General features: G+C 72.0%; 57 protein-coding genes and 4 tRNA genes (1 of these 61 only partly in view). 27 read left to right on the top strand and 34 right to left on the bottom strand.

Translation table 11 applies throughout. The features are described 5' to 3' along the window. Positions 1-633: 633 nt before the first annotated feature. Positions 634-1,275 (bottom strand): GNAT family N-acetyltransferase, encoded by a 642-nt coding sequence (locus AB0K17_RS09105; RefSeq protein WP_365967159.1) that lies wholly within the window; start codon positions 1,273-1,275, stop codon positions 634-636. Between the two features lie 43 nt (positions 1,276-1,318). Next, on the bottom strand, positions 1,319-2,137 hold the full coding sequence (locus tag AB0K17_RS09110) for an NAD(P)H-binding protein (RefSeq protein ID WP_365967158.1): 819 nt from the start codon (positions 2,135-2,137) through the stop codon (positions 1,319-1,321). 70 nt (positions 2,138-2,207) lie between these two features. On the opposite strand from AB0K17_RS09110, the gene AB0K17_RS09115 reads away from it, so the two are divergent. Next, a complete protein-coding gene (locus AB0K17_RS09115; protein ID WP_365967157.1) occupies positions 2,208-2,624 on the top strand; it encodes a helix-turn-helix domain-containing protein in 417 nt (138 codons plus the stop codon). A gap of 137 nt (positions 2,625-2,761) precedes the next feature. Here AB0K17_RS09115 and AB0K17_RS09120 read toward each other — a convergent pair whose 3' ends face one another. Next, positions 2,762-3,238 carry an RICIN domain-containing protein gene (locus AB0K17_RS09120; protein ID WP_365982614.1) on the bottom strand — a complete coding sequence of 159 codons (477 nt, stop codon included), beginning with the start codon at positions 3,236-3,238 and terminating at the stop codon, positions 2,762-2,764. A gap of 223 nt (positions 3,239-3,461) precedes the next feature. Further along, positions 3,462-3,533, bottom strand: a tRNA-Val gene (locus tag AB0K17_RS09125). 157 nt (positions 3,534-3,690) lie between these two features. Between AB0K17_RS09125 and AB0K17_RS09130 the strand changes: the two genes are divergently transcribed. The 3 genes from AB0K17_RS09130 to AB0K17_RS09140 all read left to right on the top strand — a co-directional run bounded on the left by AB0K17_RS09130 (position 3,691) and on the right by AB0K17_RS09140 (position 6,117). Continuing rightward, complete coding sequence (locus AB0K17_RS09130; protein ID WP_365982615.1) at positions 3,691-4,458, top strand: DUF4097 family beta strand repeat-containing protein; 768 nt, start codon at positions 3,691-3,693, stop codon at positions 4,456-4,458. A gap of 130 nt (positions 4,459-4,588) precedes the next feature. Continuing rightward, positions 4,589-5,887, top strand: coding sequence for a hypothetical protein (locus AB0K17_RS09135; RefSeq protein WP_365967166.1), 1,299 nt, complete (start codon positions 4,589-4,591; stop codon positions 5,885-5,887). Positions 5,888-5,901: 14 nt separating this feature from the next. Beyond that, positions 5,902-6,117 (top strand): zinc ribbon domain-containing protein, encoded by a 216-nt coding sequence (locus AB0K17_RS09140; RefSeq protein ID WP_365967154.1) that lies wholly within the window; start codon positions 5,902-5,904, stop codon positions 6,115-6,117. 12 nt (positions 6,118-6,129) lie between these two features. On the opposite strand, the gene AB0K17_RS09145 is transcribed toward AB0K17_RS09140, so the two are convergent. The 4 genes from AB0K17_RS09145 to AB0K17_RS09160 all read right to left on the bottom strand — a co-directional run bounded on the left by AB0K17_RS09145 (position 6,130) and on the right by AB0K17_RS09160 (position 11,493). After that, entirely contained in the window at positions 6,130-6,792 is a 663-nt protein-coding gene (locus AB0K17_RS09145; RefSeq protein WP_365967153.1) for an O-methyltransferase, read from the bottom strand. Positions 6,793-6,905: 113 nt separating this feature from the next. Further along, positions 6,906-7,703: an HAD family hydrolase gene (locus tag AB0K17_RS09150; protein WP_365967152.1), complete on the bottom strand. Its 798-nt coding sequence runs from the start codon at positions 7,701-7,703 to the stop codon at positions 6,906-6,908. Further along, complete coding sequence (locus tag AB0K17_RS09155) at positions 7,700-10,294, bottom strand: phosphoribosyltransferase domain-containing protein (RefSeq protein ID WP_365982616.1); 2,595 nt, start codon at positions 10,292-10,294, stop codon at positions 7,700-7,702. The genes AB0K17_RS09150 and AB0K17_RS09155 overlap by 4 nt, the downstream gene beginning before the upstream one ends. Then, a complete protein-coding gene (locus tag AB0K17_RS09160; RefSeq protein ID WP_365982617.1) occupies positions 10,291-11,493 on the bottom strand; it encodes an HpcH/HpaI aldolase/citrate lyase family protein in 1,203 nt (400 codons plus the stop codon). Before AB0K17_RS09160 ends, AB0K17_RS09155 begins: the two co-directional genes overlap by 4 nt. 212 nt (positions 11,494-11,705) lie before the next feature. Between AB0K17_RS09160 and AB0K17_RS09165 the strand changes: the two genes are divergently transcribed. Beyond that, positions 11,706-12,644: a TerD family protein gene (locus AB0K17_RS09165; protein ID WP_365982618.1), complete on the top strand. Its 939-nt coding sequence runs from the start codon at positions 11,706-11,708 to the stop codon at positions 12,642-12,644. A gap of 54 nt (positions 12,645-12,698) precedes the next feature. Here AB0K17_RS09165 and AB0K17_RS09170 read toward each other — a convergent pair whose 3' ends face one another. The 6 genes from AB0K17_RS09170 to AB0K17_RS09195 all read right to left on the bottom strand — a co-directional run bounded on the left by AB0K17_RS09170 (position 12,699) and on the right by AB0K17_RS09195 (position 17,256). Further along, a complete protein-coding gene (locus tag AB0K17_RS09170) occupies positions 12,699-13,442 on the bottom strand; it encodes a Tellurium resistance (RefSeq protein WP_365967148.1) in 744 nt (247 codons plus the stop codon). Between the two features lie 100 nt (positions 13,443-13,542). After that, on the bottom strand, positions 13,543-14,682 hold the full coding sequence (locus AB0K17_RS09175) for a DUF475 domain-containing protein (RefSeq protein ID WP_365982619.1): 1,140 nt from the start codon (positions 14,680-14,682) through the stop codon (positions 13,543-13,545). Between the two features lie 48 nt (positions 14,683-14,730). Further along, positions 14,731-15,306 (bottom strand): TerD family protein, encoded by a 576-nt coding sequence (locus AB0K17_RS09180; RefSeq protein WP_365967146.1) that lies wholly within the window; start codon positions 15,304-15,306, stop codon positions 14,731-14,733. A gap of 118 nt (positions 15,307-15,424) precedes the next feature. Then, positions 15,425-16,000, bottom strand: coding sequence for a TerD family protein (locus AB0K17_RS09185; RefSeq protein WP_365967145.1), 576 nt, complete (start codon positions 15,998-16,000; stop codon positions 15,425-15,427). A gap of 182 nt (positions 16,001-16,182) precedes the next feature. Beyond that, entirely contained in the window at positions 16,183-16,641 is a 459-nt protein-coding gene (locus AB0K17_RS09190) for a peroxiredoxin (RefSeq protein ID WP_365967144.1), read from the bottom strand. A 192-nt stretch (positions 16,642-16,833) separates the two neighbouring features. Further along, positions 16,834-17,256 (bottom strand): DUF3052 domain-containing protein, encoded by a 423-nt coding sequence (locus AB0K17_RS09195; protein WP_365967143.1) that lies wholly within the window; start codon positions 17,254-17,256, stop codon positions 16,834-16,836. A 472-nt stretch (positions 17,257-17,728) separates the two neighbouring features. On the opposite strand from AB0K17_RS09195, the gene aceE reads away from it, so the two are divergent. Beyond that, entirely contained in the window at positions 17,729-20,461 is a 2,733-nt protein-coding gene (aceE, locus tag AB0K17_RS09200; protein WP_365967142.1) for a pyruvate dehydrogenase (acetyl-transferring), homodimeric type, read from the top strand. Positions 20,462-20,546: 85 nt separating this feature from the next. On the opposite strand, the gene AB0K17_RS09205 is transcribed toward aceE, so the two are convergent. Then, the gene (locus AB0K17_RS09205) at positions 20,547-20,915 is read right to left on the bottom strand and encodes a peptidase inhibitor family I36 protein (RefSeq protein WP_365967165.1); all 369 of its coding nucleotides are present in this window, start codon (positions 20,913-20,915) and stop codon (positions 20,547-20,549) included. A 105-nt stretch (positions 20,916-21,020) separates the two neighbouring features. Then, on the bottom strand, positions 21,021-22,613 hold the full coding sequence (locus AB0K17_RS09210) for an MFS transporter (protein WP_365982620.1): 1,593 nt from the start codon (positions 22,611-22,613) through the stop codon (positions 21,021-21,023). A gap of 82 nt (positions 22,614-22,695) precedes the next feature. Here AB0K17_RS09210 and AB0K17_RS09215 point away from each other — a divergent pair, with 82 nt between their 5' ends. The 5 genes from AB0K17_RS09215 (at position 22,696) to AB0K17_RS09235 (ending at position 27,709) form a co-directional block, all read left to right on the top strand. Then, positions 22,696-23,346, top strand: a complete 651-nt coding sequence (locus tag AB0K17_RS09215; protein WP_365967140.1) for a TetR family transcriptional regulator — start codon at positions 22,696-22,698, stop codon at positions 23,344-23,346. A 110-nt stretch (positions 23,347-23,456) separates the two neighbouring features. Continuing rightward, positions 23,457-24,704 carry an alpha/beta hydrolase gene (locus AB0K17_RS09220; protein WP_365982621.1) on the top strand — a complete coding sequence of 416 codons (1,248 nt, stop codon included), beginning with the start codon at positions 23,457-23,459 and terminating at the stop codon, positions 24,702-24,704. A gap of 65 nt (positions 24,705-24,769) precedes the next feature. Next, a complete protein-coding gene (locus AB0K17_RS09225) occupies positions 24,770-25,630 on the top strand; it encodes a DUF4429 domain-containing protein (protein WP_365982622.1) in 861 nt (286 codons plus the stop codon). Positions 25,631-25,727: 97 nt separating this feature from the next. Next, a complete protein-coding gene (locus AB0K17_RS09230; RefSeq protein ID WP_365982623.1) occupies positions 25,728-27,035 on the top strand; it encodes a histidine kinase in 1,308 nt (435 codons plus the stop codon). After that, complete coding sequence (locus AB0K17_RS09235) at positions 27,032-27,709, top strand: response regulator transcription factor (RefSeq protein WP_365967136.1); 678 nt, start codon at positions 27,032-27,034, stop codon at positions 27,707-27,709. The genes AB0K17_RS09230 and AB0K17_RS09235 overlap by 4 nt, the downstream gene beginning before the upstream one ends. A gap of 212 nt (positions 27,710-27,921) precedes the next feature. Here AB0K17_RS09235 and AB0K17_RS09240 read toward each other — a convergent pair whose 3' ends face one another. Beyond that, entirely contained in the window at positions 27,922-28,941 is a 1,020-nt protein-coding gene (locus AB0K17_RS09240) for an aldo/keto reductase (RefSeq protein WP_365967135.1), read from the bottom strand. 7 nt (positions 28,942-28,948) lie between these two features. Further along, entirely contained in the window at positions 28,949-29,335 is a 387-nt protein-coding gene (locus tag AB0K17_RS09245) for a MerR family transcriptional regulator (RefSeq protein WP_365982767.1), read from the bottom strand. Positions 29,336-29,522: 187 nt separating this feature from the next. On the opposite strand from AB0K17_RS09245, the gene AB0K17_RS09250 reads away from it, so the two are divergent. Beyond that, positions 29,523-30,353 (top strand): serine hydrolase domain-containing protein, encoded by an 831-nt coding sequence (locus AB0K17_RS09250; RefSeq protein WP_365967134.1) that lies wholly within the window; start codon positions 29,523-29,525, stop codon positions 30,351-30,353. Positions 30,354-30,379: 26 nt separating this feature from the next. Here the strand turns inward: AB0K17_RS09250 and AB0K17_RS09255 are convergent, their stop codons facing one another. Beyond that, positions 30,380-31,051 carry a pirin family protein gene (locus AB0K17_RS09255; RefSeq protein WP_365967163.1) on the bottom strand — a complete coding sequence of 224 codons (672 nt, stop codon included), beginning with the start codon at positions 31,049-31,051 and terminating at the stop codon, positions 30,380-30,382. 106 nt (positions 31,052-31,157) lie between these two features. Between AB0K17_RS09255 and AB0K17_RS09260 the strand changes: the two genes are divergently transcribed. The 5 genes from AB0K17_RS09260 (at position 31,158) to fabF (ending at position 36,089) form a co-directional block, all read left to right on the top strand. After that, positions 31,158-32,339, top strand: coding sequence for a helix-turn-helix domain-containing protein (locus AB0K17_RS09260; RefSeq protein WP_365967133.1), 1,182 nt, complete (start codon positions 31,158-31,160; stop codon positions 32,337-32,339). 98 nt (positions 32,340-32,437) lie between these two features. Further along, a complete protein-coding gene (locus AB0K17_RS09265; RefSeq protein ID WP_365982624.1) occupies positions 32,438-33,391 on the top strand; it encodes an ACP S-malonyltransferase in 954 nt (317 codons plus the stop codon). A gap of 14 nt (positions 33,392-33,405) precedes the next feature. Continuing rightward, positions 33,406-34,410, top strand: a complete 1,005-nt coding sequence (locus tag AB0K17_RS09270; RefSeq protein WP_365967131.1) for a ketoacyl-ACP synthase III — start codon at positions 33,406-33,408, stop codon at positions 34,408-34,410. 102 nt (positions 34,411-34,512) lie between these two features. After that, positions 34,513-34,761, top strand: a complete 249-nt coding sequence (locus tag AB0K17_RS09275) for an acyl carrier protein (RefSeq protein WP_365967130.1) — start codon at positions 34,513-34,515, stop codon at positions 34,759-34,761. A gap of 65 nt (positions 34,762-34,826) precedes the next feature. Next, a complete protein-coding gene (gene fabF / locus AB0K17_RS09280) occupies positions 34,827-36,089 on the top strand; it encodes a beta-ketoacyl-ACP synthase II (RefSeq protein WP_365982625.1) in 1,263 nt (420 codons plus the stop codon). A 60-nt stretch (positions 36,090-36,149) separates the two neighbouring features. On the opposite strand, the gene AB0K17_RS09285 is transcribed toward fabF, so the two are convergent. Continuing rightward, positions 36,150-37,040, bottom strand: a complete 891-nt coding sequence (locus tag AB0K17_RS09285) for an NAD(P)-dependent oxidoreductase (protein WP_365982626.1) — start codon at positions 37,038-37,040, stop codon at positions 36,150-36,152. Positions 37,041-37,053: 13 nt separating this feature from the next. Further along, positions 37,054-37,548, bottom strand: coding sequence for a DUF3145 domain-containing protein (locus AB0K17_RS09290; protein ID WP_365967127.1), 495 nt, complete (start codon positions 37,546-37,548; stop codon positions 37,054-37,056). Between the two features lie 282 nt (positions 37,549-37,830). Between AB0K17_RS09290 and AB0K17_RS09295 the strand changes: the two genes are divergently transcribed. Further along, complete coding sequence (locus tag AB0K17_RS09295) at positions 37,831-38,715, top strand: SGNH/GDSL hydrolase family protein (protein WP_365982627.1); 885 nt, start codon at positions 37,831-37,833, stop codon at positions 38,713-38,715. Between the two features lie 332 nt (positions 38,716-39,047). Here AB0K17_RS09295 and AB0K17_RS09300 read toward each other — a convergent pair whose 3' ends face one another. Next, on the bottom strand, positions 39,048-39,842 hold the full coding sequence (locus AB0K17_RS09300; protein ID WP_365982628.1) for an MgtC/SapB family protein: 795 nt from the start codon (positions 39,840-39,842) through the stop codon (positions 39,048-39,050). 90 nt (positions 39,843-39,932) lie between these two features. On the opposite strand from AB0K17_RS09300, the gene AB0K17_RS09305 reads away from it, so the two are divergent. The 4 genes from AB0K17_RS09305 to AB0K17_RS09320 are packed head-to-tail and all read left to right on the top strand — an operon-like array spanning position 39,933 to position 42,679. Then, entirely contained in the window at positions 39,933-41,201 is a 1,269-nt protein-coding gene (locus tag AB0K17_RS09305) for a pyroglutamyl peptidase (protein WP_365982629.1), read from the top strand. Positions 41,202-41,208: 7 nt separating this feature from the next. Beyond that, positions 41,209-41,952, top strand: a complete 744-nt coding sequence (locus AB0K17_RS09310) for a carbon-nitrogen hydrolase family protein (RefSeq protein ID WP_365982630.1) — start codon at positions 41,209-41,211, stop codon at positions 41,950-41,952. Next, complete coding sequence (locus tag AB0K17_RS09315) at positions 41,949-42,416, top strand: MarR family transcriptional regulator (protein WP_365982631.1); 468 nt, start codon at positions 41,949-41,951, stop codon at positions 42,414-42,416. The genes AB0K17_RS09310 and AB0K17_RS09315 overlap by 4 nt, the downstream gene beginning before the upstream one ends. Beyond that, on the top strand, positions 42,413-42,679 hold the full coding sequence (locus AB0K17_RS09320; protein WP_365967120.1) for a hypothetical protein: 267 nt from the start codon (positions 42,413-42,415) through the stop codon (positions 42,677-42,679). The genes AB0K17_RS09315 and AB0K17_RS09320 overlap by 4 nt, the downstream gene beginning before the upstream one ends. 7 nt (positions 42,680-42,686) lie before the next feature. Here AB0K17_RS09320 and AB0K17_RS09325 read toward each other — a convergent pair whose 3' ends face one another. The 6 genes from AB0K17_RS09325 to AB0K17_RS09350 all read right to left on the bottom strand — a co-directional run bounded on the left by AB0K17_RS09325 (position 42,687) and on the right by AB0K17_RS09350 (position 48,682). After that, the gene (locus tag AB0K17_RS09325) at positions 42,687-43,094 is read right to left on the bottom strand and encodes an ATP-binding protein (RefSeq protein WP_365982632.1); all 408 of its coding nucleotides are present in this window, start codon (positions 43,092-43,094) and stop codon (positions 42,687-42,689) included. A gap of 275 nt (positions 43,095-43,369) precedes the next feature. After that, positions 43,370-44,542, bottom strand: coding sequence for a helix-turn-helix transcriptional regulator (locus AB0K17_RS09330; protein WP_365982633.1), 1,173 nt, complete (start codon positions 44,540-44,542; stop codon positions 43,370-43,372). Between the two features lie 1,277 nt (positions 44,543-45,819). Beyond that, on the bottom strand, positions 45,820-46,167 hold the full coding sequence (locus tag AB0K17_RS09335; protein ID WP_365967117.1) for a VOC family protein: 348 nt from the start codon (positions 46,165-46,167) through the stop codon (positions 45,820-45,822). Between the two features lie 100 nt (positions 46,168-46,267). Then, positions 46,268-46,651, bottom strand: coding sequence for a tautomerase family protein (locus AB0K17_RS09340; protein WP_365982634.1), 384 nt, complete (start codon positions 46,649-46,651; stop codon positions 46,268-46,270). 129 nt (positions 46,652-46,780) lie between these two features. Then, positions 46,781-47,578, bottom strand: coding sequence for an EI24 domain-containing protein (locus AB0K17_RS09345; protein ID WP_365967115.1), 798 nt, complete (start codon positions 47,576-47,578; stop codon positions 46,781-46,783). A gap of 66 nt (positions 47,579-47,644) precedes the next feature. Continuing rightward, positions 47,645-48,682 (bottom strand): NADP-dependent oxidoreductase, encoded by a 1,038-nt coding sequence (locus AB0K17_RS09350; protein ID WP_365982635.1) that lies wholly within the window; start codon positions 48,680-48,682, stop codon positions 47,645-47,647. Between the two features lie 92 nt (positions 48,683-48,774). On the opposite strand from AB0K17_RS09350, the gene AB0K17_RS09355 reads away from it, so the two are divergent. Continuing rightward, a complete protein-coding gene (locus AB0K17_RS09355) occupies positions 48,775-49,245 on the top strand; it encodes a MarR family transcriptional regulator (protein WP_365982636.1) in 471 nt (156 codons plus the stop codon). Positions 49,246-49,273: 28 nt separating this feature from the next. Here AB0K17_RS09355 and AB0K17_RS09360 read toward each other — a convergent pair whose 3' ends face one another. After that, positions 49,274-49,789: an isochorismatase family protein gene (locus AB0K17_RS09360; RefSeq protein WP_365982637.1), complete on the bottom strand. Its 516-nt coding sequence runs from the start codon at positions 49,787-49,789 to the stop codon at positions 49,274-49,276. Between the two features lie 183 nt (positions 49,790-49,972). Between AB0K17_RS09360 and AB0K17_RS09365 the strand changes: the two genes are divergently transcribed. Beyond that, on the top strand, positions 49,973-50,560 hold the full coding sequence (locus AB0K17_RS09365) for a hypothetical protein (RefSeq protein WP_365967111.1): 588 nt from the start codon (positions 49,973-49,975) through the stop codon (positions 50,558-50,560). A 145-nt stretch (positions 50,561-50,705) separates the two neighbouring features. Then, positions 50,706-51,290, top strand: a complete 585-nt coding sequence (locus AB0K17_RS09370; RefSeq protein WP_365982638.1) for a sortase — start codon at positions 50,706-50,708, stop codon at positions 51,288-51,290. An 80-nt stretch (positions 51,291-51,370) separates the two neighbouring features. On the opposite strand, the gene AB0K17_RS09375 is transcribed toward AB0K17_RS09370, so the two are convergent. From AB0K17_RS09375 to AB0K17_RS09395, 5 genes are all read right to left on the bottom strand, one after another. Continuing rightward, complete coding sequence (locus AB0K17_RS09375; protein ID WP_365982639.1) at positions 51,371-51,796, bottom strand: OsmC family protein; 426 nt, start codon at positions 51,794-51,796, stop codon at positions 51,371-51,373. Between the two features lie 105 nt (positions 51,797-51,901). Continuing rightward, positions 51,902-52,549, bottom strand: coding sequence for a histidine phosphatase family protein (locus AB0K17_RS09380; RefSeq protein ID WP_365982640.1), 648 nt, complete (start codon positions 52,547-52,549; stop codon positions 51,902-51,904). A 144-nt stretch (positions 52,550-52,693) separates the two neighbouring features. After that, positions 52,694-52,770: transfer RNA gene (locus tag AB0K17_RS09385), tRNA-Ile, on the bottom strand. 187 nt (positions 52,771-52,957) lie between these two features. Continuing rightward, positions 52,958-53,030, bottom strand: a tRNA-Asn gene (locus AB0K17_RS09390). A 5-nt stretch (positions 53,031-53,035) separates the two neighbouring features. Beyond that, a tRNA-Asn gene (locus AB0K17_RS09395) sits at positions 53,036-53,108 on the bottom strand. 210 nt (positions 53,109-53,318) lie between these two features. On the opposite strand from AB0K17_RS09395, the gene AB0K17_RS09400 reads away from it, so the two are divergent. Further along, entirely contained in the window at positions 53,319-53,606 is a 288-nt protein-coding gene (locus tag AB0K17_RS09400; RefSeq protein ID WP_365967107.1) for a YtxH domain-containing protein, read from the top strand. 42 nt (positions 53,607-53,648) lie between these two features. Then, a protein-coding gene (locus tag AB0K17_RS09405; RefSeq protein WP_365982641.1) for an FGGY family carbohydrate kinase crosses the window boundary here: on the top strand, positions 53,649-55,011 show its 5' portion. 74 nt of this gene lie beyond the right edge of the window; only the first 1,363 of its 1,437 coding nucleotides appear in the window; the start codon lies at positions 53,649-53,651; its stop codon lies beyond the right edge, outside the window.

Here is a 55,011-nt window from a genome sequence, read left to right on the forward strand (position 1 = left end):
GCTGTTGTGGGCCGTCGTGTGGTGGGGACTGGGCTGGCACTTCCCCGGTTTCTGGACGATCGCGGCGAAGCTGTCGTTCAAGGTGGGAATCCTCGTACTCGTGGCGCTGGTGGCCGCCCTGGCGGTGCTGGTGGGCGCCGTCGCCAGGATCGTGGACCGGTTCCGCTCGTGAACCCGCCGGGCCCGCCCTTAGGCCGTGTCCGGCGGATCATGCAGTGCCCCGTAGGGGCGCGGGGCGGTGTCGATCTGCGGCTGCCGCCGCGTGGGCGCGATCAGCCAGCGATGGCCTGCAGTCGACGCGCCGGGGGCGAAGCGCGGCACCCCATCTGCGGGCGCGTCGTGGCTTGTCGCGCCCACGCGGCGGCAGCCGCAACATCGACACCGCCCCGCGCCCCTGACGGGGCGCCGTGGTGGCTGCGTGACGAAGATCCGCCGGACACGGCCTAGCACCCCTCCAGGGGCGTGGACCAGCGCCGATCTGCGGCCGTTCTGCGGCTGTCGCCGCGTGGACGTGATCGGCCACCGGCGGCCTGCAGCCGACGCACACGGCACTTCGTCTGCGGGCGCGTCGTGGCTTGTCGCGCCCACGCGGCGGCAGCCGCACATCGACACCGCCCCGCGCCCCTGGCGGGTCTACGGCTCGTACCAGAGGCTCGCCATCGGCGAGTGGGTGGTCCAGCCCAGCGAGGTGTAGAGCTGCCGACCCTCGGGCGTGCCGACCAGGACGCCGGTGCGGGCGCCGGCCTCGTGCGCGGCGTTCTGCAGCGTACGCATCACGAGGCTGCCCAGGCCTCGGCGCCGGTGGTCGGGTGAGGTCTCTATCTGGTCGGCGATGGCGGTGGCGCCCGAGCCGCGGGCGATCTGGCCGCGGGCGGCGAAGTGGCCGTCGGTGGTGCGGACGAGGACGCGGACGACGTCGCCGCGGGTCCAGGTGGTCACCGTGTACCCCGCCGGCACGGCGGGCCGTTCGGCCTGCAGCGGGCAGGTCATCAGGAAGCCGGGCTGGTCGAAGCGCCACCCCGGTCCGACCCACGGCCGGATCTCGTCGTCCTCGGCGAACAGCTTCAGCCAGGTCCAGGGGGCGGCGGTGCCCTCGGCGAGCTTACGGACCGTCATCTCGTCGGGCCGGGGCACGACATGGCGCCAGACGTGCCGGGTCTGGCCGACGTCGATGCTCCAGCCCCAGGGTTCCCCGACCGGATCCGCCGCGCCGCGCGAGACGACCCAGCCGTCGATCCATGCCTGCACGAGCTCGTCGATTCTCGTGTCCGTCATGCACATCCCCCGATATGTAATAAGCCCTGACTGAAGTTACACCTTACATATCAGGTCGTGCGGCGGCCAGGTACGCGTCCAGCGGCGAGAGGGGATCGCGTCGAAGGAGCGTGCGCAGGGCGTTGTTCGTGATGCCGGAGCCGTCGAGGAAGCCACCGGCGATCGCCGAGTACGTGCCCACCAGCATCGGCACCTGGTAGGGCAGCGCCTCGCCGGCCGCGGCGATCGCCTCGCGGGTCGCCGCCAGCGCGCCGGGCCGGTAGGAGGAGCCGGTGGCGGCGGCCAGGTCCGCGCCGCCCAGGGGGCGTTCGCCCACGAGCTCGTACACCTTCCCCGCATGGGCGGCGGGCGCCGCGACGACGGCGGCCGCGACCGCCGCGAGGTCCGCGCGGGCCACGGCGGCCAGGCGGCCCTCGCCGAGGGGCGCGGTGATCACGCCGTCGGGTCCGGGGGCGGCGATGCCCGCGAGGAACTCCGCATAGAGCCCGTTGCGCAGGATCGTCCACTCCAGGCGGCCACGCTGCAGGCGGCGTTCGGTCCAGCGGTGGGCAAGCGCGTACGGCAGGTGGTCGCCGTCGCCGCTGAGGCTGGTGTAGACGACGTGCCGCACGCCCGCCCGCTCGGCCGCGCCGATCGCCGCGTCGTGGCGGGCGATGACGACGTCGTCCTCCCCGTAGCCGGCGGATATGAGCAGCAGGGTGTCGACGCCGGCGAAGTCGAGCGAGGACGGGTCGTCGAAGTCGACGCGCCGTTCGGCGGCGGAGCGGGGGGCGCGGGTGCCGAGCACGACGTCGTCCCGCCCGGCCAGTTCGCCGGCCACCAAAGCGCCCAGCGCGCCGCCCGCGCCACTGACAAGAATCATGGGATGTGCCTCCTGAGCTGTGTGTTTCCATCATCGGGAGGAGATCGCGACCACGTAAGGAGGCACATTGATGTCAGTAGGGCACACCGGGGTAACCACCCCGGCCCGGGACGAGCCCGTGATCGTCTGCGACACGCCGCAGGACGAGTGCGGGGTGCGGGACGTGCTGGACCGGCTGGGCGACAAGTGGTCCGTCTACGTGATCGTCGAACTCGCCTCGGGCATACGGCGCTTCAAGGAGCTCCAGCGCGCCATCCCCGGCGACATCTCACAGCGCATGCTCACCCTCACCGTGCGGCGCCTGGAGCGGGACGGGCTGGTGAGCCGGACCGTCCACCCCACCGTCCCGCCGCAGGTCGAGTACGAGCTGACGGAGCTGGGGCACAGCCTCACCCACCTGGTGAAAGCCCTGGCGGACTGGTCGATCGCCCACCGCCCCGCCATCGCCGCCGCCCGCGCGGCGTGGGACGCCGCCGAGGACCGCTGACGCCGCAGGCCAGGCGCTTCGCCCGGTCGGCCTCCTCACCGGCCGCTGACCGAATCCCACCGGCCCAGGCGAACAGAAGAGCCCCGGAGCCGATGGCTTCGGGGCTTTTCGCTGCGCACGTATGGCGCGCCTCGACGTCAGCCGATGGAGCTGGTGTTCCACCGCTGGGTGGCGTAACCCACGTAATTCCACTGCTGGGCGGGCGCACCGTTGTCGGTCGAGGAGTCCGCTATCTCGACCGCCTTGTTGGTGCCGTAGTTGATGATCTTTCCACCGCCCACGATCCAGGCCTGGTTCCTGGCGCCCGCGACACAGCCCCACACCTGGATGCGAGCACCGTTGCGCGTGTCGCCGTCGGCCACCTCAAGGCACATGTCGGAAAAGCGGTTCCTGATCTGGAGGTATCCGCTGACGGGGGACTTGTAGAAGAACCACTGACTGCCCTCCTGACCACGGCAGTCCCACTGCTGGACCCGAGCCCCGTTCTCGTGGCTGGAGTTCTCCACCTCCAGGCACTTGCCGCTGTTCTGGTTCCGGAGCTCGATGTAGTCGGTCGCCTGGCTCGTCCCCGGCGTCAGCACCATCAGAGAACCGGCGGCCGCAATGACGGCCACAGCCTTCCCCATCTTCTTCGCAATCACTGCGAACCCCCCTGAGAAATGCAGAAAACAAACGCTGCAGAAATAAAGAAAACCCACCCGAAACCGGCCTACCGGCCGGCAGTGCGGCAACTATAACCGAACCATGATCATCAGGCTGTGACCCCGCCCACGAAAAAGGCCCCTCGTCCGTTCGGGACGAGGGGCCTCGACAGCTGCGCTGCAGCCGTTGCCTGGGTGGGCGCAGACGGGTTCGAACCGCCGACATCTGCTTTGTAAGAGCAGCGCTCTACCGCTGAGCTATGCGCCCTGGCATGAGTGGACAGCCTACCTTGCCCCACCCCGGTCCCCGCAAACCACACATCGGGGGTTATCCCCACCCCGATCCGGGAGCCGGCCGGATCCCCGCCCGGGGCGGGATCTCCTACGGTCGCCGTGTTGCCGTCCTCGTGCCGAACGGAGATCCCATGGCTGCCCGCGCGACCCGCGCCGTACGACTCGCCGTACGACTGTCCGCCCTGGTCGCAGGGGTGCTGGTGCTCGCCGGGTGCGGCTCGGTCGATCCGGACGACGCGGCGCTGCAGGAGCGGGTGTTCTCCGTGGCCGGGCGGGAGCTGACCGTCGACAGCGACAACTCCGCACTGGAGCTGGTGCCCACCGATGCCCGGCAGGTGAAGGTCACCCGGTGGTTCCGCGGGTGGGCACTGGGCGGGGCCGCCCGGGTGAGCTGGGACGTGCGGGGGGACACGCTCAGGCTGCGCATGCACTGCACCGGCATCACCGTGCGGTGCGCGGCCCGGCACCGGATCGAGGTGCCGCGGGCGCTGGCGGTCACCGTTAGGAGCACCAACGGGCCTGTCGGCGCCCGGGGCTTCGCCGGGCACCTGGCCGTCAGGACGACCAACGGTGCCGTGCGCGTGCGGGAGGCCAGCGGCGCGCTGGCGTTGCGGACGACCAACGGGACCATCGAGGCGAAGGCCGTCGGCTCGCCGACGATCAGCGCGGCCAGCCGCAACGGCGCGATCCGGATCAGCACCGACCGTGTCCCCGACCGCGTCGAGACGCGCAACGGCAACGGTTCCACCCGCATCGCCCTGCCCCGCGCCCCGTACAAGGTGGACGCCGGTTCGCGCAACGGCAGCGTCACCGTCGGTGTGCCGCGCGACGGGGCGAGTGCGCACGCCGTCACCGCGCGCGGCGGCAACGGGGACGTCGAGGTGCGCGACCTGGGCTGACCCCGCAGCCGCAACCCGGGCTGCGACAATGGCCCTCCCGGACCTGGGGCGATCCAACGGGAGAGGCAGAGGGCAAGTGAGAGGGACCGTCGCACGTACCGCGCTGGCCGCCGCCGTCCGGGAGACCGCCATGGTGGTCCTGCTGCCACTGCCCCTGATCGCCCTCGCCGCCGCCTTCGCCGGCGGCGGCACCCGCCGCTGGGGCTGGGGCCGCGGGGAGAACAACCGGGCGCAGGCGCAGGAGGCGAAGGACGCGGCCGCGGCGGCGTTCTACGAGCTGGACACCGCCCAGCGCGACCTGCGGATCTCCATCGAGACGATCACGGCCGCCGACTCCTCGCCCGCCGCCCGCAAGGCGGCCGCCGACTTCGAGGCGTTCGGCCGGCGCATAGACGAGGTCTCCGCCACGTACATCACGGCCGTCGACGCCCACGACCTCGACCGCGACGACCTGGAGCCCGGGGCCGCCGCGCGCGCCCGCACCGAGCTGACCCGGGCCAAGGACGAGCTGGTGCGCGCCAAGGCCGACCTGGACCGCTTCGCGCAGTCCCTCGGCCCGCTGCTGACCCGCGCCGAGAACGAGCTGGCGCAGCTCGCGCCCGCCGTCGAGCGGGCCCGGCAGCAGCTGCGGGCCGCGACCGGCGCCCTGGACGGCGCGCGGGAGGCGGGCCTGCGGGCCGACGACCTCGCGGCCCGGCTGGCCGCCCTGGCCCCCGAGCTGACCAGGCTCAACGAGGGCGCCGGCCGGCACGGCGTACGCGAGACCCTGCAGCGCGCCGAGCACGTGCAGCGGGAGGCGGAGGCGGTCCGCGAGGAGGCCGAGCGGCTGCCGCAGAAGGCCGCGGAGATCGACAAGCGGCTGGTTTCCCTGCGCACCCGCGCCCAGGCGCTGACCACGCGAGCGGCCGGCGTGGCCCCCGTGCTCAGCGAGCTGCGCCGCCGCTACAGCGCCGCCTGCTGGCAGGACCTGCAGCAGGTGCCGGACGAGGCCGAACGGGCCGTCTCCCAGGCCGAGCAGAAGCTGGCGCAGGCCCGCACCGCCCGGGACGAGCAGCGCTGGGCCGACGCCACGGCGCTGCTGGCGACCGTACGGGCCCTGCTCAACGCCACCGACGAGGGCGTCTCGGCGGCCGGGGAGCGGCTGCGCCGGCTGGACGAGGTGTCCTTCGACCACACCGGGGAGGTCGAGCGCACGCGCTTCGCCCTGCGCGACGCCCAGCGCCTGGCGATGGCCGGGCGCAGCACGCCCGACCCCCGGCACGCGCGCCCGCTGGACGAGGGGGTGGCCCGGCTGGAGCGGGCGGTCGAGGGGCTGCAGGGCCGGCACCCGGACTGGTGGCACTTCCTGACCGAGACGGAGGCGGTACGGCGCACGGCCGCCCGCGTGGTGCAGGAGATCCGGGACGAGCGCGGGGCCGGGCGGGGCTGACTTATCCTGCCGCCATGCCTCGTTACGAATACCGCTGCAAGGCCTGTGGCGACACCTTCGAGCTGAACCGGCCGATGGCCGAGTCCTCGGCGCCCGCCACCTGCCCGGACGGGCACACCGACACCGTGAAGCTGCTCTCGACGGTCGCCGTCACCGGCACCTCGTCCTCCGCCCCCGCCACACCGCGCGCGGGCGGCGGCGGTTGCTGCGGGGGCGGCTGCTGCGGCTGACCGGCTCCCGGATCAGGCCTTGCGGGCGAGCGTGAGACCGTCCGCGACCGTGAGCATCACCGACTCCATCCGCCGGTCGGCGGCGACGTGCGCGTTGAACACGCGCATCGCCGCCCCCGGCCCGTCCGTCACCGTGGGGTCGGCCGCCTGGCCGGCGAAGAGCACGTTGTCGGCGACGATCAGCCCTCCCGGGCGCAGCCGGGGCACGATCTCCTCCCAGTAGTCGACGTAGCCGTCCTTGTTCGCGTCGAGGAAGGCCAGGTCGATGTGCGGCTCGGCGGGCAGGGCGCGCAGCGAGTCGAGGGCGGGCGCGATGCGCAGCTCGATGCGGTCCGTCACCCCGGCCTTGGCCCACGCCTCGCGGGCGTGGGCCGTCCACTCCTGCGAGACGTCCAGCGTCAGCAGGCTGCCGCCGGGCGGCAGCGCCTGCGCCATGGCCAGCGCGGACAGGCCGGTGAACGTGCCGACCTCCACGACGTGGCGGGCGCCGGTGAGCCGGACGAGGAAGGCCAGCAGGGGCGCCTGCTCCCGGGCCACCTGCTTGATCGCGTGATCGGGGAAGAGCGTGTGGGTGGACTCGACGAGGGCGCTCTGCACGGGATCCAGCGGCGGATTGTGGGCGAGCACGTAGTCGTACAGCTCGGGCGTGAGCGGCGGGCTCTTGATCTCGGTCATGCGATCTCCTGGTCGGACGACTGGGCGACTAAACGACTGGACGAGCACAACAACACTGATGCGGTCCCGAGCGTAGCCCCGGCCCTCGGCCTTCGGCCTTCGGCCCTCGACCCTCAGCCTTCGCCGAACGCCCGCACGATCTCCTCCCCCGCTGCCACACCCCGCGCGGTCAGCGCGGTGACGTGCGGTGCCGTCCAGCCGATGTCGGCCAGCTCGCCGTGGCCGGGCCGCCAGGCGCGGTCGGCGGCCAGCAGCAGGTCGGCATCCAGCAGCGAGTCGCCGGCGGCGAGGATGCGTTCGGCGCCGGTGCGCCGGGCCACCTCGGCGACCGCCGCGCTCTTGGTGAGCGGCTTGGGGACGGCGTACAGCTTGCGGCCCTGCACCGAGACCGTCCAGCCCCGCTCCTGCGCCCAGGCGGCCAGTTCCTTCACCCAGGCGTCCGGCAGCAGGGGGCGGTCGACGACCAGGTACGCGAAGAGGCCGGCGGCCGTGCGTTCCTTGAGCAGCCAGGCGGGGTCGGCCGTCCGCACGAGGCGCTCGTGGACCTCGGCCAGCGTGGCGCACTCGGCGTCCAGCGTCCGGCGCACCCGCGCCCGCCAGCCGGCGTCCGGCACTCCGCGCACCAGCAGTTCGCCGCCGTTGGCGCAGATGGCGAACTCCGGCGCCGGGCCGGGCAGGTTGATGCGGGCGTACTGCTCGGGGGTACGGGTGGTGGTGGGGACGAACGTGACCGCGGCGCCCAGCTCGGCCAGGAGCCCGGCCGCGGTCTCCGTCATGTAGGACAGCGGCCGCTGCTCGTAGGTCTCCACGCACAGCAGGCGCGGAGCCCGCTCGTCCGGCATGCCCAGGGCGAGGGCGGCGGTGGAGTAGATCAGCGTGCGGTCGAGGTCGCTCGCGACGAGTACGGTCACGGGGCGGTCACCGACCGGCCGTCGGCACCGGTGGCGCCGCGCGTGTACCGCGGGTGGATCAGGCCGACGCAGCTGTACGGCAGCCCGTCCACCTCCTCCACCGGCACCCCGCGCTGGGCCGCCAGCAGGCGCACATGGTCGAGGTCCGCGCCCGCGCCCCGCCCGGCGAGGATCTTCCAGGGCACACGGCGCAGCAGCACCCGCGTGGTCTCGCCGACGCCCGGCTTGACGAGGTTGACGTCGTGGATGCCGAACTCCTCACTGATGCGCTCGACCGCCTTCCAACCCACCCAGGTCGGCGTACGGTCCGCCGCCGTCAGCTCCTTGACGGCGAGGGCGACGTCCTCCTCCAGGCCCGGGAACCGGGCGGCGACGGCGTCCAGAAACGACCGCGAGACGTCCGCGCCCGCCAGCTCCCGGTAGAACTTCGCACCGTGGAAATCGTGCGGGCCGACCAGGTCGGCACGCAGCACCGTACGCGAAATCAGGCCGGAGACGGTCGAGTTGAGACAGGCGGAAGGGATGAGGAAGTCGTCACGCGTACCGTAGGTCTCCACGCAGTGCCCGGGGTCGGCGAGCACCGCAAGACGCGGGTCGAAGCCCGGGAAGTCGCGCAGTGCCTCGGTCAGTTCGCGGGTGATGGCGCCCTTGCCCGTCCAGCCGTCGACGAAGACGACATCGGCCGGGTCGTGATGGGCGGCCAGCCAGCGCAGGGCATTGGGGTCGATACCGCGACCGCGCACGATCGAGACGGCGTAATGCGGCACGTCCAGGCCGTGCGCGTGACGCGCCCAGCGGCGCATCAGCACGCCCACGGGCGTACCGGCACGGGCCAGCGAGACGAGCACCGGCCGCGGCGACCGCTCCGCCAGCACGGTCTCCGTGACCGTGCCGACGGCCAGCGCGAGGCGCTGCGCGGACGCCTCCAGCGCGGCGTGGTACAGCTCCTGGTAGCGGGCGCTCGGCTGATACTCCACCGGCAGCGACTCCGCATAGTGCGCACCCCCGCTCTGAATGGCCTCCTCCCGCTCCTCGGTCGGCGCCTCCAGCTCCACGGACGACAGATCCTGCAGCAGCCAGCCGACGTCCTCCGGGGCGTAGGAGGAGAAGGAGGGACCACGGAGGGGTTCGGGCATGGGAATGCGGGCCTTCGGTGGGATGTAGGAAGGGACGACGGCGAGCACGACGTGGCCCGTGTGCGCGGCGAGTTGGGCGAGGAGATCGGTGGTGTCCGTGACGTCGTCGGCCACGACGACGACGGTGTCGAAGCCGGCACCGGCGACGTTGTACGCGTACCGGTCGCCCTCGCGCGTGCGGAAGGTGATGCGGGAACGGATCGCGTAGCCGGGGTCGTCGACGGGGTGCACGGGGGAACGGGTGGTGGTGGAGTACGCCACGGTGGCGTCCCCCTTCCCCTCCCCCTCCCCCTCCACGGCGAGCTGCCGCTCCAACGCGTGCGCGAGGCGCAGGGGGGCGTACATCAGCTCCTCGGTGCCGAGTACGAGGACGCGGTGCGGTTCCCTGAGCGGGGGCTGAGCGCCGTCGCCGAGTGCGGCCTCGTGGGCCGGATCGGCATCCCGCCGCGGGGGCTGAGCGCCGTGGCCGTCTGCCGGCCGTGTTGTGCCCACCCGTTCCGCCCCTGCGGAACGACTGCCCACAACACGGCGGAGCTCCTCCGCCATCCCCGGCAGGGCTGCTTCCAGCTCGGCGTGGTGCGCCGCTGTGAAACCGTGACGGCCGCCGTCCGGGAGGTTGGGGGGCCAGGCGAGGGCCACCCGCTGCGCTGGTGGGCAATCGTGCCGCAGGGCGGCACGGGTGGGCACCAGCGCACCCGCAGACGGCGACGGCGTCGCGCCCACCAGCTCCCGGCCCCGCTCCAGCACATCGTGCGGCAGGTGGACCGTTCCCGTGGCCAGGGCCACGACGTCCACCCTCGCGCCGAGTTCCGCCGCGAACGCGTCGAGCGCGGCACGGTCCGCTTCGGACCGTACGTCCACCAGCGCCGCCACCACATACCGCCCCCGCGGATACCGCGCATGCAGTGCCGCAATCGTGTTGCGCACCGTGCGCCCCGTCGAGAACTCGTCGTCGACGAGCACCAGCGGCCCGTCGCCGGCGAGGAATCCGCCGTCCTCCGGCAGGAGCAGGTGGGAGGTCGCGTGGCTGTGCTCCTCCTCGAAGCCTCCGACCGGTTCCACCCCGTGCACCGCGCGCCGCGTGGAGTGCAGATAGGGGGCGGGGCCGAGGCCGTCGGCCACGCAGTGGCCGAGGCCGGTGGCCGTCTCGGCGTAGCCGAGGACGACGGCACGCGCCGCGTCCGCCTCGCCGAGTACGGCCCGTACGCGCCGTCCGAGGTCGAGTCCCGCCCCGTACACCCGTGCCGGTGGGACCGGTACGTGTTTGCCGAGGACGTGGGAGACGAGCAGGTGTGCCCGTTTGGGGTTGTGGCGCAGGGCCAGGCCCAGCAGGTCGCGCAGCCGAGCGGTGTCACCCCGCAGTTCGATGCCCAGCCGGTCCGTGACCCATTGGCCGGACCACACGCCGTTCACTTCGGTCGTCCCCACTCTCGTGCTCGTCGTGCTCGTGCTCATGCGTTGCGGAGCCCCGCGGCCAGCAGTTCCACGAAGCTCACGTCCTCGCGGGCGACGCCGAAGACCTCGGCGCGCAGCATCGTGCGCTCGGCCCAGGCGCGGTGGGGCTTTATCTCGTTCATCTTGTTGGTGTAGGCGGAGCGCAGCACTCCCCCGCCATCGCTTTCCGGCCGCAGGATGTCCTGGGCGTCGGTGTACTCCTCGTGGCTGACGACGGAGAGGGCGTGGACGGGGGCGACGTGCGAGGGGTGGATGCAGGTCTTGCCCTGCAGGCCGTTGGCGCGGTCGAGCTGGATCTCGCGGAGGAGGCCGTCGAGGTCGTGTTCGATGAGGGCGGTGCGCAGGGCCTCGGCGGGGCCGGCGAAGGGGCTGCGGCGCAGCTGGGGCTTGAAGATCCGCTCGGGCTGCGGGAAGTACTCCCACACCGGTCCGGTGACGGTGAAGCCGCTGCCGTCGGCGCGGCCGAGGACGTTGACGGCGTCGGCGATGACGGAGGCGACGAGCTTGACGTCGTAGGCGGTCATGTCGGGTGCCCGGCGCAGCCCGTAGGCGGCGCAGAAGTCGGTGACGCCGAGGCGTAGGGCGAGGACGTGCTCGCGGTACTTGTCGACGGCGCGGTAGACGCCGGCGAGGGCGTCGGTGCGGGTCTCCAGGTGGAGGATCTCGGGGGATTCGAGCACGGGCATGGCGTACAGGCGCCGTCCGCAGGCGGCCTCGGCGGTGGTGAGGGCCTCCAGGAAGGGCAGGCCGCGCTCCTCGGTGAACTTCGGCAGGACGAATCCGGACAGCAGCCGTACTGCGGGGCCGAGGCGGCGGACGAGGTCCTCCACCTGGCCGGGCTCGCGGACGCGGATGAACAGCAGGGGAAGGTCCGGCGCACCGCCGTCGCCGGGAACGTCGCCGGTGGCGTCGTCGGGGCCGGCGGCGAGGTGTTCGAACTGCCGGACGAGGTTCTCCTCGGCGTCCGCCACGTCGGCGTCGTTGATGGAGTCCTCCAGGCACAGCACCATGGACACCACGCCACGTCGCGCCTGCTTTCGGACGTCCTGGGCGAGGGTGGGCCGGGTGGCGGGGGCGTAGAGGGTGGCGCCGAGGGCGACGGCGAGCGTACGGGCGGGGGAAGCAGCGGTGAACTCGCCCGGTTCCCGGTGGAACAGCCCGCTGCGCACCTCCGGTGGAAGGTATCCGAAATGCCTCATAGCTCTCCCCGATTGCCGCGGCCTGCCGGGCGCCGTCCCTCCGGCCGGGCCGGCCAGGAAGTGTGGCCGATTATCGTACGTCCGCGGGTGGGTCAAGAGTTCCCCAAGTACGTGAAAAACTCATGACCTGCGCAAAGCCGTTCGGTAAAGGGGTGTCCGCCGGTGACCCCCTGCGTTGTCCAGGCACCCGGCGGGAAGGCAGGATTGCGGACATGACGCACGCCATGCTGAAGGGGTCGAACATCCCGCTCGAGGCCCCCACCGTGCGGGCCGTCCTGCGCTGGACCCCGGGCCCGGGCGTCCCGGACGTGGACGTCTCCGCGCTGCTGCTGGGGGACGGCGGCCGCGTGCGCTCCGACGAGGACTTCGTCTTCTACAACCAGCCCACCCACCCCTGCGGCCTGGTGCGGCACCTGCCGAAGAAGCGGCTGGTCGAGGGGGCGACGGACTCCGTCGAGGTCGAGGTGGCGCGCCTGGAGACGGCCGTCTCCCGCGTCGTGCTGGCCGCCTCGGCGGACGGCGGCACGTTCGGGCAGGTCGAGGACCTGTGCGTGCTGCTGTACGACGCGGCGCAGCCCGGTGCCGGCACCGCGGAGGCCACGCCCGTCGCGCGCTTCGACGTGCGCCCGGAGACGGGCGACGAGACGGCGATGCTCTGCGGCGAGCTGTACCGGCGCGGGGAGGGCTGGAAGTTCCGGGCCCTGGGCCAGGGGTACGCCACGGGGCTGGTGGGGCTGGCGACGGAGTTCGGCATCACCGTGGAGGAGCCGGAGGAGGGCGCCGAGGACTCGGCGGGCACCCCCGCTCCGGAGGCCGTCGCCCCGCCCGAGCCGGCCGCCACCGGTGCCGCGGGCGAGCCGGCCGGGGGCTACGCCTACCCGCCGCCGCCCACGGCGCCGCCGGCGGTCCCGCCGCCCTCGCAGTCCGTGCCGCTGCCCGCGACGGCGCCCCAGCCGGTGTACGGCTATCCGCAGCCGTACCCGCAGGTGCCGGCGGCCCCCGCGCACCGGCCGGCGTACGGGTATCCGCAGCAGCACCAGTCGCAGCAGACGCCGCCGCAGCCCTCGTACGGCTACCCGCCGCACCAGCCGGTGCCCGACCCGGCCTTCCGGTTGCCGCCGCAGGGGCCGCAGTTCCTGCCGCAGCACTGAGCGGAGCGGCGAGGCGTACGCCGGGCGGACACGGGGTAGGTACAGGGGTTTCGTTCAGACCTTGCTCTTGTACCCCCGGCCCCACTGCAGGCCCCAGCCGTAGAGGCGGTCCAGCTCGGACTGGAAGCCGTAGACGTAGCGCATCTCGCGGCGGACGATCATCTCGCCCTTGATGTTCTCGATCATCAGAACCGCGCAGGAGCGGGCCTCGGGGGCGCGCTCGTTGAGGGCGACCTCCAGGCGCGGGCCGTTGCCGGGGTAGAGGGTGACCATCGCGTGCGTACGGTCGAAGGCCGGGGTCCCGTCATAGATGTAGACGAAGATCAGCAGTCGCTTGAAGTCGTCACGGTGGTCCATGTTGATGTAGATGGTCTCGCCCGAGCCGGAGCCGAAGCGGTCGTCACCGCTGAGCTGAACATACGGCGGCGAGTTGATGCTGCCCAGTATGTTGCCGAGGGGCTGCACTACGCCCTTGGACCCGTCCGCCAGCTCGTACATACAGGCGAGGTCGAGGTCCACGTTGACCATCGCCGGGCCCTGGGCCTGGACGACCTGGGGCGTGAACTTGCGCAGTGGATGGCGCAGGGAGGAGCCGAAGGCGGGGCGCTCGCCGAAGTCCGAGGTGCGCATGCGCCAGGAGAGATTGACCCTCAGATTGCCGGTCACCGCCCCCTGCTTGGTCAGCGAGAACGATGGCCTGCGCTTGGTCAGTTCGACCGCGCCGCTGGTGCCGCCGACGTCGAACTGGCGCGCGGCCGCACTCCCCCAGTTGCCGAAGAACTTCTCCCGGATCCCCATCGCCGAAAACCCCCACAGTGAGCACACATGCCGCGGGGCGGTCATGGAGGATGATCCTCATGACCGCCCCGTGGAGAGGGTTCCCTCAAATGTGCCGGGGTCACACCCCGGAGGGAACCTCGGCCTTCGGGCCGGAGCCCTCCCCGGCCGCCGCCTCCTTGCGGTTGCGCACCACCGAGGAGAGGAACGACAGGCCGATGAGCACCACACCGACGAGACCGGTGATGACGTCGTTGATCTCGTACTTGATGCTGATCAGCAGGATGACGGCCAGCGCGCCGATGGCGTAGTGCGCGCCGTGCTCCAGATACACGTAGTCGTCCAGGGTGCCCTTGCGGACGAGGAAGACGGTCAGGGAGCGGATGTACATCGCGCCGATGCCGAGGCCGAGCGCCATCTCGAAGATGTCGTTGGTGATGGCGAAGGCACCGATGACGCCGTCGAAGGAGAACGAGGCGTCGATGACCTCAAGGTAGAGGAACATGAAGAAGGCGGCCTTGCCGGCCAGGCCCACGACGGAGGCGCCGCTCTTCGCGGGGGCCTTGGACGCGGCCTCCTCGTCGGCCTCCTCCTGCTCCTCCAGACGGTTCTCGAAGAAGTCGGAGATGCCACCGACCACCAGGTACGTCACCAGGCCGCCGATGCCGGCGAGCAGGACGGTGCTGGCCTTGTCGATGGTGCCCTCGCCGCCGTGGACCGGGACGGCCGTGGCGACGGTGGTCGCCGCGATCAGCAGGGCGACCAGGGCGACGACGGTGGAGAGGGTCTCCAGCTTGCCCAGCTTGGCCAGCGGCTTCTCCAGCCAGCCCAGCCACCTGATGTCCCGGTCCTCGAAGATGAAGTCAAGGAAGATCATCAGCAGGAACACGCCACCGAAGGCGGCGATGGCGGGGTGGGCGCCGGTGACCAGCTGCTCGTAGCGGTCGTGGTCCTCCAGCGCGACCCGCACCGCCTCGAGGGGGCTGAGCTTGGCGGTGATGGCGACGATCACGACCGGGAAGACGAGCCGCATGCCGAAGACGGCGATGAGGATGCCCACGGTCAGGAAGATCCGCTGCCAGAAGGCGTTCATCTTGCGCAGGATGCCCGCGTTGATGACCGCGTTGTCGAAGGAGAGCGAGATCTCGAGGACGGAGAGGATCGCGACGACCGCCAGCCCCTGCCACCCCCACAGAAAGCCGGCCAGGGCCAGTCCGACCGCCGTGACGGCCAGCGACCAGCCGAAGGTTTTCAGGAGCACTGGCTACCCAATCCTTTGCTGTACGGGGAGGTCCGCGCGGACGCGGCTTTACGAAACGTTGACCCCGAAGTCTAGGGCGATGCCTCGCAGCCCCGACGCGTACCCCTGACCCACGGCCCGGAACTTCCATTCGCCGTTGTAGCGGTAGACCTCGCCGAAGATCATCGCCGTCTCGGTGGAGGCGTCCTCGCTGAGGTCGTAACGGGCCAGCTCGCTGCCGTCGGCCTGGTTGACCACGCGGATGTAGGCGTTGGAGACCTGGCCGAAGCTCTGGCCGCGCACGTCCGCCTCGTGGATGGAGACCGGGAAAACGATCTTGTCGCAGGCGGCCGGCACCTTGGCGAGGTCGACCAGGATGGACTCGTCGTCACCCTCGCCCTCACCGGTGAGGTTGTCACCGGTGTGCTCGACCGAGCCGTCCGGGCTCTTGAGGTTGTTGTAGAAGACGAAGTACTCGTCGCCGAGCACCCGGCCCGCGGCGCACAGCAGGGCGCTGGCGTCGAGGTCGAAGGGGGCGCCCGTGGTGGAGCGCGCGTCCCAGCCGAGGCCGATGGTGATGTTGGTCAGGTTCGGCGCGGCCTTGGAGAGGGAGACGTTGCCTCCCTTGGCGAGCGTGACACCCATGTGCAGCTTCCTCCCCGAGTTTGCGGTGTTGCCCGAGATGACGGTGATTCTCGGTGCACGTCCGGCGCCGCACTCCCCGGACGGGGCGTACGGCGCCGGAGCGGTGGCGTGGCGGACGTCAGACGTTCACGCCGAAGTCCTGGGCGATGCCGCGCAGACCCGAGGCGTAGCCCTGGCCGATGGCCCGGAACTTCCACTCGGCGCCGTGGCGGTAGAGCTCGCCGAAGACCATGGCGGTCTCGGTGGAGGCGTCCTCGCTGAGGTCGTAGCGGGCCAGCTCGGTGTTGTCGGCCTGGTTGACCACGCGGATGTAGGCGTTGCGCACCTGGCCGAAGCTCTGCTGGCGGGCCTCGGCCTCGTAGATCGAGACCGGGAAGACGATCTTGGCGACGTCGGCCGGCACGGCGGCGAGGTTCACCTTGATCGTCTCGTCGTCGCCCTCGCCCTCACCGGTGAGGTTGTCGCCGGTGTGCTCGACCGAGCCGTCGGGGCTCTTGAGGTTGTTGAAGAACACGAAGTTCTGGTCGTTGGCAACCTTGCCCTGGTCGTTGGTCAGCAGCGCGCTGGCGTCCAGGTCGAAGTCCGTACCGGTGGTCGTACGGGCGTCCCAGCCGAGACCGACGACGACCGCGGTCAGGTTCGGGGCCGCCTTGGTCAGCGAGACGTTGCCGCCCTTGCTGAGACTGACTCCCACGAGTCCTCCATTGGTTCGAGGGGCCAGGCGTTTCCCGCGCCCCCGGTTGTGCGATGGCACCCGATCAACGTGTGGATCCTAGTGACCGGTTCCCGGCGTCGACAGGGTCTTGCACCAAGGACGCCCGGGACGCCGGGCAGGGTTGCCCCAGGCGTCCCGGGAGTGCACTGGCGACGGCGCGCTCAGAGCGCGGCGAGCGCCTTGGTGTACTCGTTCAGGTCACGTGCGTCGGGCAGACCGTTGACGATCGTCCAGCGCACGACACCGTCCTTGTCGATGACGAAGGTGCCGCGCAGGGCGCAGCCCTTCTCCTCGTCGAAGACGCCGTAGGCGCGGCTGGCCTCGCCGTGCGGCCAGAAGTCCGACAGCAGCGGGTACTCCAGGCCCTCCTGCTCGGCGAAGACGCGCAGGGAGAACGGGGAGTCGTTGGAGACGGCGAGCAGCTGCACGTCGTCGTTGACGAACTTCGGCAGCTCGTCGCGCAGGGCGCACAGCTCGCCGGTGCACACGCCGGTGAAGGCGAAGGGGTAGAAGAGCAGGACGACGTTCTTCTCGCCCCGGAAGTCGGAGAGCCGGACGGTCTCGCCGTGCTGGTTCTTCAGCTCGAAGTCCGGAGCCTTGTCGCCTACGGCGATTGCCATGGGGAACACCTTTCTGGTGACGGGACCTGTCGGCAGGCTCAGTCTGTCACTGCGCTCCCGGGGAAATCACCGGACCCCCGGGGAACGACATCCGCCCGAAACGCCGGCACCCCCGGTGACGAGGGTCACCGGGGGTGCTCGTGCCCGACGCTTCGGCCTGCGGCCGGGGGCGGGGCGGGGTGTCTGCGGGGGCTAGCGCTTGGGCGCGGCCAGCCGGGTGCCGCTCCAGTCCTTGGCCACGGAGATGCTCTTGGTCTGGGAAAGCCCGGCAGTCTGCGCGGCGTCCTGGATATCGCTCGGCTCGATGTAGCCGTCGCGCCCCGTCTTGGGGGTCAGCAGCCAGATGTTGCCGCCGTCGTCGAGGAAGCCGATGGCATCCACCAGCGCGTCCGTGAGGTCGCCGTCCTCGTCCCGGAACCACAGCAGGACGACGTCGGCCACGTCGTCGTAGTCCTCGTCGACGAGTTCCTGACCGATGACGGACTCGATACCCTCACGGAGATCATGATCGACGTCGTCGTCGTAACCGATCTCCTGGACCACCTGTCCGGGCTCGAACCCCAGCCTGGCGGCGGGGTTGCTCCGCTCCTCCGCGTGGTCCGCGGTCGCGCTCACGGATTGTCTCCTGTCATGTTTCGGGAAATTGTCTTGTGCTCCTCGCGTACGCAAGGCATTGGGCGTAGTCCACACGTGCCGGACCGATCGCGCAAGTACCCGGCCATGGGGACCGCCGAAACGTTGACGGACGCGGACGTCTCATGGCAACTCCAACCATCGGAGCGCAAGCACATGTGATTCACGTCACAGTATGATGCCGGGTTTGCGAAGTTACTCCCCGCAATGACGACCCTCGGGGCCGAACGGCCGTACGCGAGCACCCTGCATTGGGGGCGTATGGTTGCGATTCGGCGCCCGAGGCGACCAACGCCGGGCGCCACCCGACATCAGAACGATTCGTCTCGCTCTGCGGTGGTTACCACCCAGTAGAGATGACGTTTCCGCCGCCGCGGTCCACGATGGGAGCCGGCGCGACATATAGACAGTGTTGACCGCGTGCGCGGCACGACCCGAACAACGAAGGAACAGCGTGGCTTCCGGATCCGATCGCAACCCGATCATCATTGGCGGTCTTCCCAGCCAGGTCCCGGACTTCGATCCCGAAGAGACCCAGGAATGGCTCGACTCGCTCGACGCGGCTGTCGATGAGCGAGGCCGGGAACGTGCCCGCTACCTCATGCTCCGCCTGATCGAGCGGGCCCGTGAGAAGCGCGTGGCCGTGCCCGAGATGCGCAGCACGGACTACGTCAACACCATCGCGACCAAGGACGAGCCGTTCTTCCCCGGCAACGAGGAGATCGAGCGCAAGATCCTGAACGCGACCCGCTGGAACGCGGCCGTCATGGTCTCGCGCGCCCAGCGCCCGGGCATCGGCGTCGGCGGCCACATCGCCACCTTCGCCTCCTCCGCCTCGCTGTACGACGTGGGCTTCAACCACTTCTTCCGCGGCAAGGACGGCGGCGACGGCGGCGACCAGATCTTCTTCCAGGGCCACGCCTCCCCCGGTGTCTACGCGCGCGCGTTCCTGCTGGACCGACTCTCCGAGCAGCAGCTGGACGCCTTCCGCCAGGAGAAGTCGAAGGCCCCGTACGGCCTGTCCAGCTACCCGCACCCGCGCCTGATGCCGGACTTCTGGGAGTTCCCGACCGTCTCGATGGGCCTCGGCCCGCTCGGCGCGATCTACCAGGCCCGCATGAACCGCTACATGGAGGCGCGCGGCATCGCCGACACCTCCAAGTCCCACGTTTGGGCGTTCCTGGGCGACGGCGAGATGGACGAGCCGGAGTCGCTCGGCCAGCTGTCCCTGGCCGCGCGCGAGGGCCTGGACAACCTGACCTTCGTCGTCAACTGCAACCTGCAGCGCCTCGACGGCCCGGTCCGCGGCAACGGCAAGATCATGCAGGAGCTGGAGTCGCAGTTCCGCGGCGCCGGCTGGAACGTGATCAAGCTGGTGTGGGACCGCTCCTGGGACCCGCTGCTGGCCCAGGACCGCGACGGCATCCTGGTCAACAAGCTCAACAGCACCCCCGACGGCCAGTTCCAGACGTACGCCACCGAGACCGGTGCGTACATCCGCGAGCACTTCTTCGGCGACGACCACCGTCTGCGCAAGATGGTCGAGGGCATGACCGACGACCAGATCCTGCACCTGGGTCGCGGCGGCCACGACCACAAGAAGATCTACGCGGCCTACGCGGCGGCCAAGGCCCACAAGGGCCAGCCGACCGTGATCCTGGCCCAGACGGTCAAGGGCTGGACGCTCGGCCCGAACTTCGAGGGCCGCAACGCGACCCACCAGATGAAGAAGCTCACGGTCGAGGACCTCAAGCGCTTCCGTGACCGTCTCCACATCCCGATCTCCGACAAGGAGCTGGAGTCCGGCCTGCCGCCGTACTACCACCCGGGCAAGGACTCGGAAGAGATCCAGTACATGCACGACCGCCGCAAGGCGCTCGGCGGGTACGTGCCCACCCGTGTCGACCGCTCCAAGCCGCTCGTCCTGCCGGGCGACAAGGCCTACGCGCCGACGAAGAAGGGCTCCGGCCAGCAGGCGATCGCCACCACCATGGCCTTCGTCCGCCTGCTGAAGGACCTCATGCGGGACAAGGAGATCGGCAAGCGCTTCGTGCCGATCGCGCCCGACGAGTACCGCACCTTCGGCATGGACTCGCTGTTCCCCTCGGCGAAGATCTACAACCCGCTGGGCCAGCAGTACGAAGCCGTGGACCGCGAGCTGCTGCTGGCGTACAAGGAGTCCCCGACCGGTCAGATGCTGCACGACGGCATCTCCGAGGCGGGCTGCACCGCGTCGCTGATCGCCGCCGGCTCCGCCTACGCCACGCACGGCGAGCCGCTGATCCCGATCTACGTCTTCTACTCGATGTTCGGGTTCCAGCGCACCGGCGACCAGTTCTGGCAGATGGCCGACCAGCTGGCCCGCGGCTTCGTCCTCGGCGCCACCGCCGGTCGCACCACCCTGACCGGTGAGGGCCTGCAGCACGCCGACGGCCACTCGCACCTGCTGGCCTCGACCAACCCGGCCGTCGTCGCGTACGACCCGGCGTTCGGCTTCGAGATCGCGCACATCGTCCAGGACGGTCTCCGCCGTATGTACGGGGAGAACGCGGAGGACATCTTCTACTACCTCACCGTCTACAACGAGCCGATCCAGCACCCGGCCGAGCCGGAGAACGTGGACGCCGAGGGCATCCTCAAGGGGCTGTACCGCTTCAAGCAGGGCGAGGCGGGCGCCATCCCGGCGCAGATCATGGCCTCCGGTGTGGCCGTGCCGTGGGCCATCGAGGCCCAGCGCATCCTCGCCGAGGAGTGGAACGTCAAGGCGGACGTCTGGTCGGCGACCTCCTGGAACGAGCTGCGCCGCGACGCCATCGAGGTCGAGGAGCACAACCTGCTCCACCCCGAGGAGGAGCAGCGCGTCCCGTACGTGACGAAGAAGCTCACCGGCGCCGAGGGCCCGAAGGTCGCCGTGTCCGACTGGATGCGCGCCGTTCCGGACCAGATCGCCCGCTGGGTGCCCGGCACGTACTCCTCGCTGGGTGCGGACGGCTTCGGCTTCGCCGACACGCGGGGCGCTGCGCGCCGCTACTTCCACATCGACGCGCAGTCGATCGTGCTGGCGGTGCTCACGGAGCTGGCCAAGGAGGGCAAGATCGACCGCTCTGCGCTCAAGCAGGCGATCGACCGCTACGAGCTGCTCGACGTGGCCGCCGCCGACCCCGGCGCGGCCGGTGGTGACGCCTAAGCGCTCGCGCTGACGGTCAGCCGACATACGACCGCGGCCCCAGCCGGTTCAACCGGCTGGGGCCGCGGTCGTTCTGTTGGGAGGTTCAGCGCTCCCAGACCTTGTACGCACGCACCACGTACGGCGACTCCGGTGCCCACGTGCCCGACGGGTACGTCTGGAACTCACCCGTCTCGCCGCATGTGGCGCTCTGGTACGTCGTCACCGGGTGCCCCGTCCGGTTGGCCAGCGACAGTGCCGAGGCGCCCTCGGGCAGCGGCACGCAGCTCTCCGTCGTCGTGCCCTCCAGCTCGGCCACCTGCGCCTGCCCCTTGAAGTGGGCCTTCGGCCACAGGCACAGCTGGCCTGCCGCGCAGGCGCCGGTCCGCTGTGCGGACCCGGCGCTCGCGGCCGGTGCGAGCGCCAGGACCACCGTCCCGGCCAGGCCCACGGCTACAGCGGCAGCATGAAACATACGCATTGCGCATCACTCCCCCACTCGGTCGATGTGAGGAGTCTTGTGCCCGCACGTGCCGTTGCCAAGGGTGGTCAACCGGTCACGCCCTGATAGGGGAAGTCGCTAGAGATGACCGGGGCCCGCCGTGTGGGCGGTGTGCTCGCCGCGCCTGGTGAACAGTGCGACCAGCGCCGCGAGCACCGCGACGCCCGCGGCCACCCGGAATCCGAGCTGCATCCCTGACACGAAAGTGTCATGGGCGACCGTGGTGATGCGCTCCGCCGCCTGCGGCGGCACCCCGGGCGGGACGGGCGCGACCCCGACCTGGACGGCGTGGCCGGCCTGCTCCATCTGTTCCGGCGTGCCCGGGCGCAGCCCGGCCCGTTCCCAGGCGCGCGGCAGCAGGTCGTCGACGCGCTGGGCCATGACGGCGCCGAGGACGGCGGTGCCGAGGGAGCCGCCGACCTGCATCGCCGCCTGTTGCAGGCCGCTGGCGACCCCCGCGTGCCGCAGCGGCGCGTTGCCGACGATGACTTCGGTGGCGCCGACCATGACGGGTGCGAGGCCGACGCCCATGAGGGCGAACCACAGCGACATGGTGGGGGTGTCCGTACCGGCGTCGAGGGTGCTCAGCCCGATGCAGGCGACGGCGGTGCTGGTCATGCCGATCACCAGGGGGATGCGCGGTCCGATCCGGGTGATCAGGGCGGCCGCGGCGGGCGAGCCGACGATCATCATTCCGGTCAGCGGCAGCAGGTGCAGTCCGGCGTCGACGGGGCTGAGCCGGTGGACGTTCTGCAGGTAGAAGGTCACGAAGAACAGTCCGCCGATGAAGGCGAAGGCCATCAGGACCATCAGGACGGTGCCGGCGGACAGCGGGAGGGAGCGGAAGAGCCCCATGGGCAGCAGGGGCTCGCGGGTGCCCCATGTCTCCCAGGCGACGAAGAGGGCGAAGAGCAGGGCGGCGACACCGAGGAAGGTCACCGTCCGCGCGTCGCCCCAGGACCAGTCGGTCGCCTTGATCAGCGCCCAGACCAGGCAGAACATCGCTCCGGAGAGCAGGACGACGCCCGGGGCGTCGAAGGTGCGGGGGGCGCCCTTCACCCGGTGGTCCTTGAGGATGACCAGGCCCAGCGCGAGGGCGAGGGCGCCGACGGGGACGTTGATGAAGAAGACGGACTGCCAGTTGACGTGTTCGACGAGCAGTCCGCCGACGATGGGGCCGCCGGCGGTGGAGGCGCCGATGACCATGCCCCATACGCCGATGGCCATGTTGAGCCGCTCGGCGGGGAAGACCGCGCGCAGCAGGCCGAGCGCGGCGGGCATCAGCAGGGCGCCGGCGAGGCCCTGGACGACGCGCAGGGCGACGACGAGCGACACGCTGCCGGAGAGGGCGATGAGTCCGGAGGAGACGGCGAAACCGGTGGTACCGATGAGGAAGACCAGCCGGTGACCGAAGCGGTCGCCGAGCCGGCCCGCCGTGATCAGCGCGACGGCGAGGGCGAGGAGGTAGGCATTGGTGATCCACTGGACGTCGGCGAGCGAGGCGCCGAGGTCTTTTTGTATGGCGGGATTGGCTATGGCGACGATCGTTCCGTCGAGCGCCACCATCATCACGCCGATCGCGACCGAGACGAGGGTCAGCCAGGGGTGTCCCCGTAATCCGTTCGGGGGCTTCAGGTCCGACGTCGCGTCGGCGACGGTGGTCTGAGTCATGCTTCCGAGATTATGGCAGTCACTGACAAGTGCCCAACGGTTCCAAGCGTCATAATCTGCCAGTTTTACGAGAGAGGCGGCCATGCAGGCGATCGAGGTCCCGGCGGAGATGCCCCCCGGTCTGCGCGAGCGCAAGAAGCGCCGGACCAGGGACGCCCTGATCCGCTCCGCGCTGGAGCTGATCGCCCGGCAGGGGTACGAGCGCACGACGGTGGACGAGATCGCCGCCGCGGCCGACGTCTCGCAGCGCACCTTCTTCCGCTACTTCGCGGGCAAGGAGGAGGTCGCGCTGTCCGTCCAGCGGATGGTGGAGGAGCACTTCTTCGAGGCGGTGTGCGCGCGGCCGGCCGCGGAGTCGCCGCTGACGGCCCTGCGCACGGCCGTACTGGCCTCCTGGGACACCATCGACCAGGCCATTCACTCGGTCGTCCCGCTGAAGCTGCACGTCAGCACCTTCCGTACGGTCCAGGAGACGCCGCAGCTGCTGGCCGCGCAGCTGCGGATGTCGGCCGAGCTGGAGGACCGGCTCACCGCGGAGATCGCCCGCCGCGAGGGGATGCCGGCCGACGACCCGCGCCCGCGGATCATCGTCGCGGCGTTCGGCGGGGTGATGCGGGAGGTCGTCAAGCGCTGGGGCGATCTCCTGGGGAGCGACAAGGAGGCGTTCCGCCGGGTCACCACCGACTACTTGGACCACATCGGTCCGGCGCTGGCGGAAAACTGGCGTTCTTGAACGGACCCTGCACGGAACACGCTCTTCCACGCCCAAATACCGTTGATTCAAACGTGAGATAGCTCACCGGATTCCCGGACGGCCTCTTTTTTCTCCTACTGTGGTCGGCGGTGACTTCCTTCCCGGAGCTCGGCTCCCCCTCCGCCATCCCCTGGGCCAACGCCTCCACGGCCTGGCGCGCACTGCTCGCGCTGGCCGTGGTGTTCGTGATGCTCGCCACAACGGGCTGGACGGCCGTCAAGGGGCACAAGGGAACCACCGACCCGCGCACCGCGGCGCTCGCGGCATGGCACCACGGCTCCATAGGCGGGCGGTCGCTGCCGCCGGCCGACGCCGAACCCACCGTCGTGGCCCGCTTCTTCGCCGCCCTCACGCAAGGCCAGCGCGAGCGGCTGGCCGACCGCTATCCGCTGGTCGTCGGCAACCTCGGCGGGGTGCCGCTCACCCTGCGCTACCGCGCCAACCGCATCGCGCTCGCCCAGGCGAGCGCGGCGGAGGAGCACCGCACCCACGACAGCGGCCTCACCCCCGGCGGCCGCTACGAGGCCGGCCGGCGCATGCACCGCTTCGAATCCCTGCTGGCCGACGGCCGGCAGGTGCTCGCCTTCGACCCGGCCGGTGACGGTCGGGTGGCCGAGGTCATCGGCGACCTCGACCGCGCCCGGCACGTCTCCGTGGTCGTCCCCGGCGTCGACACCAACGTGCTGACCTTCGAGAAGACCCAGCGCGCGTACAGCGCGCCGGTGGGCATGGCCCGCTCGCTCTACGACGCCGAGCGGAAGGCGGCCCCCGCCGCCGGGACCGCCGTCATCGCCTGGGCCGACTACACCTCCCCCGTCGGCGTCGGCATGGACGCCGCCACCGGCAAGCTCGCCGCCGAGGGCGCACTGCGCCTGCGCAAGCTGGTGCGCGCCCTGCCCGGCGACTCCCGCGTCTCGCTGTTCTGCCACAGCTACGGCTCGGTGGTGTGCGGCGTCGCCGCCCGCGACCTCTCCCCGCGCGTGACGGACGTCGCCGTCGCCGGCAGCCCCGGCATGCGCGCCGACCGCGTCTCCGACCTGCGCGCCACGGCCCGGATATGGGCGATGCGGGACGCCGACGACTGGATCCGCGGCGTGCCGCACATGGAGGTCGGCGGCCTGGGCCACGGTGCCGACCCGGTCTCCGCCGGCTTCGGCGCCCGCGTGCTGTCGGCGGCCGACGCCGAGGGCCACGCCGGCTACTTCCGTCCCGGCACCACCAGCCTGACCAACTTCGCCGACATCGGCGTCGGTGCCGTCGACGCCGTGCGGTGCGCCGGTGACAGCGGTGACTGCACGGACGGCCTGGACCGTACCGCCGCCGCCACCGCGGCCTGACGGGCTTGACGCGCGTAGCGCCACGAGGGGGGACGCCCGCGCGGGTGCCGCTTACGATGAGCGGCATGGGTGATGTGCTGACGGGTTTCCACACCGTCTGGGAGTTCGACACCGACTCCGTGCTCATCCGCTTCGAACGGGGGATCCGCACACCGAAGCTGCTGCAGGTGCTCGGCGAGCGGCGCATCCCCTACGAGGCGCTCGCGGCCGTCGAGCAGGCCCCGGGGAGACACGGCACGGTGGTGCTGCGCGCCGTGGCCAGAGCCGGCGCCGACCCACTGGTGGACGCGGCCGACGGCCAGCTCAAGGAGGGCAACGACCCCTACCGGCTGGTGCTCCCCGCCGAACGGGCCCTGCTCGCCGAGTACTTCGCCGAGCGCATACGGGCCGAGCTCGGCCCGCACGCCGCGGAGCCGGCCGAGCGGCACCTGGTGGCGGCACCGGTGCCGCCGCTGTCCTTCAAGGCCTACGACGGCAAGGCGTCCTTCGACGGATCGGCCGTCTCCTTCCGCTGGTTCTGGACCGGCGCCTCCTCCGCCAAGTGGAAGGCGGGGGACCAGCGCTTCGGCCTGGAGGAGCTCTCCGGGGTGCAGTGGCGCTCCCCCGACGCCGACGGCGGGCACCTGCGGCTGCTGCGCCGCGGCGCAGACGGCGCCCGGCCCGCCCCGGCCGACCAGGATCCGGCCGCGGTCGTCTTCGGCAGGGGCTACGGCCTGGTCCACGAGTCCCTGCCGTTCGCCGCCGCGGTCCTGCAGGCCGTCCGGGCCCGGCCCGATAGGCCGGCGCCCTGCCCCGTACCCGCCGCCCGCCCCGACCCCGGCGGCATCGCCGACCGCATCCGCCACCTCGGCGAGCTGCACCGGGCCGGGCTGCTGACCGACGACGAGTTCAGTACGAAGAAGGCCGAGCTGCTGGCGGAGCTGTGACCGCGAGCGCGTGATACCGGGGTATGAGGCCGGGCCACAGGGACGGCACCGGGGGGTGACGCGGCACGCGGGCCCGTACGCCTAGGCTGATCACGCCATGTCCCCGCTTGCCCCGCCCCTGACCCGGCCCCTCGCGTTCCTGCGCGCCCTCGTCACGCCCGCAGGGCCCCCCGTGCCGCTGCTCGGCCAGGCCCGACGCCCCTTCGTACGGCTCCTGCCGTACCTCGTCGCCTGGCTGTTCCTCGTCATCCTGCTGCCCGTCAGCGCCTACCTGCTGACCCGCGAGTACCGGCTGCAGGCCGGCCTCGCCACCCTGCTCGCGATCGCGCAGACCGCCCCGCTGATCATGGCCGTTCGCCGGCCGCTGGCCGCCTGGGCCGTCTCCTTCGGCGCCCACATCGCGGCCGCCGCGGCCGTACGCGTCGCCCAGTCGCCGCACGGACTGCCCTGGCCCTGGCCGCCGACGGCCGTCATCGGCCTGCTGCTGCTCACCCTCGCCGTCGCCGCACGCGAACGCCGCGCCACCCTGGCGGCCGTCTGGCTGGTGACCGTCCTGGCGAGCCTGGGCTTCGACGCCCTCGCCCCGGCACGGGCCGGCGGCACCTGGGTCGCGCTGGTCGTCCTCAGCGCGGTGCTGCTCCTGGTCGGCGGCGCCCTGCGCGAACGCGGCGACGCCCGGCGGGCACTCGCCGAACAGGAGACCATCAGCGAGGCCGAACGCGCCCACCGCACCCTGTTGGAGGAGCGCGCCCGCATCGCCCGCGAGCTCCACGACGTCGTCGCCCACCACATGTCCGTGATCACCGTGCAGGCCGACAGCGCGCCCTACCGGCTGAGCGGACTGACGGACGAAGCGCGCGAGGAGTTCGGCTCCATCGCCACCACCGCCCGCGAGTCCCTGACCGAGATGCGGCGCCTGCTCGGCGTCCTGCGCAGCGCCGACGCCTCCGAGGGCGGCAGCGCCGAGCGGGCGCCCCAGCCCGGCATCGCGCGCATCCCCCAGCTCGTCGAGGCGACCGTACGCTCCGGGCTGCCGGTCGAACTGACCATGCCGGACCCACTGCCGGACGGCCTGGCGCAGGCCGTCGACCTCTCCGCGTACCGCATCGTGCAGGAGGCCCTCGCCAACGCCGTGCGGCACGCCCCCGGCGCGGCCACCAGCGTGTCCGTCTCGGTGACCGACGGCACCGACCTGATGCTCCTGGTCGTCAACGCCGCCCCCGCCGACCCGCACGCCGCCCCCCTGGAGAGCGGCGGCACCGGCCACGGCCTGGTCGGCATGCGCGAACGCGTCCGCCTGGTCGGCGGCACCCTCGACGCCGGCCCCCTGCCCGAGGGCGGCTTCCGGGTCGCGGCCCGGCTGCCGCTGACCCCCCAGGCCCCCACAGCGAAGGAAGCCCGTTGACCATCCGAGTGATCATCGTCGACGACCAGGCCATGGTCCGGGCGGGCTTCGCCGCGCTCCTTGCCGCCCAGAGCGACATCGACGTCGTCGGCGACGCACCGGACGGCCGGCAGGGCGTCGAACTCGGCCGCCGCCTGCACCCCGACGTGGTGCTCATGGACGTGCGCATGCCGGAAATGGACGGCCTGGAGGCCGCCCGGCAACTGCTCGACCCGCCCCGCGGGGTCGAACACCGGCCCAAGGTGCTGATGCTCACCACCTTCGACGTCGACGACTACGTCTACGAGGCGCTGCGCGCCGGCGCCTCCGGCTTCCTCCTCAAGGACGCGCCCCCGGCGGACCTCATCTCCGCCGTACGCGTGGTGGCGGCGGGCGAGGCCCTCCTCGCCCCCTCCGTCACCCGCCGGCTGATCGCCGACTTCGCCAAGCGCCCGGCCCCCCGCCGCCGCACCCGCTCCGTCCGCCTGAACGGGCTGACGCCACGGGAGACGGAGGTGCTGTCGCTGATCGCCCGCGGACTGTCGAACCAGGAGATCGCGGCACAGCTGGTGCTGGCGGAGCAGACGGTCAAGACGCACGTGGGGCGGGTGCTGGGGAAGCTGGGGCTGCGCGACCGGGCGCAGGCGGTGGTCTTCGCCTACGAGTCGGGGCTGGTAGCCCCGGGCGAGGAGTAGGCGCCCCGTAGGGGTGAGCGACCCGTCGGGCGGCTCCACGGCGCCCCGTAGGGGCGCGGGGAACTGCGCGACAAGCCACGACGCGCCCGCACAGGGGGTGCCGGGGTGGCACGTCGGCTGCAGGCCGCCGGTGGCTGATCGCGCCCACGCGGCGCAGCCGCAGATCGACACCGTCCCGCGCCCCTTGCGGGGCACAGCCCCGCTGGCAGGCGTCAGTCGCGGCCCGCCGACGTGAAGGACATGTCCGGGTAGCGGTCGCCCGCGACCTTCGACGCGATCGGCTCCAGCTCCACCAGCTCCGCGTCCGTCAGCTCCAGCCGCGTCGCGGCCACGTTCTCCTCCAGGCGGGAACGCTTGCGCGTGCCCGGGATCGGCACGACCGCCAGGCCCTCGGCCTGCGCCCGCTGCTGCACCCACGCCAGTGCCACCTGCGCCGGCGTGGCGCCGTGGGTCTCGGCGATGCGCCGCACCGGCTCCAGCAGTGCCGCGTTCGCGGCCGCGTTGTCGCCGGTGAAGCGCGGCTGCGTGCGCCGCCAGTCGTCCTGCGTGAGGTCCTTGTTCGCGTCGACGAACGATCCCGTCAGGAAGCCGCGCCCGAGCGGGGAGTACGGCACCAGCGCGACGCCGAGCTCGCGTGCCGCCGGTACGACGTTCGCCTCGATGTCGCGGCTGAACAGCGACCACTCGGACTGCACGGCCGCGATCGGGTGGATGGCGTGCGCCTCGCGCAGTTCACTGCCCGTCACCTCGCTCAGGCCCAGGTGCTTGACCTTGCCCTCGCGTACGAGCTCGGCCATCGTGCCGACCGACTCCTCCAGCGGGACGTCGGGGTTGCGGCGGTGCATGTAGTACAGGTCGATCTCGTCGACGCCGAGGCGGCGCAGGCTGCCCTCGACGGACTGGCGGATGTAGGCGGCGTCGTTGCGGATAATGCGCTCCGCCGGGTTCTCCGGGTTGGCGACGATGGCGAACTTGGTGGCCAGCACGACCTGTTCGCGGTGCGCCCGGACGAACGGCGCGATGAACTTCTCGTTCTCGCCGAAGCCGTACATGTCGGCGGTGTCGAAGAGCGTGACGCCCAGCTCCAGCGCCCGCTCCAGCGTGGCGCGGGCCTCGTCCTCGTCGGTGGTCGGCCCGTAGGCGAAGCTCATGCCCATGCAGCCCAGGCCCTGGACGCCGACCTCGGGGCCGTCCGTGCCGAGCCGCACGCTTGCGATCTTGTCGTTGCTCATGTGTACGTCATGCCCCTTCGAGCGCCCGGTCCCGGGCGGCGGCGTAGTTTTCAATCTTGTAGTCGAGCACCTCGAGCGTGCTGCGCAGCTCCGCGATCCGCCTGCGGACGTCCTCGCGGTGCGCGCTCAGCAGTTGTTCGCGCTCGGGAAAGGTGTGGTCGCCCTCGCGGACGAGTTCGGCGTAGCGGACCATGTCCGCGACCGGCATCCCGGTCAGCCGCAGCCGGGCGACCAGGTCCAGCCAGTCGAGGTCGCGGTCGGTGTAGCGGCGCTGGCCGGTGTGCGAGCGGTCGACGTGCGGCATCAGCCCGATGCGCTCGTACCAGCGCAGGGTGTGCGCCGACAGCCCGGCGTACTCGGCGACTTCGCTGATCGTGTAGCGCTCCCGGCCCATGGGGCGCCGGCTGCGCTGCCGGTCCAGCTCCGTGCAGACCGGAGCCGGTACCTGGATGCTGTCGATCACCGTCATACCGCTTCCCCCTCGCGAACCTTCTGCGTCGGGCTCAACGCTAGAGAGTTGGAGTGCACTCCAAGCAAGCGGGAATCCGGGGAGCGGACGCGGGCGGGTTAGGCTCCCTTCCATGGAGAGCCTGCGGATGATCGAGAACTGGCCGGTGGACACCGCTGCGGCGGCCGTCGTACGGGCCGACGGCAGCTGCGCGGGAGCGTACGGCGCGACCGGGCACCGTTTCCCCCTGGCCTCCGTCACCAAACCGCTGGCCGCCTACGCCGCGCTCGTCGCCGTCGAGGAGGGGGCGATCGAGCTGGACGAGCCGGCCGGCCCCGAGGGCTCGACGGTACGCCACCTGCTCGCGCACACCTCCGGCCTCGCCTTCGACGAGCACCGCCCGATGGCCGCGCCCGGCACGCGCCGGCTGTACTCCAACGCCGGCTTCGAGGTGCTGGGCGACCACATCGCCAAGGCGACGGACATTCCCTTCGCCGAGTACCTGCGGCAGGCGGTGCTGGAGCCGCTGGGCATGAGCGCCACGGACCTGCCGGGCTCGCCCGCCAAGGACGGCGTCTCCACGGTCGAGGACCTGCTCCGCTTCGCGGCGGAGCTGCAGGCGCCGCGGCTGCTGGCGGCCGAGACGGTCCGCGAGGCGACGTCGGTGGCCTTCCCCGGCCTGTCGGGCGTCCTGCCGGGCTACGGCCACCAGCGCCCCAACGACTGGGGGCTGGGCTTCGAGATCCGCGACGGGAAGTCCCCGCACTGGACGGGGGCGTCCTCCTCCCCGCGGACGTACGGCCACTTCGGCCAGGCCGGCACGTTCCTGTGGGTGGACCCGGAGGCGGGGGCCGCGTGCGTCGCCCTGGCGGACCGCCCCTTCGGGCCCTGGGCCACCGAGGTGTGGCCCGCCCTGACGGACGCCGTCCTCACCGAGCTGCGCTCGGAGCTGCGCTCGGCGTGAGGGGCGGCGCCCCGAAGGGGCGCGGCCTAGCCGAAGTGCGGCTCGGCGTGCATCTCCCACGCCAGCAGCTCCACGGCGGAGCCGATCGCCTCGGCCTCGATGCCGGTCGCGTCGAGGATGCGGGCCGCGTCGCCCTCGTGCAGCACCTCGCCCCCGACCCGTACGGGTCCGGCGACCACGTGCACGTACAGCCATGGCGCATCCGGCAGCGCCGTCCGCTGCGCGCCCTGCAGTCTGCGGACGTGCAGCACCGCCTCCGCCCGCGCGAGGGCGTACGGCGTGCTGTCGGCGATGCCGCGTACCACCTCGTACTCGGGTTCGCCGCCGAAGTCGGACGGGGTCAGCCACATCTGGACGAACCGCAGCGGAGCGGACCCCGCATTGCGTTCGCTGTGCCGGGCGCCCGAGCCGGCGCTGAGGCGCTGGAGGTCGCCGGGGCGGACGGTGACGACGTGGCCGGTGGAGTCCTCGTGGGCGAGCTCGCCCTCGATCACCCAGGTGACGATCTCGACGTCCCGGTGGGGGTGCTCGGTGAAGCCCGCGCCTGCTGCGAGGCGCTCCTCGTTGCAGGCGGCGAGCGGCCCGAAGCGCACGTTGTCGGGGTCGTAGAAGCCCGAGAACGAGAAGGCGTGCCGGGTGTCGATCCCGGTCTCCGGTTCACCGCCGCGGTAGCGGTCGGCGGCCCGCTGCACATGCATCACAGGGCGCGTCACAGGGCCACCGTAGCTCTGCCGGGTACCGCTGCGGGCGTCGCGGGGGGACCGGCGGCTCCGGAGCGCACCCGAATAAGGCAGGCTTGTCCCCGTGCCTGAACCAGCTGACCAGACCCCGCCCCCGCATCCGCACAGCGCCACGCTGCGCAATCTGGAGCAGTCCTCCGGGACGCTGGCCGCGGCGGCCATCGCCCGGATGGACGCCCAGCTGCCGTGGTACCGGGCGATGCCCCCGGAGAACCGCTCGTGGATCGGCCTGGTCGCCCAGGCCGGTATCGCGGCGTTCACGGAGTGGTTCCGGCATCCGGAGACGCCGCAGGCCATCAGTACGGACGTGTTCGGCACGGCGCCGCGGGAGCTGACGCGGGCGATCACGCTGCGGCAGACCGTGGAGATGGTGCGTACGACCATCGAGGTCATGGAGTCGGCCATCGACGAGGTGGCGGCCCCGGGCGACGCGTCGTCGCTGCGCGAGGCGCTGCTGGTCTACGCGCGGGAGATCGCCTTCGCCACGGCCCAGGTGTACGCGCAGGCGGCCGAGGCGCGCGGCGCCTGGGACGCCCGGCTGGAGTCGCTGGTGGTCAACGCGGTGCTGTCGGGCGAGGCGGACGAGGGCGCGGTCTCGCGGGCGGCGGCGCTGGGCTGGAACGCCCCGGCGCACGTGTGCGTGGTGCTGGGCACGGCGCCCAACGGGGACAGCGAGCTGACGGTGGAGGCGATCCGGCGGGCCGCCCGGCACGCGAAGCTGCAGGTGCTGACGGGGGTGCTGGGCAGCCGGCTGGTGGTGATCGCCGGTGGTTCGGACAATCCGGTGCAGGCGGCGAAGGCGCTGATCGGGCCGTTCGCGGCGGGGCCGGTGGTGGCGGGGCCGGTGGTGCCGGACCTGCTGGCGGCGACGCGGTCGGCGCAGGCCGCGGCGGCCGGGCTGAAGGCGTGTGCCGCCTGGCCGGACGCGCCGCGGCCGGTGCTGGCCGACGACCTGCTGCCGGAGCGGGCGATGGCCGGGGATCCGGCGGCGCGGCGGCAGTTGGTGGAGGAGATCTACAGACCTCTGGAGGAGGCCGGCTCGGCTCTGCTGGAGACGCTGAGCGTCTATCTGGAGCAGGCGAGCAGTCTGGAGGGGGCGGCGCGGATGTTGTTCGTCCACCCCAATACCGTGCGGTACCGGCTGCGACGTGTGACGGACGTCACCGGATGGTCACCCTCCGATGTCCGCTCGGCGTTCACCTTGCGGATCGCACTGATCCTCGGGCGGCTGGCCGACACCGAGTGACAGCCTTAGGCTTTTGTTGAACGTCCACAATTCCCCTGACGGTTCTTCGTCCCTGTCCCCACGGGTGGGCGATGCCGTCCACGAGAGAGAGTGTGAGGGTGCTCGTACTCGTCGCTCCCGGCCAGGGCGCTCAGACGCCCGGCTTCCTGACCCCCTGGCTCGACCTCCCCGGTGTTGAAGATCAACTCCGTGCGTGGTCCGGAGCCATCGACATGGACCTTGTCCACTACGGCACGAACGCCGACGCCGACGAGATCCGCGACACCGCGGTCGCCCAGCCGCTGCTGGTGGCGGCCGCACTGCTGTCGGCCAAGCAGCTCTTCGCCACCGCCGACGACCTCGCCGCGCAGGTCGGCGCGAGCGCCGGCCACAGCGTGGGCGAGCTCGCCGCCGCCGCGCTGACCGGTGTGCTCACCGACGAAGAGGCGATGCGCCTGGTGCGCACCCGCGGTCTGGCGATGGCCGAGGCCGCCGCGGTGACCCCGACCGGCATGTCCGCCCTGCTGGGCGGCGCCCCGGAGGCCGTCCTGCCGCACCTGGAGAAGATGGGCCTGACCCCGGCGAACGTCAACGGCGCCGGTCAGATCGTGGCCGCGGGCACGCTGGAGCAGCTGGCCGCGCTCGCCGAGGACCTGCCCGAGGGCACCCGCAAGGCCGTGGCGCTGAAGGTGGCGGGCGCCTTCCACACGCACCACATGGCCCCTGCGGTCTCCGCGCTGGAGGCGGCCGTAGCGGAGCTGTCCCCGGCGGACCCGCGCACCGCCTACGTCTCCAACAAGGACGGCGGCGTCGTGGCCGAGGGCCGCGAGGTCGTCACGCGCCTGGTGGGCCAGGTGGCCAACCCGGTGCGCTGGGACCTGTGCATGGAGACCTTCAAGGAGCTGGGTGTCACCGGCATCCTCGAGCTGTCGCCCGGCGGCACCCTCGTCGGCCTGGCCAAGCGCGCCCTGCCCGGGGTCGAGACCGTCGCGCTGAAGTCTCCCGATGACCTCGACAAGGCCCGTGCGCTGATCGCCGAGCACGCCACCCCGGCCGCAGCCCCGGCCGAATAAGGAGTCCGTCCACCATGACCGCGACCATCAAGCCCGCCAAGGGTGCTCCCTACGCGCGCATCATGGGCGTCGGCGGCTACCGCCCCACCCGGGTGGTGCCCAACGAGGAGATCCTCAAGCACATCGACTCCTCCGACGAGTGGATCCGTTCCCGCTCGGGCATCGCCACCCGGCACTGGGCCGGCCCGGAGGAGACCGTGGCCGCCATGTCGCTGGAGGCGGCCGGCAAGGCCATCGCCGCCGCCGGCATCTCGCCCGACCGGATCGACGCCGTCGTCGTGGCGACCGTGTCGCACTTCAAGCAGACCCCTGCCATCGCGACCGAGATCGCCCACAAGGTGGGTGCGGGCAAGCCCGCCGCCTTCGACATCTCGGCCGGCTGCGCGGGCTTCGGCTACGGCCTGACCATGGCCAAGGACTTCATCGTGGGCGGCTCGGCCGAGCACGTCCTGGTGATCGGCGTCGAGCGGCTGTCGGACCTGACCGACCTCCAGGACCGCGCCACCGCCTTCCTCTTCGGCGACGGCGCGGGCGCCGTGGTCGTCGGCCCGTCCGACGTGCCGGCGATCGGCCCGATCGTGTGGGGCTCGGAGGGCGACAAAGCCGAGACCATCAAGCAGACCGTGGCCTGGGACGTCTACCGCGAGGAGTCCGACGTCCGGTTCCCCGCCATCACCCAGGAGGGTCAGGCGGTCTTCCGCTGGGCCGTCTTCGAAATGGCGAAGATCGCCCAGCAGGCCCTGGACGAGGCCGGGGTCGACCCGGAGGACCTGGACGTCTTCATCCCGCACCAGGCCAACATGCGGATCATCGACTCGATGGTGAAGACCCTCAAGCTGCCGGAGAGCGTCACGGTCGCCCGTGACGTGGAGACCACGGGCAACACCTCCGCGGCCTCCATCCCGCTCGCCATGGAGCGGCTCCTGGCCACCGGCGCGGCGAAGAGCGGGGACACCGCGCTCCTCATCGGCTTCGGGGCGGGTCTCGTGTACGCCGCCACGGTCGTTACCCTCCCCTAGGCGAGTTCCCGGGACCGGCAGCGTCGGTCACCACCGGGAGCTCACCGCCTCTGCAGTTTCCTTACCGCAGTTCCAACGCACATGAATAAAAGGAGCGCCACTATGGCCCACACCCAGGAAGAGATCGTCAAGGGTCTCGCCGAGATCGTCAACGAGATCGCCGGCATCCCGGTCGAGGACGTCCAGCTGGACAAGTCCTTCACCGACGACCTGGACGTCGACTCGCTGTCCATGGTCGAGGTCGTCGTGGCCGCCGAGGAGCGCTTCGACGTCAAGATCCCGGACGAGGACGTCAAGAACCTGAAGACCGTCGGCGACGCCGCCGGCTACATCCTCAAGCACCAGGCCTGACCGTAGCGTCGTCGCCACCCGGCGGTGGCGGTTCCAGCACCTCTACACGTGGAGACAGAATCCCGATGAACTCGACCAATCGCACCGTGGTCGTCACCGGTATCGGCGCAACCACACCGCTGGGTGGCGACAGCGCTTCGACCTGGGAGGGCCTGCTCGCCGGCCGTTCCGGCGTGAAGCCCCTGGAGGACGAGCGGTTCGCCGACCTGCCGGTCCGCATCGCCGCCACGGCGGCGGTGGACCCGGAGGAGGTGCTGCCCCGTCCGCTGGCCCGCAGGCTCGACCGCTCGGCGCAGTTCGCTCTGATCGCCGCGCGCGAGGCGTGGGCGGACGCCGGCTTCACCGGCAAGGCCGGTGACGACGACTCCGTCGACCCCGAGCGCCTGGGCACCGTCATCGCCTCCGGCATCGGCGGCGTGACGACCCTGCTCGACCAGTACGACGTGCTCAAGGACAAGGGCGCCCGCCGCGTCTCCCCGCACACCGTGCCGATGCTCATGCCCAACAGCCCGAGCGCCAACGTGGGCCTGGAGGTGAACGCCCGGGCGGGCGTGCACACCCCCGTCAGCGCCTGCGCCTCCGGCGCCGAGGCCATCGGCTACGCCTACGAGATGATCCGCTCCGGCCGCGCCGACATCGTCGTCGCCGGCGGCACCGAGGCGGCCATCCACCCGCTGCCCGTCGCGGCCTTCGCCAGCATGATGGCGATGTCCAAGAACAACGAGGAGCCCACCAAGGCCTCCCGCCCGTACGACAAGGCCCGTGACGGCTTCGTCCTCGGTGAGGGCGCCGGCGTGGTCGTCCTGGAGTCCGCCGAGCACGCCGCCCGGCGCGGTGCCCGCGTCTACTGCGAGGTGCTGGGCCAGGGCCTGTCCGCGGACAGCCACCACATCGCCCAGCCGGAGCCCACGGGCCGCGGCATCGCCGCCGCCCTGCAGAACCTGCTGGACACCACGGACCTCAAGCCGGCCGAGGTCGTGCACCTCAACGCGCACGCCACCTCCACCCCGCAGGGCGACGCCGCCGAGATCAAGGCGCTGCGCAAGGTCCTCGGCGACGACCTGGACCACGTCGCGGTCTCCGCGACGAAGTCCATGACCGGTCACCTGCTCGGCGGTGCCGGCGGCATCGAGACGGTCGCGACGGTGCTGGCCCTGCACCACCGCGTCGCCCCGCCGACGATCAACATCGAGGCGATGGACGACGACATCGACGCGGACATCGTGCGCGACGAGCCGCGTCCGCTGCCCGAGGGCTCGATCGCGGCCATCAACAACTCCTTCGGCTTCGGCGGCCACAACGTGGTGCTCGCACTGCGCACGGTCTGACGTACGCCCACCCAGGGGCCCGTCCCGGCTTCGGCCGGGGCGGGCCCCTGCGCGTTGCCGTCAGTGCGGTGCGCCGAAGCTGGCGAAGTAGGAGGCGGCCATGTCCTGCTCGCCGTGGCCCTGCGCGACGGCCCGGCGGAAGCGCTCGGCGCCCGCCGCGGCCACGTCCAGGCGGACGCCGGCCGCCTCGGCGGCGGCCACGATGAGCCGGGCGTCCTTCTCTGCGGTGGCGGTGGCGAAGGAGGGCGGGGTGAGGGCGTTCTCCAGCAGAAGGCGGGACTTGGCCTGCAGGTAGGGCAGGTCCAGGGGACCGCCCGCGACCGCTTCGAGGAAGTGCTGCGGGTCCACGCCCAGGCCGCGTGCCAGGGCGAGGGCCTCGGCGGCGCCGTGGGTGACGGTGAGCACCCAGCTGTTGATGACGAGCTTGAGCCGGGTGGCGGCCCCGTCCGCCGCGTCGTCGCCGACCCGCAGCGTGCGGCTGCCCACGGCCTCGAAGACGGGGGCCGCAGCCCGGCAGGCGTCCTGCGGACCGGCGACGAGGACGACGAGCTCGCCGGCCTCGGCCGGCTGCCGGGTGCCCAGGACGGGGGCGTCGAGAAGGACGAGGTCGTTGCCGTCGGCGAAGGCGGCCAGCTCCGCCAGGCCCTCCAGGCCGGCGGTGCTGCACTGCACCCACACCGTGCCGGGGGCGAGGTCCGGCGCGGCCGCGCGCAGGACGTCCAAGGCGGCGGGGCCGTCGTGCAGCATGGTCAGGACGGCGTCGGCGCCGCGGACCGCCGCACCGGGGCTGTCGGCCACGGTGATGCCGTGGGCGGCGAGCGGTTCGGCCTTGGCCCGGGTGCGGTTCCAGGCGCGGACGTCCAGCCCGGCGCGGGCGAGGTTGCGGGCCATGGCGGCACCCATGATGCCGGTGCCCAGGACGGCGACGGACGACGTACGGGAAGCGGACACGGGCCCGGTCACCTCAGACCACTTGGTGCAGCCAGCGCACCGGGGCGCCCTCGCCCGCGTAGCGGAAGGGCTCCAGCTCGTCGTCCCAGGGCTTGCCCAGGAGCCTGGCCACCTCCGCCTGCAGGTCGCCCTCGCCGCGGGCGGCACGGGCGAGCGCGGCCCGCAGCCGGTCCTCGGGGACGAGGATGTCGCCGTGGATGCCGGTGACGGCGTGGAAGATGCCCAGGGAGGGGGTGGAGCTGTAGCGCTCGCCCTCGGCGGTGGCGGACGGCTCGGCGGTCACCTCGAAACGCAGCAGGTGCCAGCCGCGCAGCGCGGAGGCGAGCTGGGAGACGGTGCCGGGGCGGCCCTGCCAGGAGAACTCCGCGCGCCAGGTGCCGGGCGCGGCGGGCTGCCGGATCCAGTCGAGGGTGACGCGCCCGCCGAGCACGCCGGCCACGGCCCACTCGACGTGCGGGCACAGCGCGCGGGGCGCGGAGTGCACGTACAGAACCCCTCGTGACGTCACCGGGACCTCCTGTGCTGTTCGAGGTTCGCCTTCCCCAGCGGCCCCGCAGCCGTACCGGTCCCACTCCCGTACCGGCTCGCGAGGTTACCAACAGTAAACACCATTGGGAGCGATTCTCCTGAAAAGGGACAGGATGTGACGTGTTGTGATGTCGCGGCGCCGAAGAGCGAAAGCCGCCGGACCGACTCGATCACCGGAGCACAAGCTACCGCGCGAACGGGGGAACGGGGTGACGTACCGTCGGTCCCGGACAGATGTCATCCGGCCGGAAGGGGAAGGACCGTGCGCACCACCAGGGGGCGGAAACGATCACGATTCGCGCGGGCCGCCGTGGCCGTTCTGTCCGCCGCCCTGCTGGTCAGCGGCTGCTCCGGCAGCGAGGACACCCGTACGGCCGCGGCGAGACCCAGCCCCACCCGCCCCGCCTGGAACACCCACCCCGCCTCGATCGCCTCCCTCGGCGACTCCATCACCCGCGGCTTCGACGCCTGTTCGGTGCTCAAGGACTGCCCCGAGGTCTCCTGGGCCACCGGCACCGAGGTCGACAGCCTCGCCCGGCGGCTGCTGCCGTCGCCGCAGACCAGCAGCTGGAACTACGCCCGCACCGGGGCCCGGATGGCCGACCTGCCCGACCAGATGCGCCAGGCCGTCGCCCAGCGCCCCCAGCTGGTCACGGTCCTGCTGGGCGCCAATGACGCCTGCCGGCGGGATGTGGCCGATATGACACCCGTGGCGAGCTTCCGCGCCGACTTCGAACGCTCCCTGGGCGAGCTGCGCCGGGCCCTGCCCCGCACCCAGGTGTACGTGGCCGGGGTGCCCGACCTGATGCGCCTGTGGTCCGAGGGGCGCAAGAGCATGATCGGCAAGCAGGTCTGGCGGCTCGGCTCGGTGTGCCCGTCGATGCTCGGCGACGCCGACGCCACCGACGAGGCGGCGGTGGCCCGGCGGGCGCAGGTCGACCGCCGGGTCGGCGAGTACAACACCGTCCTGCGCGAGGTGTGCGCCCGCGACGCGCTGTGCCGCTTCGACGGCACCGTGCACGGCTACGGCTTCACCGGCCAGGAGCTGAGCAAGTGGGACTGGTTCCACCCCAGCCCGCGCGGCCAGGTCGAGCTGGCCGGACTGGCCTACCGCACCATCACCTCCACCGAGCCGCCGAAGGCGTAGGGCGCCCCGAAGGGGCGCTGCACGATCCGCCGGACAGGCCCCGCGCGGGGCAGGGGCGGGGACCGTCAGGTGACCCCGCCCCCGCCCCTGGGAGCGGCCGGCGAACCGGCCGCGCACGGCCCGGGCCCGCCACCGGACGCCACGGGCGCACGTCGCGGCACCCGTACCCTCGCCCCGGGCGCCGCGTGCCGTACGCCCGCGCGGAAGACGCCCGAGCCGTGGCGCGAAGGCGCGCACGGGACCGTGAGGGGCCCGCGTCGCCTTCTGCCCGCACGCTATCCGATGAACACGCCGTTCTTCCAAGCGAGTTCACCCGCTACGGGGACGCCGGCTCATTCGGTGCTGTCCCGGCGCGAGCGCAGGTCGACGCCGAGGATGCCCTCCCAGTCCGCGAGCTCCTCCACCAGCACGAACGCCGGTGCTCTGCCCTCCAGCCCCAGCACCACGCCGGTCTCCTTGCCCTTGGCCTTGCCCTTCTCGCCGGCCTCGGCACCGTGGCCCTCGGTGTGGATCTCGAAGTCGGTGACCGTGAAGCCCTTCTTGGTGCACAGCTCCAGCACCCGGCCCAGCAGTCCCCGCCGGGCGCGGTAGGACAGGCTCAGCTCCACATGGCCGGACGACGACGCGTGGGCCAGGCGCCGGGTCATCACCGGGAAGCCGCGTACGACCAGGAAGTGCACCAGCGCGGCCATCGCACCCAGCAGTGGCAGCCCCCCGCCGCAGGCCATGCCGACGGCGCAGGTCAGCCAGATCGTGGCGGCCGTGGTCAGACCGCGCACCGCGTCGCGGCGGACGAAGATGAGCCCACCGCCGATGAAGCCGATGCCCGAGACGATCTGGGCCGCCACCCGGGACCCGTCCAGTCTGTCGCCCGCCACGGCCCCGAAGCCGTGGATCGAGACCTCCATGAACAGCGCGCTGCCCACCCCGACCAGGGTGTGGGTGCGCAGGCCGGCGCTCTTCTGCTGCAGTTCCCGCTCCAGCCCGATGAGCGAGGACAGCAGCAGCGCGAGCGCCAACTCGGCTAATTGCCGCGTGCCTTGACCCGCCCCCGGATCGAACAGCGGGGCGGCGACGAGGTGTCCGGCGGATATGAGCGGATCGGTGAGAAGCCGCACTGTGTTCATCTGGCCATTGTGGCCGAATCCCTTCCCCACCACAGCGAGTTGGCGCCCCATCTATCGCCCAATGCCCGCTCAGTGGTTTCCTTCCGCCTCATGAGGCTCAGTGATCTGTCACCGATACGACGCGGCGCCCTGGCCGCGACCCTGCTGTTGTGCGCACCGCTCGCCCTGGCCGCACCCGCCACGGCCGCCGCACCCGCCGCTCCGCCCACCGTCGAGGAGGAACGGCTCACCGGCGCCGTGCCCCAGGAGATCCTGCGCCGCTCCGGCTTCGACGACGTCGCCCCCGCCTTCACCACCGCCCTCGCCCGCACGCGCACCTGCGCCCAGGCCGAGCAGGTGGCCACCGCCGAGGGCCGCCGGCTGTGGCGGCGCGCCGTCGACCGCGCCCAGGGCCGCGGCCCCGCCGGCGGTGATCTGAGCCGCGACGACGACCGCCCCCTGTATTGGGCCCGGCTCGGCATGACGCGCGCCCTGCACACCTGGCAGCCGTCCTTCACCCTCACCGAACGCACCCGCCAGCGGCTGCTCGCCACCGTCGAGCGCACCTCCCGCGGCCAGGACTCCGTCGACCTGCCGGCGGGCAGCGCGGTCAAGCGCGTCCTGATCACCGGCTTCGACCCCTTCCAGCTCGACGCCGACCCCCGCCGCTCCAACCCCTCCGGCGCAGCCGCCCTCGCCCTCGACGGCACCACCATCGACACGGCCGCGGGCCCCGCCCGCGTCGAGACCGTCGTCTTCCCCGTGCGCTGGGCCGACTTCGCCGACGGCACCGTCGAGCGCACCCTCCTGCCGTCCTTCCGGCCCGGCCCGCACCGGGTCGACCTCTTCACCACCATCAGCCAGGGCCGGCCCGGGCGCTTCGACGTCGAACGCACCAACGGCGCCTGGCGCGGCGGCTACCCCGACAACGTGCGCGACTCCCGCACCGAGACCGTGCCCGTCCCTCGCGGCATCCCGACCGTGACACCGCAGCCGCAGTGGACGACGACATCCTTGCCGTACGCCACCCTCACCACCGCCACGACCGGCCCCTTCCCCGTGCACGACAACACCTCCGTCACCGAGATCCCCGCGGGCGGCACGGAAGAGGTCGACCGGCCGGACGGCCCCACCCCCGGCTCCACGGCCCGGGCGGGCGGCGGGGGCGACTACCTCTCCAACGAGATCGCCTACCGGGCCACGCTCCTGCGCGACGCGGTGCACCTGCCGGTGCCGGGCGGCCATCTGCACACGCCGGTGCTCTCCGCCCCGTCGCCGGGCACGGTCACGGACCCCGATTTCGTCCGGGAACGCCTGACGATCACGAACCAGGTCCGCGAAATCCTCAAGGTGGCCGTGGGGACCCTCCACCAACCATGATGTGCACATGATCATCGCTTCGGCCCAGTTCACCGCCGCGCCCTGCGCCATCGAGGCCAACGCGGCCCGCATGGCCGGCCTCGTCACCGAGGCCGGCGAGCGGGGCGCGGCCCTGGTGGTCTTCCCCGAGCTCGCCCTCACCGGCTACGAACTCGGGGCGACCGCCGCCGCCGTCACCCCCGACGACCCCCGCCTGACCCCCGTCCGCGACGCCTGCCGGGCCGCGGGCGTGGCCGCGGTGGTGAACTGCATCGCGCCGGGCCCCACCATCACCTCGTACGTGTACGGCCCGGACGGCGCCCTGCTCACGCGCTACGCCAAGCAGCACCTGACGCCGAACGAGCAGGCAGCCGGCTTCGTGGCGGGAGGCTCGGACGGCCGCTTCACCCTCGACGGCATCACCTTCGCCCTCGCGATCTGCTACGACGCCCACTTCCCGGACCTCGCCGCCCGAGCAGCGACCGACGGCTGCGCCGTCCTGCTGGCCAGCTCCCTGTACGGCCGCGGCAACGGCGCCGCGGAACGCATGCAGATCTTCCCCGCCCTGGCCGTCGACAACGCCCTCCACGTCCTCCTGGCCAACCACACGGGCCCGGCGGGCCCGTACGACGCGTGCGGCCTCAGCGCGATCTGGGCCCCCGACGGCAGCGTCCTGGCGGAGGGCCCGGCACAGGAAGAGGGCCTGGTGCTGGCGACGGTGGGACAGAGCTTGCCCTCAACCGAACTTGAGGTCCTACGGTCGGCCCCATGACGACCCAACAGATGTCCGACGCCGAACTTGCCGCACAGCCCGCCGCGCACTGGACCGGTGTCGCCTACGAGGCCCTCATCGCGTACACCCGGGCCCAGCAGGCCGCCAAGGGCTACACCCAGCCCCAGTTCTGGCTGCTGCGCAACCTGTCGGCGAACGACCTCTCGCCCGACGGCCGGGGGATGACCCTGCCCGAGCTGCAGGACGCAATGGCCTCCTACATCCGGCCCGAGGACGATCTCGCGGCGGAGGCCGGGGTACTTCTCGACCGCGGCTGGCTGACCCGGGACGCCGCGGACCGGCTGTGGCTCACCGAGGAGGGCGAACAGGCCCGCATCGACCTCGCCCGCAACGCCCCCGCGATCCGCGCCGCCCTCCACGAGGGCATCGACGACGCGGACTACGTCACCACGGTGAAGGTGCTCCAGCAGCTGATCCGCAACGCGGGTAACGTCGTGGCGTGAACTCACCGCTCATGGGCCTCGTCGTGCTCGCCGCCTTCGCCCTCGCCGCGTTCCTCACCGGCCAGGGCGCGGTGCGGCTGGTCCGCCGTGCGGGGCGGTGGTGGCACGCGGCGCTCCCGCCGCTCCTCACCGCCGCCTCCGGCGCCGGCGTGGCCTGGCTGCTGTGGCCCTCCTACTTCAGCGCCCCCGCGCTGCTCCTGTGGTGGGCCTGCGCGTTCTTCGGCAACATCGCGGGCTGGTTCTGCCGAGGCCGACACGCCTGACCCGGGTTCACTCCCGCAACTCGAACCACACCTGCTTCCCCACAATGCTCAGCCCGTCCCACACCCACGTCACCCCCGACGCGTGCGCCAAGCGCCGCATCAGTGCCAGACCACTCGTCCGCCCCGCGCCCTCCGGGCGAGGCCACGGCGGCCGCCCGGGATCGTCGTCCCGCACCGCCACCACCACCCGCCCCTTCCGAACGGTCAGCTCCACCGACACCTCACGCACCCGCCCCTGCCGCACGACGTGCGCCACAGCGTCCGACACGCAGATCCGCGCGTTCTCGATCAGCAGACGCCGCTCCACCGCCACGAGCGACGCCGTCACGAACTCCCGGGCCAACCGCGCCGTACCCGGCGCGACGGGCACGGTCATCCGGTAGCACTCCGGCGCCACCACGGCGGCGGCACTCATCGCCGCCCCACGGGCGCCAGGTCGATCCCATGCGCGGTGACCACGGCCCGATACCCGCACGTACACGCACGTACGTGCGGTGCGCGGCGGCCCCTCGCCATCCGAGCCAGGCGACGGATAAGGTCTCGCACGTTGACGCTCCTTTGGCAGCGTTGACCACGCCCCCGGTCCGTTCGCCCGGACGCGGGGGTCTTCCGACGCCGACAGCGTGCCGCCACGACAAGGCCGGAACTATCAGTCGTCGCTGACAGTCCCGGCCAAGGGATGACCGCCGGTTACCGCCCCAGCCACGCGCCGAAGTTGCTGAACGTGTCCGGCATCCTCCGCTTCGCCGACTCCAGTCCCGCGTAGGTCTCGCGGACGGTCGGGTGGTGACGGGTCTGCTGCGGTGCGACTTTCCGGGCCAGCTGCAGGTGCTTGAACGCCGCGTCGATCCGGCCGGTCCACATCTCGGCCCGGGCGACCTCGGTGAAGTGATGGGCGCGCCGGGAGGGAGGCCAGTCGCCGGGAATCGGGGCCTCGTCGGCGGCCGCCACGGCCTCGGGGTAGCGGTCGAGCTCGGCCAGGACGCTCACCCGGTGGGCGACGACGTTCGTCGGCCCGAACGACAGCCAGTGCACCTGCTCGGCCGGCCCGGTGCCGTCGGCAATGCGCCGCGCCTCGGCGAGGTGGCCGTCGGCTGCGGCCTCGTCCTTGTCGCGGGCGGCGAGCACCGCCGCGCCCAGGTGCAGCTGGCCGGTGACGACGTCGCGCACACGACCGGCCTCGGCCTGCGCCAAGGTGGACATTCCCAGCTGTACGAGCCGCTTGCCGGTGCGGTAATCGCTGGCACGAAGGTAGGCCAGGGCCCGAAGGTACTGCCGCATGCCGCCCAGCACGGGATCGGACGCGCGCTGCGCGGCCCAGTCCATCCGGTCCAGCGCGACCGTGCACAGGTCGGGGAAGCCCAGTTTCGTGGTCACGTCATAAGCCGTGCGGTACGCGCTCGCAAGAAGACGCCAATTCCGGTCCCGGGAGACGGTGTGCGCCATGGTCGTGGCTTCGTGAATCAAAGCAGGCAGGGCGGCGGCGACCTGTTTGATCCGGGCTTCCCGGACCCAACCGCACAGCTCTTCGGCGTGCGCCTCCAGCTCCTCCACAGGACGCGGCTTCACGTCCGGATCGGGGCCCAGATCGTAGATGTTCAGCGCTTCACGGATCGGCTGGATGAGGCCGTCGAGGTGGTCGGCCCGCAGCTCGTCCAGATAGGGCTGCCCGGTGAGCTCCGTGACGGGCACGGAAAGAGCCCGGGCCAGCGCCCCGGTGACGGAGGGACTCGCGGGCAGGGCGCCCTGTTCGACCTTGGTCAGCGTGCTGTAGGAGACATGGGAAAGGTCCGCCAACTCCTTCTGGGTCAGGCGGCGGACTTTGCGCGCACGCGCGATGCGTGCACCGGTGTGCTCGTCCATGTGCGGGGGCATAGGGAGCTCCGTTCTGACTCGGCACTCAGAACGGTACTCCCGCCCCACGCGCGCGGGGGCGCCGAACGGCCCCCGCCTCGGGGGCCGTTCGTGCGGGACCGCGCGCAGCTGCTGACGGCACGCGCACGTGGGCGGACCCAAAGCCGTCACCCGCCAGCCGCCGTCAGCCGGACGCCCGGCCACCGCCCACGGGGAACGAGCGGAGCGTCTCCACCGGCGCCAGCCACATCGCGGCAGCAGCCAGCTCCCCCTCAGCCACAACCAAACGGCGCGATCTCCTCACGCACCCCCACCCCGCGACGGCACGAGAACGGCGACCAGCCCCAAGCCCACCCGCAGCCCGGGAACCGAGGCGCGCCCCCCACCCCTCCCCTCGTAGCCGGCAAAAGTTCTGACGCCGACCGGCCCGTCGCGGTGGTGGACTGACGGCCCGCGGCACGATCTCTGCCGCGCTCGTTGCCCTCGCCGCGCCACGTCGTAGAGCGAGTATTGGCCCACGAGGTGCGGGTACGAGCCGCGATGCGGGCGTAGGCGCGTCGGCCGCCGCCCCCTGCGTCCTGGCTCAGCTCAGAACTTTGGCCGGCTACGAGGGAAGGGTGGAGGGCGCGCCTCGGTTCCCGGGCTGCGGGCCGGTGGGAGGTTGGCCGCCGTTCTCCTGCCGTCGCCACTGCAGCAGCGTAAGGAGATCGCACCGCCCGTCCGTGGCTGAGGGGGAGCTGGCTGCTGCCGCGATGTGGCTCGGCCCGGTGGAGACGTTCCACTCGATCCGGTATCGCGGTGGCCGGGCGTTCGACTGACCCGCGAGGCTGCTTGCTGTCGGGTGTCCCCGAAAGCATCGCTGCCGCATCCGGGGTGAGGGGGGAAAGCGATGGCAGAGCGCACCGCCATGCGGAGGTGGGGCAGGAGGGGTTCGGGAGAGGATCCCCCAGGGTGCATCTCGCGGAGGTATCCAGCCAACGAGCGACCCGCAGCCGGGCGCTCAGCCACACGACAGGTGAAACGAGCGGAGCGTCTCCACCGGCACAAGCCACATCGCGGCAGCAGCCAGCTCCCCCTCAGCCACAACCAAACGGCGCGATCTCCTCACGCACCCCCACCCCGCGACGGCACGAGAACGGCGGCCGGCCCCAAGCCCACCCGCAGACCGCAAACCGACCCGCGCCCCCCACCCGTCCCCTCGTAGCCAGCCAAAGCTCTGACCCCGGCCGCAACACCACCCGCACCCAACAACACAAAAAGCGACGCAAAACCCCGCCCCGCTGCCGTCAGCGATGGCCCAGCACGTTGACCACCCGTCCGCTGGGGTCGCGAACGAAGAACCGCCGTACGCCCCACTCCTCGTCCTGCAAGGGATGGACGATCTCCGCACCGCTCTCCCGCATGACCGCATAAGCCGCATCCACGTCGTCCACCTCGATGCTCATGTCGGGGGCGACCGGCGCGGTCCTGTCGCCGGCCATGACGCTGATCTGCGCCGCCGGGCTGGACGGGGAGGCGAGCGTCATGATCCACCCGTGGTTCATGACCTCCTCGAAGCCCAGCAGGCCATAGAACTCCCGGCTCTCCTGCGCGGCCTCCGAGCGGATGTTGGGCACGACACGGCGAACGGCCATCGACGACTCCAAACGAGAACCAACCGAACGAGAACGAACCGAACGAGAACGAACCTGTCCTTGCGTCTCCCCAGGAGTACTACGACACATCCGCCGGCACCTACGACGGATACTGCGCGATCCCATTGCCGAAGGACCAGTCGATGGACACGTTCTCGGTCACCGTGACGAGCACGTTGTGTGGCTCCGTACCCGTGTACGCGTGGGCAAGTTCGGCGATCCGTCGGTACAACGCCTGCTTCTGCTCCGACGTGCGACCGGAGCGCATCGTGATCGCGACGAACACGACCCCCTCGTCCTTCGGTATCCCCAGGTAATCGCTGTACCGCAGCGTGCTGTTGACCCCGTCGTGGCCCGTCAGGACCTGGAACCGGTCGTCCGGCGGGATCCCGATCGTCTCGACCAGGGCATCATGCACGGCGCGGCCGAGCCCGTCGAGCCGCTCGCTGTCCGTGGTCAAAGCGTCAATGCGTACAAAGGGCATGGCGGCAATTCCCCTTCCGGAGGTGGTGCATCGATCGCATTCGATCTTGAGTGTACATACTAGTAGGTACAACACGGCCTCACGGAACCGCAGAAAGTACGGAACCGCAGAAAGTTCTGAGCTACAGCCTCACTCCGCCGCTTCCTGCTCCCCCACCACACCCCCCGCCGCACCCCGCACCGCATCCCCTGCCGCATCGCGCACCAGCAGCGTCGCCCCCGCCACGGCGCCCGGCATCACGACCACCGCCACGAACGGCACCAGGAACAGCAGCACCAGCGGCAGCCCGAAGCCCACCGCCAGTAGTTTCCGGGACCGCAGCAGTTCCAGCCGCTCCCGCAGCCGCACTCCCCGGCGCTGCAGTGCCACCGCCGTCAGTTCCTCCGCCAGGAAGAAGCCCGACACGCAGAAGCCGATCGCCGGCACCACCGTCTGCCCGACCACCGGCAGGAACCCGAGCGCGAAGAACAGCAGCCCCCACAGCATCGCCCGCACCAACACCGCGAGGCTCTCCCACGCGGAGATCCCCAGGTCCCGCCACAGTGGCAGGCCGGATTCGGGGACGGGCTCGCCCTCCCGTGCCTGCTCCCGGTCGACGCGTTCGGACAGCGCCTCGTAGAAGGGCTGCCCGACCAGCAGCGTCACCGCCGTGAACGTGAGGAGGGCCAGCAGCAGGCCGCCGCCGAAGAACAGCGTGGTCAGCGCCCCGCGGAACAGCCCCGCCCAGGGCGAGCCCCAGCCGTCCGCGAAGGGCGTGGCCCACACGGCGACGTCCTCGACCCGCAGGGCGAGGACGACGAGCGCCACCGCGTACCCGGCGGCCGTGATGAGTCCCGGCAGCAGCCCGAACCCCCACTGCCGGCGGTGTCGCGCCACCCACCGCTGGCCTTCGACCAGGTACTTCATGCCCGCCACAAGATCTCGCATGGCGGGCAAGGGTACCCGGCGGGGCGGACAGGGCAGACAGGGCGGACGGGGCGGACTTTCGTCCGCTCAGTCGGCCAGCTTGACGATCATCTTGCCGGTGTTCTCCCCGCGCAGCAGGCCCAGGAAGGCGTCCACGGCGCGGTCCACGCCCTCGTACACCGTCTCGCGGACGACGAGCTCGCCGGAGCGGATCCAGCCGCCGACCTCCTTGACGAACTGCGGCCGCAGCGCGTCGTGGTCGGAGACGATCATGCCCTGCACGCGCAGCCGCTTGGCCAGGACCTGGACGAGGTTGCCCGGGCCGGACGGCCGCTCGGTGGCGTTGTACTGGGAGATCATGCCGCAGATCGTGACGCGGCCGTGCAGCTTGAGGGCGTCGAGCGCGGCCTCGAAGTGGTCGCCGCCGACGTTGTCGAAGTAGACGTCGATGCCCTCGGGGGCGGCCTTCTTCAGCTGCTCGCCGACGGGGCCGTTCTTGTAGTTGAAGGCGGCGTCGAAGCCGTAGTCCTCCAGCAGGACGCGCACCTTCTCGTCCGAGCCGGCGCTGCCGATGACGCGCGAGGCGCCCTTGAGCTTGGCGATCTGGCCGACGATGCTGCCGACCGCGCCCGCGGCGCCGGAGACGAAGACGCTGTCGCCTTCCTTGAAGGAGGCGACATCGAGCAGGCCCGCGTATGCCGTCAGGCCGGGCATGCCGAGGACGCCGAGGTACGCGGACAGAGGCGCGGCCTCGGGGTCGACCTTGGCGGCGTGTGCGGCGTCGACGACCGCGTACTCGCGCCAGCCGAGCCCGTGCAGAAGATGGTCACCCACCGCGACGCCCTCGGCCCGGGAGGCGACGACCCGGCCGACGGCGCCGCCGTCCATGGGCTGGTCGAGCTGGAAGGGCGGGATGTACGACTCGCGCTCGTCCATGCGGCCGCGCATGTACGGGTCGACGGTCATGAACAGGTTGCGGACGAGGACCTGGCCCTCGCCGAGCTCCGGCACGGGCACCTCGCGCAGGGCGAAGTCCTCGGGCACGGGCCAGCCCTTGGGGCGGCGGACGAGATGCCATTCGCGGCTGGTGGCGGGAATGGCAGGCGTGGTGGACGTGCTGGTCATGAGAGCCAACCTTCTTCGAATTGCTTCAGCAACTGAAACAAGCATGTGCCTCGATATTTCATGTTGTCAAGCAACCCGGTAACCTGGCGCCTATGACGTCGTCGCCCGCCACCCCACACACCCCCCGCACTCCGCCGCTGCCACCCGCGGACGCCCTGACCGTCGAGGTGGTCGACCTGATCGCCACCGTGGTGGCGCGGTACCACGAGGAGTACGAGGAGGCCGCCGCCCGGCACACGCTGACCGGCGCCCAGGCGCGCGTCCTGACGCTGCTCGCCCGCGAGTCGCTGCCCATGCGCAAGGTCGCCCAGCAGCTGCGCTGCGAGCCGTCGAACATCACCGGCATCGTCGACCGGCTGGAGTCGCGCGGCCTGGTCGAGCGCCGGCCGGACCCGGACGACCGCCGCGTCAAGCTCGCCGCCGCCACCGAGGAGGGGCACCGTACGGCCGTCCGGCTGCGGGAGTCCCTGAACTTCGCCCGGGAGCCGCTGGCGGCCCTCTCCGCGGCCGAGCGCACGTCCCTGCGCGACCTGCTGCGCCGCATGCTGGGCGAGGACGCCTGAGAATGCCTCGGGACGCCCGAAGCACTGCTCAGCCAGGCATCCGCAGCTCCGCCGCCCGGCGCACGGTGCCCAGCCGCGGCATGTCCAGCGTGACCGAGGCACGGTGCTCCTCGGCCGTCAGCGCGCTCATCGCGTCCTCGACGAAGACCAGCGCGTAGCCGTGGTCGGCGGCCGACCTGGCCGTCGACTCCACGCCCAGGTTGGTGGCGACCCCGGCGAGCACCAGCGTGCGCACGTCCCGCTCGCGCAGCCGCGCGTCCAGGCCGGTGCCGTGGAAGGCGCCGACGGTGCGCTTGACGACCTCGACGTCCCCCGGCTCGGCCAGCCCCGGCAGCAGCCCGCTGCCGGGCGGCTGCTCGGCCACGCCCGGCCGTTCGGCCCGCACCAGCACCACCGGCGCCCCCGCCTTGCGGAAGGCCTTGGCCAACTCCGCGGCGCGCTCGGCCACTTCGTCCCCCGAGTACGGCGCGTGCGGCAACGCCACCATGCGTTCCATGAGGTCGACGAGGACGAGTGCGCTGTGCCGGGGGTCGATTTCCGTCATGGCCCGACCGTACCGGCCCCGACCTGGGCATGGGCGGCCTCCCGGACAGCTCGCGGCTGCCGGGAGGTGAAGCTTGCGCGAAAGCGCGACTTCACAGGGCACTTCGGGGCCGCCCGACGCAACTCGCCCGCGTGACCGGGGCGGTTGTCGCCGACGGGTTCCGGATGCGACACGATGGCCGCCATGACACCGGCTTCCGATGCCCCTCCCGGCTCCTTCGGTCCCCTCGACTTCCAGCTCGTCCTGCTGCGGCGCATGGCCGACCACCAGCCCGGCCTGGTGGAGGAGGCGCTGCGCACCCTGGAGGTCGACCGCGGCCGGATACGCGAGGCCAACAAGCGCTGGCAGGCCATGGTGCGCTCGCCGCGCGGCCGGGGCACCGGCCCGCGCTACCGCTCGGTCCTCGGGCCGCCCGAGACGGTCGGCGAGCGCAGGGTCGGCGAGCTCACGTTCGAGGCGTCGACCTGGCGGGTGCCACTCTGGCCGGACCTGCGCTTCGAGGTGCTGGCCGCACCCGGCGGCGCGGTCTGGAACGAGTGGCTGGTACGCGCCCCCGGCGCCGAGCCGGCGCTGCCGCGCACGATCGAGGAGCTCCGCCCCTGGGCGTACACGCTCGACGAGGTGGCCCGGGCGTTCCCACCGGCCCGGCCCATGGAGGGCACGGCACCGACGCGCTGGCAGCTGGCCTTCACGGCCCCGGACGCGGCCGGGGAGCGCCGTCCGTACGTGGCGGAGTTCACGTGGGGACTGTTCCAGCGGCTGATCCCGTAAGAAGGCGCCCGCGCCCGCAGCGGAAGCCCCGTAAGAACCCGCAGAAGCCCCGTAAGAAGAAGCCCCGTAAGGCGAAGCCCCGTAGGACGACTCCTGTCCTTTCGGCCGAGGCGGCGCGGGGCCGGCCCTGCCTACGGTGGGGGCCATGTTCGTGTCCGTGTCCCGACGCCTCAGTGCCCCACTGCTGCCGCTCGCAGGGCTGCTGCTGGCCCTGCTGGCGGCGTGCGCGCCCGGCGGGGGTACCGACAAGGCCATCGGCGGGCCCGCGCGGGCGGACGAACCGTCGCGGGTCGTCATACCGTCCCTGGGCGTGGACAGCCCGCTGATCCGGCTCGGCCGTGATCCGGGGGAGCGGGTGCGCGTCCCGCCGCGGGAGAAGAGCGGGACGGCCGGCTGGGTCCTGAACAGCGCACGCCCCGGGACGCCCGGCACGGCCGTGATCGTCGGCCACGACTCCCCGCACGATTCCTCGCACGACGGCGGCAAGCCCGTCTTCCACGACCTGCACCGCCTCGCCAGGAACGACGTGGTCGACGTCGTGCGCGGCGACGGGCAGGTGCTGCACTTCACCGTGACCGGCACCGAGACGGTCGAGGGCGACACCCTCCCCTCCGCCGAACCCCACGGGCCGGCGGAGGAGAAGGCACTGCGGCTGGTGACCTGCGGCGGGGACGGTGGCGAGGGGTACGAGCATCGGCGCCTGATCGTCTCCGCCACGCTGCAGAAGTGATCCGCCACGCTGCAGAAGTGACCAGCTGCGCTGCAGAGGTGACCAGCTGCACTGCAGAAGTGACCAGCTGCGGACAGGCCTCAGGCGAGCTCGGCGGTCAGCGTGATCTTCGTACCGGTCAGCGCCTGGCTGACCGGGCAGTTCTTCTTTGCGTCCTCGGCGGCCGCCGCGAAGCCCTCCTCGTCCAGGCCGGGCACCTCGCCGCGCACGGTCAGGTGGATGCCGGTGATGCCCTCGCCGGGCTGGAAGGTCACCTCGGCCTTGGTGTCCAGGCGGGTGGGCGGCGTGCCGGCGCCGGTCAGGCCGTGCGAGAGGGCCATCGAGAAGCAGCTGGAGTGGGCGGCCGCGATGAGCTCCTCCGGGCTGGTCTTGCCGTTCGCCTGCTCGGCGCGGGAGGGCCAGGAGACGGGCTGGGAACCGATGCCGGAGGACTCGAAGGTGACGGTGCCGCTGCCCTTGAGCAGTTCGCCTTCCCAGACGGTGGTCGCGGTGCGAGTAGTGGCCACGGTGTTTCCCTCCCGGGGACGAGCGACGAGGCGGCGGGCCCGTTCGCCGGGCCTGCGCCGCCATGACGTTGCGATCATGACATTGCGGTCATGACGTTGCGATCATCATGCCCCGGCCGGGCCGGCCTCGGCTCCGACACGCCCGTTCCAGGCGGTCAGCGCCGGGCGCCCGTGCTCCGTACCGAGTGCGCTGACGGTGCCGGTGTCCAGCCGGAACAGCGCACCGGCCGCCGGTGGCAGCCCGAGCCTACGGGCCGTCAGGACGCGCAGGAAGTGCGCATGCCCGACGAGCACCACGTCACCCGCTTCACCCGCGTCACTCCCGTTGCCCGCCTCCCCACCCAGAGCAGGTGCAATCCGCGCCAGCACCTGATCGGCGCGCGCACCGGCCTGATCCGGCGACTCCCCCGGGTGTCCGGGCGGCCCGGGCGGGACGCCGTCGTCGAAGAGGGACCAGCCGGGGCGCTCACGGGTGATCTCCGCGGTCGTGACGCCCTCGTACGCCCCGTAGTCCCACTCGCGCAGGAGCGGCTCGACCTCGGCGTCGCCGAGCCCGGCCAGTTCGGCGGTGTGCCGCGCCCGGAGCAGGGGGCTCACGAGCACCAGCCCGATCCTCCGCCCGGCGAGCAGCGGCCGCAACGCGACCGCCTGCCGTTCCCCGGCCCCGGTCAGTGGCAGGTCGGTCCAGCTCGTATGACGTCCGTCACGGCTCCACTCGGTCTCGCCGTGCCGGACGAGCAGCAGCTCACCCATGCCGGAACGGCTTCCCGCACGGGCGGTCGGGCAGGCGCCCCGGACAGCACTGTGCCCCGCCCGGCGGAGCCGTACGGGGCACTCACAGTTCACCATGGTCACAGCCATAGTCACAGGTCGCATCGTTTCTGCGCCTGGAGTCCGTGGTGGGGCGGGTGGGACTCGAACCCACGGCCGACGGATTATGAGTCCGCTGCTCTAACCGGCTGAGCTACCGCCCCGTTCACGGCGCGTCGCGCACATCTGTGCGCGCCGTCTGCCGCAGCATAGCCGTTCATACGATCTGCTGCCCCGGCGGGGCCGTATCGTGTGATCGGTCCGACCATGAGGACTTCGATCACGAGCCGTCCGGTTCCCGTGACCGGGTTCCGGGATGAAAAAAGGACCCCCGGAGGGGTCCTCTCACCGCTCCCCCGACTGGACTCGAACCAGTAACCTGCCGATTAACAGTCGGCTGCTCTGCCAATTGAGCTACAAGGGACCGCGCTCCCCCGACTGGACTCGAACCAGTAACCTGCCGGTTAACAGCCGGCTGCTCTGCCAATTGAGCTACAGGGGATCGGCGCGTCTGCCTCGAATGCACCTCCGACCGGTCTCCCGGGCGGCGTGCGCTCGCTGCGACACATACATTAGCGCAAGCTGGGGGGTGCTCCGCCAATCGGTGTCTGCGGGCAGGGGCCCGGGGCGGGCCGGGAGTGACCTTCGGCCCCGCCGGGTAGGCGGCGAGCACAGCGGATCCAAGGGAAGATCCAAGGGAAGGATGGGCGCGATGCGCTACCGGCTGACGTTCATCACCGGCGCGGCTGTCGGCTACGTGCTCGGCGCGCGGGCCGGCCGCGAGCGGTACGAAGAGCTGCGCAAGGGGGCCCTGCGGATCGCACAGAACCCGGCGGTGCGCAACACCGCCGAGACCGCCGCCGTCAACGGCCGGGCCCTGGTCTCGCGGACCGTCGCCCGGGCCGGGGACAAGCTGCCCGGCAACGTGGCGGACCGGATCCGCTCGTTGCGGGAGCGCGGGCAGGGCGCCGAGGACGACTGGGGTACGAGCAACACGTGACCGGATGCCCGGTGAAGGGCAGAGGTTTGGCATCATCTCGGCATGGGCATAGTCGCTGGGTTGGACAGCTCCTCCGACAGCACACGCATCGTCGTCTGTGACGCGGACACCGGTGCCGTGCTGCGGCAGGGCTACGCACCCCACCCCTCCTCGTTCCCCGAAGGGGACCCGCAGGCCTGGCTGATCTCGCTGGGCGAGGCCGCCACCGGGGGACTGCTGGAGGGCGTCCAGGCCATCGGCGTCTCCGCCCAGCAGCACGGGCTGCTCACCCTGGACGCGGGCGGAGTCCTCATCCGCCCCGCCCTGCTCGGCAACGACAAGCGCATGCAGCCCTCGGCCGCCGACCTGACCGATGCCCTCGGCGGCCGGGCGGCGTGGGCCGAGGCCGTCGGCGCGGTACCGCAGGCCGCGCAGGCCCTGGCGAAGCTGCGCTGGATGGCCCGCAACGAGCCCGAGCACGCGGCCCGGGTGGCGGCGGTGCTGCAGCCCCACGACTGGCTCGTCTGGCAGCTGCTGGGCCGCCCCGCGCGCCGTACGACCGACCGCGGCGACGCCTCGGGCACCGGCTTCTGGTCGGCGGCCACCGAGAGCTGGCGCCCGGACCTGGTGGAGCTCGCCCTGGGCCGCCAGGCGGTGCTGCCGGACGTGCTGGCGCCCGCCGAACCGGCCGGGCACACCCCCGAGGGCCTGCTGATCTCCGCCGGTACGGGCGAGACGATGGCGGCCGCCTTCGGCCTGGGCGTGGGCCCTGGGGACGCCGTGGTCTCCCTCGGCGCCTCCGGCTCGGTCTTCGCCGTCCACCACAGCGCCCTCGCCGACTCCACCGGCACGATCACCTCGTTCGCCGACGCGACCGGCATGCACCTGCCCGTCGTGCACACGCTCAACGCGGTCCGCGTGCTGCGCGGCACCGCGGAGCTGCTGGGCACCGACCTGCCCGGGCTGTCGGAACTGGCCCTGACGTCCTCGCCCGGCTCCTACGGCCTCGTGCTGCTGCCGTACCTGGAGGGCGAGCGCACCCCCCACCTGCCGCACACCGCCGGCACCCTGTCGGGCCTGCGGCGCGAGAGCATGAAGCCCGAGCACCTGGCCCGAGCCGCCTTCGAGGGCATGCTGTGCGGCCTGACCGACGCGCTCGACGTGCTGCGCGGACGCGGCGTGGAGGTGCGCCGGGTCTTCCTGCTGGGCGCGGCGGCGGAGCTGCCGGCCGTGCAGGCCATCGCGCCGGCGCTGTTCGGCGCGCAGGTCGTGGTGCCGCAGCCGGCCGACTACGCGGCCCTGGGCGCCGCCCGGCAGGCGGCCTGGTCGCTGGGCGTGCAGCAGGGCGTGCTCTCACCGCAGCAGCCCCCGCTGTGGCCGGCGCCCGCCGGCGAGGTCTTCGACCCCGTGGGCGAGGACACGGCCG

The sequence above is a fragment of the Streptomyces sp. NPDC049585 genome (genome assembly GCF_040675615.1).
Taxonomy (GTDB): Bacteria; Actinomycetota; Actinomycetes; order Streptomycetales; family Streptomycetaceae; genus Streptomyces; species Streptomyces luteosporeus.

Coding starts and splice junctions, on each gene's coding strand:
- AB0K17_RS09105 (WP_365967159.1), bottom strand. CDS start 1,275: ATGACGGACACGAGAATCGACGAGCTCGTGCAGGCATGGATCGACGGC.
- AB0K17_RS09110 (WP_365967158.1), bottom strand. CDS start 2,137: ATGATTCTTGTCAGTGGCGCGGGCGGCGCGCTGGGCGCTTTGGTGGCC.
- AB0K17_RS09115 (WP_365967157.1), top strand. CDS start 2,208: ATGTCAGTAGGGCACACCGGGGTAACCACCCCGGCCCGGGACGAGCCC.
- AB0K17_RS09130 (WP_365982615.1), top strand. CDS start 3,691: ATGGCTGCCCGCGCGACCCGCGCCGTACGACTCGCCGTACGACTGTCC.
- AB0K17_RS09135 (WP_365967166.1), top strand. CDS start 4,589: ATGGTGGTCCTGCTGCCACTGCCCCTGATCGCCCTCGCCGCCGCCTTC.
- AB0K17_RS09140 (WP_365967154.1), top strand. CDS start 5,902: ATGCCTCGTTACGAATACCGCTGCAAGGCCTGTGGCGACACCTTCGAG.
- AB0K17_RS09145 (WP_365967153.1), bottom strand. CDS start 6,792: ATGACCGAGATCAAGAGCCCGCCGCTCACGCCCGAGCTGTACGACTAC.
- AB0K17_RS09155 (WP_365982616.1), bottom strand. CDS start 10,294: ATGAGCACGAGCACGACGAGCACGAGAGTGGGGACGACCGAAGTGAAC.
- AB0K17_RS09160 (WP_365982617.1), bottom strand. CDS start 11,493: ATGAGGCATTTCGGATACCTTCCACCGGAGGTGCGCAGCGGGCTGTTC.
- AB0K17_RS09165 (WP_365982618.1), top strand. CDS start 11,706: ATGACGCACGCCATGCTGAAGGGGTCGAACATCCCGCTCGAGGCCCCC.
- AB0K17_RS09170 (WP_365967148.1), bottom strand. CDS start 13,442: ATGGGGATCCGGGAGAAGTTCTTCGGCAACTGGGGGAGTGCGGCCGCG.
- AB0K17_RS09180 (WP_365967146.1), bottom strand. CDS start 15,306: ATGGGTGTCACGCTCGCCAAGGGAGGCAACGTCTCCCTCTCCAAGGCC.
- AB0K17_RS09190 (WP_365967144.1), bottom strand. CDS start 16,641: ATGGCAATCGCCGTAGGCGACAAGGCTCCGGACTTCGAGCTGAAGAAC.
- AB0K17_RS09205 (WP_365967165.1), bottom strand. CDS start 20,915: ATGTTTCATGCTGCCGCTGTAGCCGTGGGCCTGGCCGGGACGGTGGTC.
- AB0K17_RS09210 (WP_365982620.1), bottom strand. CDS start 22,613: ATGACTCAGACCACCGTCGCCGACGCGACGTCGGACCTGAAGCCCCCG.
- AB0K17_RS09215 (WP_365967140.1), top strand. CDS start 22,696: ATGCAGGCGATCGAGGTCCCGGCGGAGATGCCCCCCGGTCTGCGCGAG.
- AB0K17_RS09225 (WP_365982622.1), top strand. CDS start 24,770: ATGGGTGATGTGCTGACGGGTTTCCACACCGTCTGGGAGTTCGACACC.
- AB0K17_RS09230 (WP_365982623.1), top strand. CDS start 25,728: ATGTCCCCGCTTGCCCCGCCCCTGACCCGGCCCCTCGCGTTCCTGCGC.
- AB0K17_RS09240 (WP_365967135.1), bottom strand. CDS start 28,941: ATGAGCAACGACAAGATCGCAAGCGTGCGGCTCGGCACGGACGGCCCC.
- AB0K17_RS09245 (WP_365982767.1), bottom strand. CDS start 29,335: ATGGGCCGGGAGCGCTACACGATCAGCGAAGTCGCCGAGTACGCCGGG.
- AB0K17_RS09250 (WP_365967134.1), top strand. CDS start 29,523: ATGGAGAGCCTGCGGATGATCGAGAACTGGCCGGTGGACACCGCTGCG.
- AB0K17_RS09255 (WP_365967163.1), bottom strand. CDS start 31,051: ATGCATGTGCAGCGGGCCGCCGACCGCTACCGCGGCGGTGAACCGGAG.
- AB0K17_RS09270 (WP_365967131.1), top strand. CDS start 33,406: ATGACCGCGACCATCAAGCCCGCCAAGGGTGCTCCCTACGCGCGCATC.
- AB0K17_RS09275 (WP_365967130.1), top strand. CDS start 34,513: ATGGCCCACACCCAGGAAGAGATCGTCAAGGGTCTCGCCGAGATCGTC.
- fabF (WP_365982625.1), top strand. CDS start 34,827: ATGAACTCGACCAATCGCACCGTGGTCGTCACCGGTATCGGCGCAACC.
- AB0K17_RS09300 (WP_365982628.1), bottom strand. CDS start 39,842: ATGAACACAGTGCGGCTTCTCACCGATCCGCTCATATCCGCCGGACAC.
- AB0K17_RS09305 (WP_365982629.1), top strand. CDS start 39,933: ATGAGGCTCAGTGATCTGTCACCGATACGACGCGGCGCCCTGGCCGCG.
- AB0K17_RS09310 (WP_365982630.1), top strand. CDS start 41,209: ATGATCATCGCTTCGGCCCAGTTCACCGCCGCGCCCTGCGCCATCGAG.
- AB0K17_RS09315 (WP_365982631.1), top strand. CDS start 41,949: ATGACGACCCAACAGATGTCCGACGCCGAACTTGCCGCACAGCCCGCC.
- AB0K17_RS09325 (WP_365982632.1), bottom strand. CDS start 43,094: ATGAGTGCCGCCGCCGTGGTGGCGCCGGAGTGCTACCGGATGACCGTG.
- AB0K17_RS09330 (WP_365982633.1), bottom strand. CDS start 44,542: ATGGACGAGCACACCGGTGCACGCATCGCGCGTGCGCGCAAAGTCCGC.
- AB0K17_RS09335 (WP_365967117.1), bottom strand. CDS start 46,167: ATGGCCGTTCGCCGTGTCGTGCCCAACATCCGCTCGGAGGCCGCGCAG.
- AB0K17_RS09340 (WP_365982634.1), bottom strand. CDS start 46,651: ATGCCCTTTGTACGCATTGACGCTTTGACCACGGACAGCGAGCGGCTC.
- AB0K17_RS09345 (WP_365967115.1), bottom strand. CDS start 47,578: ATGCGAGATCTTGTGGCGGGCATGAAGTACCTGGTCGAAGGCCAGCGG.
- AB0K17_RS09350 (WP_365982635.1), bottom strand. CDS start 48,682: ATGACCAGCACGTCCACCACGCCTGCCATTCCCGCCACCAGCCGCGAA.
- AB0K17_RS09355 (WP_365982636.1), top strand. CDS start 48,775: ATGACGTCGTCGCCCGCCACCCCACACACCCCCCGCACTCCGCCGCTG.
- AB0K17_RS09360 (WP_365982637.1), bottom strand. CDS start 49,789: ATGACGGAAATCGACCCCCGGCACAGCGCACTCGTCCTCGTCGACCTC.
- AB0K17_RS09365 (WP_365967111.1), top strand. CDS start 49,973: ATGACACCGGCTTCCGATGCCCCTCCCGGCTCCTTCGGTCCCCTCGAC.
- AB0K17_RS09370 (WP_365982638.1), top strand. CDS start 50,706: ATGTTCGTGTCCGTGTCCCGACGCCTCAGTGCCCCACTGCTGCCGCTC.
- AB0K17_RS09380 (WP_365982640.1), bottom strand. CDS start 52,549: ATGGGTGAGCTGCTGCTCGTCCGGCACGGCGAGACCGAGTGGAGCCGT.
- AB0K17_RS09400 (WP_365967107.1), top strand. CDS start 53,319: ATGCGCTACCGGCTGACGTTCATCACCGGCGCGGCTGTCGGCTACGTG.